Consider the following 57,671-nt stretch of genomic DNA (forward strand, 5'->3'; position numbering starts at 1 on the left):
GGTGGAAATTCCAGTCAATCCTGAAAAAATCGTGTCCGATTACTATCTTGGAGAATTTCTTGCAGTAGATGTAAAGCCGGTTATCGCGTCTCCTTACTCCTTATCCAATAAATTTCTGGAGGAATATATAGACGGGATCCAGGCAATGAACGTTACAAGCGCAGAAACCTCTCTGGAAATGATCGTGGCAGAACAGCCAGATCTGATCGTCACCATTACAGAGGCTGATTATGAGAAGTATTCTGCAATTGCACCTACTGTTTATATTGAAGATGGAAAGCGCTCTGACGAGGAGCTTTTCCTTTACATTGCAGATCTGGTGGGAAAAGAGGACGAAGCGCAGGCTTATGTAGATGATTTCAATACCCGCGTGATGGATGCAAAAGAAGAAATCCAGGGAATTGTAGGGGATCAGACTGTTTCCATCGTAGAGGTATGGCCGCAGCAGATCTATACAATGGGAAGTCATTTCGCAAGAGGCGGAAGCATTTTATATGATATGTGGGATTTAAAGGCACCGGAAAAAGTTCAGGAGGAAATGGTAGACGGGGATACCGCTTATGAAGTTGTTTCTCTGGAAGCACTTCCGGAATATACCGGCGACTTCATTTTGTACGGGGTTCTTGCGGATACAGACAGCTCTTTTGTGGAGGATTCCCAGCTGTGGAACAACCTGGATGCAGTGAAAAATGGAAAGGTTCTTTCCTATGAGCAGGTATCCTTTATGCACCGTGATCCTATCACACTGAATGCACAGCTTGACATTTTCCTTGATTTCTTCAGAGGCTTTGAGGACTAAAATGAACTCCCGAATTAGAAAAACCATATTTTTTATTGTTGGAATCGCAGCCCTTTTTGTGGCTGCGGTTTGTTCTGTAAGGTTTGGAAGTACAAATATATCCGGGGAAAAGATCCTGCAGGCGATTTTGCAGCCGGACTGGTCCGATTCTGCGCAGATTGCCATTCTTGAGCTTCGGATTCCAAGAACCATCGGCTGTATCATCGTAGGTGCCGCATTTGCCTGCGCCGGTGCGATCATGCAGGGAATCACCCGGAATCCTCTTGCCGATTCCGGGCTTCTTGGAATTAATGCAGGATCCTCTTTTGCCCTGGCGGTATGTCTTGCTTTTTTGCCGGGAATGAGCTTTTCCGGCATTGTAATGTGTTCTTTTCTGGGCGCTGGTGCTGCCCTGCTTCTTGTATATGGGCTGATGAGCCTTCGCCACAAAAAGCTGGATCCTGTCAGGCTGGTTCTTGCGGGAAGTGCGGTAAGCATTTTCCTCTCTTCCATCTGTCAGGCAATCTCCCTTTTTTATAATATTGGCTATGATCTTACCTTCTGGACAGCTGGCGGCGTTGCGGGAATCCGTATGAAACAGCTGACCTTTGCAGTTCCTGGAATTGCGGCAGGACTTCTTCTGGCGATGCTTCTTTCCAAAAGGATTTCCCTTTTAAGCCTTGGGGATGACGCGGCAAGAGGACTTGGAATCAAGGTGGAAAGGACAAAAACATTATGTTTGGTGGCAGTGCTTCTTCTTGCAGGAAGTGCGGTTGCACTTGCAGGACCCGTTTCCTTTGTGGGACTTCTGGTTCCCCATGTGGTCCGTTTTTTTGCAGGCTCTGACTACGGCACAGTGATACCTGGCTCTATGATTACAGGGGCTGTGTTTATGCTTCTTGCGGATATTATTTCCAGAGTGATCAATGCGCCTTCCGAAACGCCGGTGGGACTTGTTTTTGCAGTTGTGGGAGTCCCATTTTTCATTTGGACGGCAAGAAAGGGGGCGGATGAAAATGACTGATGCAAAGCAGAAAAAAAGAGTCTGTATGGTGTCCCTGATTCTTTTGGTTCTTCTTGCAGCGGGAATCCTTGCAGATATTTATGCAGGGTACAGCCGGCTTTCTCTCCAGGATTTTTGGGAAATTATCTTAGGCGGCGGAGATCCGGGACTTCGGTACACCCTGATTCAGCTTCGCCTTCCCAGGATTTTTACCAGTCTTTTGGTTGGCGTAGGACTTGGACTTGCCGGCGGAATCATACAGGGCGTGGCGAAAAATGATATGGCAGAGCCCGGAATTCTTGGAATCAATGCCGGAGCAGGACTTGCGCTGGCTGTGTTTATCGTATTTTTTGCAGGCAGCAGCCAGAATATGACACCTCTTCTGCCAGTGATCGCTTTTGCAGGGTCTGTGATCGTTGCAATCATAGATTATCGGTTGGCATTTACGGGAAATGGACTTTCCCCCAAAAGGCTTCTGCTGATTGGAATTGCGGTTTCCACTGCTGTTTCCAGTGTGACTACCATGCTGATGCTCCGCATGTCAGACAGTGAATATGCCTTTGTGCAGAACTGGCTCGCCGGAAGTATCTGGGGTGCATCCTGGTCAAATGTGCACATTTTATTTGTTTGCCTTCTGGTGCTGGGGCTACTAGCTTTTTACAAAAGCCGGACCTTGAATGTTCTGGTTCTTGGAAATCAGACCGCAACCGGTCTTGGGGTTGAAGTTTCGAAGCAGTCTGCCATTCTTCTTGGAATCGCCATTGGAATGTCCAGTCTTTGCTGCGCTGTAGGCGGCGGCTTAAGCTTTGTGGGGCTTGTGTGTCCTCATCTGGCAAGGCGTCTGACCGGTCCGAACTACAGATCCCTGATTGGGATTACAGCTTTACTGGGTGCGGTGCTTCTGGTGTTTTCCGATATTATTTCCAGAACCCTGCTGATTCCAAATGAGATTCCCATTGGAATTGTGGCTGCGGTAATCGGTGCGCCTTATTTTCTTTATTTACTGATCATGCAGGATTAAATCATAAATTTGGAGGAACAAAACGTAATGAAACCAGCTATTTACGGCAAGGATATTTCCGTTGCCTATCAGCAGAATCTGATTATCCCGTCTATGAGCGTCCAGATTCCAAAGGGAAAGATAACTTCTATTATCGGCCCCAACGGCTGTGGAAAATCTACTTTATTGAAGGCACTCTCCCGTATGATTCCTGTAAGATCCGGAGAGGTTTTCCTGGAGGGAAATTCCATTACCCAGATGCCTGCTGTGGAGGTTGCAAGGAGAATGGCAATTTTACCACAGAGTCCTCAGGCTCCCGGCGGACTTACGGTGCAGGAACTGGTCTCCTATGGAAGATATCCCCATCAGAAGGGGTTCGGGAAACTGAAAAAAGAGGACAAAGATGCCATACAGTGGGCTCTTGAGCTTACCAAAATGCAGGAACTAGCACATCGGCGGGTGGATGCGCTTTCCGGCGGTCAGCGCCAGAGGGCCTGGATCGCAATGGCATTGGCACAGGATACGCCGCTGATCCTTTTGGATGAGCCTACTACTTATCTGGATATGGCGCATCAGCTGGAAATCCTGGAGCTTCTGGAAATGCTGAACAAAACTCAGGAAAAAACCATTGCACTGGTAATTCATGACTTGAACCAGTCTGCCAGATTTTCTGACTGGATCATTGCCATGCGGGACGGGAAGGTACTCTATGAGGGTACGCCAGAGGAAATTATGACGCCGGAGGTTTTTCATAATGTATTTTCGCTGGATGCGTATATGGAAACCGATCCGTGGACACAGAAACCAATGTGTGTCACCTACCGGCTGGAAAAATAAAGAGGAAAGAGCAAATGTGCGTGACACAGATGCTCTTTCCTCTTTTATTACGGCTGTTGGCAGTTGACCTGTTTGTTTAGGAAAGCAGGTCTTTGTAGCGTTTGGCGTATAGGATAAATGACAGGGCCATGAAAAAGCTGCAGGCCAGGATCAAAGTGTTGGCGATGTTCATGGGCATGTCGGGGATGAAAAGAAGCAACAGCATGACCAGGTAAAAGAAGGCGGTACAGACCTTGCCGTACCACATGGCGCCTTTGTTTTCCTGGGTTTTCTTTAAGACCTTCACTCCTACGATTCCCATGAAGGCTTCTTTCACTGCGAAAAGAAGGAACAGCCATTTCAAAAGGGAATATTCTTTCATCAGGCATAAGATCAGAACACCTTGGGTGATCTTGTCTGCAATAGGATCCAGGATCTTGCCGAGCTCGCTGACCATGTTGAATTTCCGGGCAATCTTGCCATCCAGGAAATCGGTGAGTGCGGAAAGCAGGATGATGGCTGTGAGCAGATTGCTTCTGCCGGATGCCCCGGACTGATAAAATGCGGCTAAAAATACGAACGCCAGTACAATGCGGAATGTGCTTAACAGGTTGGGAATGGTAAAAATTTGTTTTTTGTCCAGTTTCATAACGTTTCTCCTCCTTGGTTGCTTCCCATTGTAAAGCATTTTGGAGGGAAAATCAATTTACAGATTTGGGATTGAGACAAATCTGTAAGGCAAAAGACAGGCGGGGCTATGCAGGCTTGGGGAAGGTGGAGGAGTTTATTTATTGGAATAGCTGCCTGGCGTTTTCCAGGTTTTCTTTGCCGTTTATTTTCAGGAGGACACTTGTAATAGATTGATTCATTCCGCTGGACTGGCACAGGGCTTGGGCGTGGGAAAAGGGAATGTAGATTTCGGTATCCTGGTTTTCCAGGACGGCGGCTGCATGGCAGGGAAGCCAGGTGGAAGCGGCAACACTGGAAGGATTGTTTCCAGAAGCATTAGCCATATTGGAGGTAGCACTGCCTGTCGCAGAAGAAACGGTGGTGTAGGAAGCCGTGGCGGTAAGGCTGTCAGATGCAATGCCGGTATCCAGGGAGTAGGTGATGGAGAGCTCCTCTCCCATTTGCAGATATTTTTGCTGCTGATTTTGGGAAATCTGGTGGCCATTGGAGTCTTTCATATTGGAGAGGGAATTTTTGCCAAGGAGCAAAAGGGGAACGGTTCCCAGGGAATCCTCATCTGGACTTTGAACAAAGGCACTTAGGTCAATTCCGTAGAAGGCGGTGGTTTCTGTGTAATCTTCTATTTTTAAGGTTACTGGAATTTCCACAACCGGGTAAACTGCCTGGATGCCTATTATCTTTGACGCGCTTTTCAGAAAGTCGTTATCGTAGGTGAGATCGCCAAGGGACACCAGTGCGGTATAGGTTCTTCTCTCCTCCTGCATGCCAAGGAAAAGCCGGATAAGCAGGAAAAAAATCAGGGTGCACAGGGCGGCGAGAAAACAGGTGAAGCTGTCGGCTTTTTTCTTTTTCATTGGGAGGCCGCCTTTCTGGCTTCTTCCAGGAGTACGTTTTTTCGGCGCAGGCTTACCAGGAGAAGCAAAATGATGCAGATCAGGAAAAGGGCGCCTACAGCAAGGATAGAATACCACCAGCTGTTGGTTTCGGTCTGGTCCTCTTCCACTTTCAGGGACTGGATCTGGGATTCTTTGAGTTCGGTCAGGAAGTCAGAGGCGGTCTCGTAGGAATTTCCAGAGGAATCCTCGTAGGTGAGGATGAAACGGCCGGAGATTTGGCCTGGGGATAAGGTGGCTGCGGTTTCATTCGTTTTTCCCTTTACATAGATTTTCATACTGCCCTCTGCTGCAGTGCCGGCTTCGATATTTCCGAGAAATACCGTTCCGCTGGGGCTTAGGCCCGTGGCTTCCAGGCGGACTTTGGCGTTGTAGAGCTTGTCTCTGCCAAGGTTCATGGCTTTTACCGGGACTTCGATGGTGTCCATGGTGTAGACGATGGAGGGAATGTCGGAAGCTTCCAGCTCGGCGCGAAGCTGTTGCGAAATATTGAAGGTGAGGGTTTCTGTGCCAGTAGCTGCGGTTGCCTTGGAGTCCTCATATTCCAGGGAAAAAGTGACGGTGACTTGTCCTGGAGCGGTATCTTCCGCTATGGTCATCAGCGACTTGAGGGTGATGGCTTCCCCGGGAGTTAGTCTTTGTACATAGAAAGAATTTTTGGCAAATTCGATTCCCTTTGTTTCTGTAGAAAGGGAAATCTTCAGGCCGAATACGTTCTGGCTGCGGCTTTTGTTGCGGAAGACCACAGACATTTCCTGGGTGGTTCCGGCTTTCAGGGACTGACCGGAAAGGTTGCTGTCTTCTAAGAGAAGCTGGGGCTTATGGAGAATGACTTCACCGGAGGATGAGCTGCCTGAACTGCCGCCCGTGTATCCTCCAGAGCCGCCGTCTGTATATCCGTCTCCTGATATGGTTCCGTTGTCTGCACCTGGATCTATTATGGCGGAGCCGTTTCCGTTTAAGTCATTTGAAGAATTTCCATTTTCGATGATGACATGGATGGTTTTATCCTTGGAAGAACTGCTGGTGTCATCGCCTGAGAAAAATCCGTCCAGGTCAGAGGATGAGTTATCGGAGTCCGGTGACTGGCTATCTGAACCAGAAGAACTATCGGAGCCAGGCTCCCGGTTATCTGTGGAGTTAAAGTTATGGTCGCTGAAATCATCGCCGCTGGAATTGTTGACGGAACTTTCATTGTCCAAAGAATTTTCCATTTCTTCCGAAAATGTACCGTTCTCATCGGGGACAGATGCTGCGGCGGGAACTGGCAGTAAAAAGATAACAAGGAAAAGATAAGCACCGCTCAAAAAACGCCTGTATGATTTTTTATGAATGCTATTATTTTTTGTGTAAATTTGTAATTGACAGTTCCTCATATCCAATTTGTCCTTTCCTTATAATTATTCGGAGATTACGCAAGCTTTTGGGGGAACAAAATTCACAGAAAAATCGAGAAATGCGATGCGTAATTATGCAAATCATAATTCCTGTGCGGTGCAAAGCGTATCATTGGGAAGGTACGAAGCTTACCGTTCTCTTAAAATTCCGCCGTCCATTTCGTAAACATGGTCGCACAGGATGCGGATATCTTCCTCATTGTGACTGGCCAGGAGGATGGTTTTTCCGGCGGCTTTCAGTTCCAGAAGCAGTTCCCGGATTTCTGCTACGCCGTGTTTGTCCAGCCCGTTGAAAGGCTCGTCCAGAATAAGAAAACGAGGATTTTCCATAATGGCCTGGGCAATTCCAAGGCGCTGGCGCATGCCAAGGGAGTATTTTCCCACAGTTTTTTTCATGTCCGGGTCAAGGCCTACCTTGCGAAGAATCAGGCGGATGTCAGCTTTGGTGATCTGCCCTCTCATATCCGCCAGAATTTCCAGATTTTTAGCGCCTGTATACTGGGTGAGAAAGCCGGGAGTTTCGATGATGACTCCGAGACTTTCCGGGAAATCCACATCCCTGCCGATCTGCTTTCCGAATACATGGATCGTTCCTGTAGAAGTGGGAAGGAAACCGCAGATGCATTTCATCAGCACTGTTTTGCCGGAGCCATTATTTCCCACAATACCGTAAACCTGTCCGCAGTTCAGGGTAAGATTGACCTCTTTTAGAACCAGATCCTCACCGAAGCATTTGGTTACCTGGCAGATCTGCACGCAGGCAGCTTCAGATTTCCTGGATTTTTCCATATAATACACCTCCCAAAATAGGAATCAGCACAAGAAGAAATAATAACAAAAATAACCACAACCCATCTTTCTCCGATCCCCAGTCTCCGGCTGCCTGGATCCATTCTACCGGGTAAAACCAGATCAGCTCCTTAAAGTAACGCTCATGGAGAATGATTCCAAAATAATAGGTGACAAAGGGAATTCCATATGCCATATAAGGGGAATTTCCAAGAACTGCGCAAATACCGCCGAAAGTACTGAGAATGCTTCCAGTAATTCCAACCCGAAGGGCCTTTTGAATCAGCTCAAGCAGCAGCTCTTTTGGGAAACTGCCTCTTTCTTCCATGGGATAAAATATAACAAAACTGACAAAAAGCATGGCAACCACTGCAAATATCCAGACCAGAAATCCGGACATCACAACGGAAAATACTTTTCCCTCCACATAACGTCTCCGGTCGGTTCTGGGCAGCACTGCCTTTAGAAAGCCGCTTTTGTATTCCTGCAAAAAGGAATCGCTCCATGGCAATACAGCCGCCACCGGAATGGCAAAGGACAGAACCTGGCTTTCCAGGGAACCGTTCAGAAGCCGGAGGAAGGTGCCGCATTCCAGAACTTTTTTCAGGTTAGGGTAAGATGCGCCTGCCGCAAGGGAAAGGCAGGCAATGAGCCACGCTGCCAGAAAGCTTTTTCCTGTGAGCATGCGTTTCATTTCATCTGTCATTATTGACCTCCCTTCTGCAACTCATGCCTTTTCTCCAAGAAATTCAAACTGGTATTTTCGCATTTTAAAAAGGGCAAGAAAAGCAAGAAGCACAAGAAAAAACAGGAAAAACAGGCAGGACTGCCAGATGGTGGGGAGCAGCGCGTCATAGCCAAAATTGTGTTTTCCGTACACCGCCTGGTTCAGCGGACTGATCCAACTGACCAGCACATTCATCTGGTACATTTCGTAGTCTTCCTTATGGAAAATCACTGCCAGCACCTTGGGATCCAGCAGAAATCCGTACACGCTGTAAAACAGCCCAAAGATCATGCCCTTTGTTTTTCCCTTATAAAGATTTCCCACAAGGATTACAAAGCTTAAGGTCAAAGAATAGCAAAAAAGCAAAAGGAAAACCTGCAGCATGCATCCATAGGGGGAAATGCTTTCCATAACTCTTACGGTGGATGGCACCTGCAGATTTTTGCCAAGGCTGGAATAGCCAAGCATGGCTGCCGTCTCGCTCCACAGATTGCCGGGATAACTGTTCTGCATGCACAGCACAGAAGTAAAAAGAAGCATAAGCACTGTGTACAAAATGGTCACCAGTGTGACGTAGACAAACTGCCCAAACAGCCATTTTTTCTTGGTGGTGCGAATCAGCTGGTATGGGGTGACGGGCGTCATTTTGGGCAGGTCTGAGAACAAAAGGAGCAAAAGCAGGGAGCTTAAAAGCACCGCAGTTCCATCTCCGAAGGTCCACAGGAACGGCTCAATGGCCTGCACCGGAGTGTCGTAGGTTTCCATGACGATCATGATCCTTCCGGTGAGCAGGAAGCTGAGCACAAATTCCAGGAGAAAAGTAAAAATCACCTTGGGATTTCGGAAAAAGCCGAAGAAATTGTAGCGGACAATTCCAAATACCTGTTTCATATCAGTAGCCCAGGCTGCGATCGATAATGCTTCCGTCTACGGCATTGATGGTAAGATAGCTCCAGGTGGGGTATTCAGTTGTGTCGGAATAGGATTCCCCGTCATACTCGGTTTCTGTTTTTCTGGTTCCGAAGAAATCCCAGACAGGAACCAGAAGCCCTGTGTGGGCATCCTTGGAAGGCTCATAAATTCTGGCATAGCCAAGGACGATCCGGTCGATGTCATAGACTCTGGAATTTTCGTATTCCATGTTGTCGGCGTTTGTGACCACCATCATTTTTTCGTAGGTTTTCATGATCTCACTGAAAGGAAGGAGGCTTAAATTCTCTGTTTTGGTTTCTCCGATGATGTAAGGATCACGGTAAGCCACCGATGCGATCCCATCTTTATCTACAAAAAACTCCAGACTTTCATAAGACCAGGTTTCCATGGTACTGTCCATGTCCTCCAGATTGCCGCCGGAATCCATTGTCTGGGTTATGGGAACTCCATTTATGACACGGTTGTAGTAAATATGATATCCTGTTCCAATGTTGCTTAAAGTGTTGTCATCTTCCAGATTAGTACACACAGCATAATCCCATCCAGTACATTGCAGATCGGTAATTCCCATTTTATCTACTTTTTCCTGTACCAGTTTTTTGGCATTCTCAAGTGAAAGGCCGATGGATTCCTCTGTGGGTTTCTGGAAACCGTTGCTGTCTGTATAATCAAACCAGCTTGTATCGGTTGGAAGTGCTTCGCCGCCTGCCTTCGCCGTTTTTTTGATCCTGACAGCAAGAGTATCCGAGCCGCTGGAATAAGTTTTATAGTAATATTTGGAACCGTCATTCATGACTGCTACGCCTGAAAAGGAATTCTCTTCCATAATCTGTCCATCAGAGGCCTGGGACGCGACGCCTGCCACCGGTCTTCCTTCCACCAAGGTTTCGGCTTCCGGGGCTGTTTCATATTCTGATTCCCAGTATTCAATATCCGCATAAATATCGTAGATATAATTTCCGTCATCATCTGTTCCCCAGTTATTGGGATCCAGATTTCCGTTTGCCACATCCTCCTTCAATCCATCCAAAATCTCTTTGATCTCGCTTTTGGTCTGGACGTAATAGCTGTCTGCAGTGTACAGGGTGGCATCGGAAAAGAAGGCGTCCGTGATGCGGTCCAGAAGATCCTGGGTAACCTCTGCCGGGGTTACGGAAATGGCGGATATTTTGTCCACATCCGGGATTTCCACAGTAGCGTCTGTGTTTACCACCAGCTTGGCGCTGTCGTCTGTGACCTGGCTTTTGTAGGTCTGCGGCGCATTGATCAGGTCGCGGATGGTGGTCTTGGCAGCGGAGGCGGCAGAACTGCTGTTATTGCTGTCATTGATGCTGTCATTTTCGGAGGCTGCGCTGTTTGAGTCTGCAGCTGCTTCGTCAGAAGCAGTGTTATTTTCTACCATGTCCACACTGTCATCTGCTTCTTTGTAGGCGTCCATGGCACTGCTCCCTTTTGGCTTTACAAGAGAAGATTCGGGGGTCTTGGCGCATCCGGTGAGCATTCCTACACAAAGGGTAAGGCCGATTATTTTTTCTATGTTTTTTCTCATATCTGGTAAGTTCTCCCTTCCTGTATGGCAACGCTGCATAGGGAAGCATTGCCATTTATCCGAGCGTGACTGAAAAATGTGAGGCGTTTGGAAAAATTTTGCAGAATGTAAGTTACAGGCTGCGGAAATTTTTTCCAAACATGCTTTAGGGGAATCGGCGGATGGCCGGGGACATTTTTCAGGTCACGTTCTGGTATAGATGATAGCGCCTGTTTAAGCATCGAATCTTCCGCAAGTTGTAACCGAGATGTAATTGGTGAGAATGATATCACCATAAAACAGAAACCTTCGTTCCCTCTCCTACCGTACTTTCAATTTTCATCTGATAGCCGTGCAGATCTGCGATTTTCTGGCAGAGGGAAAGACCAAGGCCTACGCTTCCATTTGCCCGGGAACGGGATTTATCTACCATGTAAAAGGCGTCGGTTACTTTGGATAAGTCCTCCGGGGGGATTCCTTTTCCGAAATCCTGTACAGTAAGTCGGTCATTTGTAGCGTGAAGCAGAATTCTGGAATTTTCTTCCGAAGCCTTGACTGCGTTGTCGATAAAGTTGGTGACGACACTGAGCATCAGGTCTTTGTCGAAGGTCTTTTTCAAATTCTCTGGATTGCAGGAAATTTCCAGATGGAGATTTTTTTCCTGAAGACGGTATAGAGTCAGTTTCCGGGCCTCATCCAGGAAATCCGCTACCGGAACCTCCTGAAGGGTAAGCTGGGATTCCCCGGTTTCATACAGTCCGGTCAGCTCCAGCATTTTTACGGAAAGCCTGGAAAGCCGGCGGCATTCGTTTCCAATATAGGTCAGTGCTCTCTCCTGCCGCTCCTTTGACAGGCGGACGGTGAGAAGGGTGTCTGCGTAGCCGATGATGGCGGTCATAGGAGTTTTCAGTTCGTGGGCCAGGCTGCCAAGAAGCTGCCTCTGGGCCTGGTTGACGGCGGAGAGGCTTTCAATCTGCTCTTTTATTTTGGCAGTCATCTGGTTAAAGCTTTTTCCCACCTGTGCCAGTTCGGTGTTTCCGTTCTGTGGAACCTGGATATCGTAGTTTCCGTCCGCAATGCAGAGGGCGGCTTCGTTCAGTTTGGTAAGAGGCGCCATGATCTTTTTCAGGCTGAAAAAAAGAAGGAAGCCTGTGAAAAGAAGAAGGCCAAGGGTCAGTGCGCCTGCCTGGAAAAACAGGATCTGGCTGCGTTTCAACACATCGGTGATGTCTTTGTAGGTGACGATCTGATAGTTCTCTTCCCCTGTGTATTCTGTGGAGGAATAGGAATACAAAAGAAGGGTTTTACCATCTGTTTTGCTGATGACAGGATCATAATCATAAAATGCGGAAAGGTTTTTCTGAGGAAGGGTTTCTGCTGTCAATTTCCTGATGGTTTCTGCCTCAAATTCATAGGAGGTTCCGTTGTAAAGTTCTTTTTCATTGCAGTATAAAGCGGCGGAATCGTGGAAAACGTGGCGAAAGGAGTAGACCAGTATTTTTTCCTGAAGGTCGGGATCTGAGGCATCTGACTGGCTGCCTGCGATCCTTAGCTGGTTTTCGAACTGGGAAATGCTGGTCTGAAATTTGTTCCACTCGTAGCTGTTGATGTCCTGCAGGCTTTGATCTTTCCAGCGGCAGGTGGTGTAGAAAAAAATGGCGGAGGATAAAATCAGGATCACACAGGTCACCTGGAGAAAGATTTTGGTAAACAGCTTCAAAGATCCACCTCCAGTCGGTAGCCGATGCGGGGGATGGTTTTGATCTTGTCCTGCCAGCCCAGCTTTTTGCGGATACGGCCTACGTGGGCATCTACGGTGCGTGTTTCTCCTTCAAATTCCACGCCCCAGAGGCCGGAAAGGAGCTGTTCTCTTGAAAGGGCTTTGTTAGGACTTTTCACGAACATCATCAGGCAGTTGTATTCCATGGGTTTCAGGTAAATTTCTTCGCCGTTTTTGGTGACGGTGTGGCTTACGGTGTCAATGATGACATCGTCAATCTGAAGCTGCTCCTGGGTGCTGCCGTGGCGCTCCAGTACTTTTTCCAGGCGCACCATGACTTCCAGCATTTCGAAGGGCTTTACAATGTAGTCTTCAGCTCCTTCTTTCAGGCCTTTTACTTTGCTTGACAGGTCGGCTTTGGCGGTGAGGAAAATGACGGGGATGCCGAAGCGCTTCAGCTCTGGCAAAAGGGCGTAGCCGTCTTTGCCTGGGAGCATAATGTCCACAAGGGCGCACTGGAAGTTATGATCCTGGCGGATGGTGTCGCTTGCCTCGTTTCCATCCAAGCAGCTCACCGTCTCATACCCTGTCACCTCCAGGTTCATGCACAGCAGGTCATTGATCGCGATTTCATCTTCTATTACAAGGATTCTGGCTTTCATTTTTCGTGGGTGTTCCTTTCTAAGTGTTGCATTTATGCAGAGGGATGGCTGTGGGCCATCTGGGTTTTATTATACATTGTTTTGAATGTGGAAATGTAACCGTATTGTAACGAAATGAATACAAAAATAAAGCAAAAATCCTGCAATGTCTATGTATAATACTGTGCCTGGGCCTGCCAGAGGGTGTGGTAGATGCCGGTTTGGTCGGTGAGGAGGGACTGGTGGGTGCCAGTCTGGACGATGGTGCCGTGGTGGAAAACGGCGATTTTGTCGCAGAATTTGCAGGAGGACAGGCGGTGGCTGATGTAGATGGCGGTGCGGTCACCGACAATTTCGGCAAATTTCTCGTAGATCTCGGCTTCCGCTACAGGATCCAGGGAAGCGGTTGGTTCGTCCAGAATGATAAAGGGAGCATTCTTATAGAGGGCTCTTGCGATAGCAATTTTCTGGGCTTCCCCGCCGGAAATGCTCACTCCGGATTCGGTGTACTCCTTGTATAAACAGGTAGAAAGGCCATGGGGCATTTTGGCAAGACGCTGCTTAAATCCGGCTTTTTCAAGGGCTTCTGTAACCAGTTCTCTGTCATAATTTGTTCTGGCTGCCACATTCTCTCCAAGAGGCAGGGAAAACAGTTTGAAATCCTGGAAAACCACGGAAAAGATCGTCATATATTCCCGGTAATTGTACTTTCGGATATCGATTCCATTGAGCAGAATTTCCCCCTCTGTAGGATCATACAGACGGCAAAGAAGCTTGATAAAGGTCGTTTTTCCGCTTCCATTCATACCTACCACAGCCAGCTTTTTGCCGATTTCAAACTTTATGTTCACATCCTTTAAGGCATATTCCTGGCTTCCCGGATACTGAAAAGACACATTGCGAAATTCCACCTCATATTTGCGGTCATTTCGCTTTTCAACCGTCAGACTGCCCTGATACATGTGATCCGGAATGTCCAGAAACTCAAATACCATATTCAAAAAAGCGGCATTGCTTCGCATATCCTCCATTGTCGTGATCAGGGTGGAAATCCCGCCGTAAACCCTGGTGATGGAAGCAACGTATCTGGTAACTGCACCCAGTCCAAAGGCTCCCGCCCACGCTTTTAGGCACACAAAAACATAGGCGATTCCGGTGAAAATCCCAGACACTGCCGAAGCCCCGGCAAGATAAAATCCCACAGGACCCTTCTGGTATCTGGCAAACACCCCTCTGGAACCAAAGGTACTTTCTTTGTTTAAATTATATTTTTCGCAGATTTTATCCTGTCTGTAAATGCGCATATCTGCCGCTTTTTTGGTGTCATATCCAAGATGTCCGTAATAGGAAAACATACGGTTTCCAAGGTTATGGATATCTGCCAGGCTGGTCAGATAGCGTCCAGCTTTTCCTGCAAGTACAGGCGAAATGCAGGTGACTGCCAGCATAATCAAAGCGATTAAAATCACAAATAACGGATTGTTTAAAATGGTATATTTCCCTGCACTTTCCGGTACCTGGCTTGTGAAAAGGGAAAGGGTCAGGGAGGCGCCGCCAAGGATCACTATCACCGTCTGGCACAGGGCTTCGCAGTCTTCCAGAGTGCGATAAAGGCCCCAGCCAGCGCTGTTGTGGTTCTGGCAGATGGCAGAATACAACTCCATATTTTTCGTTTCATTCAAATTTACATAGTCAGTTTCAAACAGCTTCTCGGACAAAATTTTCTTGATCTTCAGCCACATTCCAGCGCTTTGAACGTTCTTCCATTTTTCCAGAAGAGCCGTTACAAGGCTGCCTGCAGCTATCAAAAATAAGGTAAGAAGCACCAGAAAACGAATCCGTCCAGGGTTCTTTGCCCCTGCCAGTTCTTCAATAATAAGGGCGGAAAAATAGATGCCCACATACGGCGTCAGCGCTTTCCAGATAATCAGGGCAAAGCGGGAAAGAATCATCCGGGGATACCTTTTGTAAAAGAGCAGGTAGGCTCTTTGGTTGACTTTCAGCATTTCCAGCCAGGATAAACGTTGTTTATTCTGAGACATTTCTGCCCTCTCCTTTCCTGTAAACGAATTTAGTCTGCTCTCTATCTGTAAATTTACTCATATCAGTATGGTTCATTTCCGTCTTTTCCCTGTAATATTTGCTTTGAATCTCATACAGCTGGGCGTATTTTCCCCCAAGGTTAAGGAGCTCTTCGTGGGTTCCTTCCTCCAGGATTTTGCCGTCGCCAAGCATAAGGATTCGGTCGCAGAACCTTGTGGAAGCAAGACGGTGGGAAATAAAAATAGAGGATTTTCCCTGTGTCATTTCGTTGTATTTGCCGTAAATATCTGCTTCCGCAATGGGATCAAGTGCTGCGGTAGGTTCGTCTAAAATCACAAAGGGAGCATCCTTATATAGGGCACGGGCAAGCATAAGCCGCTGAGTTTCCCCGCCGGAAAAAAGCACTGCATCCTCATAAACCTCCCGGTTCAGACAGGTTTCATATTGTCTGGGAAGGGACTTGATTTTTGCGCGAAGTCCGGCTTTTTCCAGGCAATCTTCCACTCGTTTCTGGTCTATTTCATCCTCTGTCTGTGCGACATTTGCTGCCACAGTTGCTGCCAGCAGGGAAAATTCCTGAAATACTGCGGAAAAGAACGTGTAATAATCCGTACGATTATAGGTACGGATATCCGTTCCATTTAACAAAACATGGCCTGCCGTAGGATCATAAAAGCCGCAGATCAGCCGGATCAATGTGGTTTTTCCAGCTCCATTTAAGCCTACCATTGCTAGTTTTTCTCCTGGATGAAGGGTGAAATTGATGTCTTTTAAGGTGTCCTCTGAGGCATTTGGATAGCGGAAAAACACATGCTCAAGGCGGATTTCATAGCTCTTTTGAGTCTCCCATTTCAGGGGAATTCCATCCGTGAAGGAGAAAATTTCCGGGTAATCCAGGCATTCACGGATAGTGGAAATATCCAGGGACTGCTTATGCAAGGTGCGAAATCCATCCAGAATTCCAAGAACCCAGCTGGAAAATCCATCTACTGCGGTGAACAATAAAAGGAATGCCGGCACATCCATCTCCTGCTGAAATACCAGATAGATCAGGAATGCATAAGCGGTTCCATTTCGCAAAAAGGTGAGAATAACATCTGCAATCCGTGCCCAGAGGTATACCCCTTCCGCCTTCCTGTGGAAGGCAAGAAAAGCTTCCAGATTTTTCTCATACAGTTCCTCCAGCCAGGTGCAAAGCCCGAAGATCCGAATGTCCTTTGCAGCGCCGAAGTCCTTTGCCTGATTCAGAAGATACAGCATCCGTTTCGCATATTCTGCTTCCTCATCCAGGTGGGTATATCGATAGCTGTCCAGATGTCTGGAGAGAAAATAGCTGGTCCCGGAAGTGGCAAGAATCACCAGGATCAGGACTGGCTGAACCTGGGTCAGAAGGCTGCCGTAAAGAAAGAAACAGGTAAGATTGATCAGCAGTAAGGTAAGGGTTTCCCATATGGCTCCGGCTGCTTCCTGGTTACAGTTGGTGTATTCATTTGACTTTTCCAGCAGTTTTAAAAAGCGGTTGTCTTCCAGGTTTGGGTAGGCGGTGGTGGCTGCTTTACGGTTTAGAAGGTTGACGATTTCACAGCGGACACTGATGCGCCCGGGACTGGAATTTTGCCTGGCGTAGGTCAGCGCAGCGGATACGGCCATGCTGGCAATCGCAAAGCCTGCAATAGTAAAAAGCAGCCGGATGACAGGCACATGGTTTTCCACGGCGTCCAGGATCACGGGGGAAATGTACAGATCGATCAGGTTCTGCGCCACTGACAAAAGTGCAATCAGAAGGCAAAGTACAAGAACCATTTTTTCATCTGAATTCCAGGCCAGACGGATCATAAAGCCAATGTTTTGGAAGGTGTTATATTTAGGAGTGGAGTTGCTTTTTGTAAACATAAAGAGTACCTTTCTGGGTTTTTTCATTATTTTACCAGAAAAAATGTCCCCGGGTCAAACCGGGGACGAATTGTTAATCGGGGTGATGAATTGTAAAGTTACGTTTTACCTGCAGTATTTTAAGGAAAAATAAGGTGCCCTGCTTTTATACCTGCGGAATCAAAATCTCCGTAGTAAAAGCCCCATCCTCACTGTTGCGGTTGATATATCCGTCCAGACGTTTCACGATATCATCAATGCGGATCAGGCCAAGACCGTGCCCTTCCCCTTTGGTGCTTTTAAACAGATTTCCCTCCTTTTTCATTTTCTTTCCAGCGGTAAAATTGGTAAAGGAAATGTATAGCTGGGTGCCTTTCATGTCCATATAGATGCGAATGATCCGCTGCTCTTTGGGAAGCGCCAGGCTGGCCTCAATGGCATTGTCAAAAAGGTTTCCGATAATACAGCACAGATCGATCTCCGAAGATTTCAGCTTCACCGGAATATCGGCATCTGCAATCACCTGAATCTCCTTTGACCTTGCCAGGGAGATTTTTGAGTTTAAGATTGCATCTGCCATAGGATTTCCTGTTTTGACTACGGTATCCACAGTCGTCAGATCCTCATCCAGCAGATCCAGATAATGCCGGATGGCTTCCCAGTCTTCTGCCGCCGCATAGGCCTTCATGGTCTGGATGTGATTGCGGTAGTCGTGTCTCCAGCCCCGGATCTGGCGATACATATTGTCCACTTCCTGATAGTGTGTCTGGATCAGTTCCTGCTGATAAACGGCAAGCTTCTTATCCATTCTTTTCGAAAAAAATCCCATTGTGCATTCACTCCATATTTATAATGGCCCGGTTAAGCTTCTCATAGACACCTCTTGGAAGAGGAAGAACCGTTCCATCCTGCAGATAAATTTCTTTTCTGGTGACACGGCTGATCCGGGTAAGGTTGACAATCAGGGAACGTCCTGCCCGGAAAAAACGGGAATCCAGGTGTTTTTCCAGTTCCCCAAGAGTCATTTTCAGGGTAAAATCACTGATTTCATGCAGGGTTACATAGTTTCTGTAAACTTCTGCATACCGCAGCTGATTAAGTGGAAACCGCACCATTTCCCCGCCGCTTGTGAGAGTCAGAACTTTCTCATTTGCGGAAAGCTTACGGGCTGCACGGTCCAGAACTGTGAAAAGCTTCTCTTCCTTCAGAGGTTTCAATAGATAATGAAGTGCCTCCACCTCATATCCTTCTGCAATATAATCTGAATATCCGGTGACAAACACAATCTGGATGGTATGGTTGTCCTGACGCAGCTTTTTCGCCATGGAAATGCCGTCCATGTCTCCCATTTCAATATCCAGAAGAAGGATGTCATATTCTTTATTCTCAGCGTAATGAAAAAGAAAATTCTCCGCAGAAGTAAATTCGCGAACACGCACCGCCGCTTCCTTTGCACTGCCCCACTTTTTCACAAGGGAGGAAAGGAAGGCGCGGTCTGCCGCTTCATCATCACAAATTGCAATTCGATAAATGGTGTCCATTTTTTGCCCCCAAATCATGGTAACGATTTAGCAAGGGAATATTTCCCGTAACTGGGAAAGTGCCAAATAGTTACAAAGTATGATAAATGAGTATATAGGATATGGGCAGGAATTACAAGGCAAAATCACTGTCAGCAGTAAAGTCCGCAGCAACAATTTAGACGGCTCCATCTTCGAAATTCCAGAATTTATTTTCATATTGACATTTCGAAAAACCGGTGCTCTCTATTTTGATGAGCGGTGCTACTTATCTCATTGCCCTTGGCGTAAAGATCAGTATGGCCATGGTAATGATGCTGCTGATTGGACTCCTTTTTCTGGTGCTGGGAAATTATTTTCTATTCTTATCTGATCTACAAAAAGAAAAACTGACAGCCGGGGGAAAATCCCTGACTGTCAGTTACTCAGAACAAAAGGGGCGGTTTTTACCGCTCTTTTTGCATTTCAAGCATATATTTCTCGATGGTTTGCATATGCTCAGACATACAGTGCTCCGCTTCCTTGGCGTCACCGTTTATAATGGCGTGCACCAGTCTTCTGTGCTGATCATCCACATCTTTGACAGACTGGTTTTTCAGCATGATGTAATCTCTTGTTCCGAAAATGCTGGATTCGATCAGCTGATCAGCGGCGGAAAGAACACTGTAAAGCATAGGATTGTCTGCAATTTTGGCAATTTTGTGATGAAGCTCCTTGTCGAGATCCCCTCTGGTTTTCTCATCCTCTGAACCGTCCAGCCTTGTGAGGATTATCAGCAGCTCTGCTGCGTCAAGGGGCGTACATTTCTTCGCTGCAAGAACCGCGCATTCCCGCTCCAGTGCGGCGCGAAGCTGCTGGTTCTGAATGGGATAGCTGTTGTTTAACTGGAAAAGGATGGACAGCGGGCCGATGAGCCAGTTGTCAAGATCTGAAGTAATGTAATTGCCGCCACCAGGAACAGATTCCACAATTCCAAGAAGCTCCAGCGCACGGAGCACTTCCCGGACTGCCGAGCGGGATACGCCCATGGCTTCTGCCATAACCCGCTCCGCGGGAAGTGCCGCTCCGGCTTTCAGGGTTCCCTTCTGGATGTTCTCGATGATCTGTTTTAGAATCCCGTTAAATGTTCTTTCTTCACCAATTTCTCTGAACATAATTTTCTCCTTTGTGTTAGAGCATATATCAAAAATCGTTCCCGCAATCTGCACGCTCTGCTTTGCGGTATCTTTTGTCCGAAGTCAGCTCCGTTTACATAGAAATCCAGCCGAATGCATTTGCCACGGAACTGAGCAGAATGATCACAGTAAAAATCGGGCAGAGATACCGGATCATAAAACGAAAGACTTTTTTCCTTTTAAAAGATCCTCCGTCTGCTTCCACTTCCTCTTCAATTTTGCCAACACCGATGACTCTGGAAATCAGAATGCAGGTTGCAAATGCAGCGATAGGCATCATGACCGAATTTGTGAGGAAATCAAAGAAATCCAGGAACTGCATGCCAATGATCTTCACAAATGCCAGCGGTCCGTATCCCAGGGAAGAAAGGCTTCCAAGAATAACCATGATGATGCCTACGATTACCGTTGCACCTTTTCTCGGCCATCTCAGCTCGTCCTGGAAAGTGGATACGGCACTTTCTGTAAGGGCAATGGAGCTTGTCAGAGCTGCCATCAGTACCAGCAGGAAAAAAATGATTCCAATTGGCGTTCCAAATCCCATGTTGGCAAAAACCTTGGGGATGGTAATGAACATCAGCGCCGGACCAGCCTGCAGGGTATCCGGATCTCCACCGGAAAATGCAAAGACTGCCGGAATGATCATCAGGCCTGCCATAATGGCAATGGCGGTGTCAAAAATCTCCACATTTGTGGTGGAGCCTTCGATGGACACGTCTCGTTTCATATAAGAACCGAAGGTGACCAGGATTCCCATTGCAATGGACAAAGAATAAAACATCTGTCCCATGGCTGCGACCACGGTCATCCAGGAAAAGTTAGCCGGGTTGGGAACCAGAAAATATTTCACGCCAGCCAAGGCACCAGGTCTTGTAACCGAGTAGATGGCGATCAGCACGGACAAAAATACCAGGATCGGCATCATGAATTTGGACACACGTTCTACTCCGTTTCGGACACCTGCGAAAATAATTGCCAGTGTCAAAAGGGCAAATACAAGAAAGCAGATCTCTGTGGAGGTTCCGTCTGAGATAAAGGCGGAGAAATATCCGTCTTCTGCCAGCTTCTGGCTGTTGCCTTTTACATATTCAATGAGATACTTGATAACCCATCCGCCGATTACCGAGTAATACGGTACGATCAGGATGGGGATAACGGCGTTGATCCATCCGCCGAAGGACAGCCATTTGGATTTGCCGAATTTGCCAAAAGCGCCTACTGGGCTTTTGCGGGTCATGCGTCCAAGGGCTGTTTCCGCAATGATCATGGAGTAGCCGAAGGTGAGTGCCAGAATGATGTAGATCAGTAAAAAAATGCCGCCGCCGTATTTGGCTGCCAGGTAGGGGAATCTCCAGATATTTCCCAGTCCTACCGAGGCTCCGGCAGCAGAAAGTACAAAGCCCAGTTTCCCGGAGAATGTACTTCTCTCGTGGTGATGGTGTTTTTCCATAAAATTTTCCTTTCCGCGTCTGTTTGTTTGAATAATACTGCTATAGATGATACCACGATTTTTCAGGAAAGGCAAATGATATATAGAAAGAATGGGGCAACTTATTGCTTTTTTGAGCTTAGGCTCTTATAATAAAATTATCAATTACCATCTTATACTATGGAGGGCGCGGATTATGAATGAAGAACTTTTTAACGAAGCAACCAAGTCAAACGTATTGACAAAGAAACTGATCGACCAGCTTCTGGAGAGCATGACCTACAGCAGCATTTCCTTTATCAACTGGACCATTGAAACCCTGTCCCTGATCAAGGCAAGGCTGCAGAGAGGCGATAGGATCACAGATGAAGTAAGCGGAGAAGTCTATACTCTGCACTCTTTCCAGGAATTTGTAGAGAAGCATTTTTCTTCCTACATTGCCAGCCAGGTATTTAAGGAGACCTCCCAGCCGGAGAAAATTTATTTTTCCTTGAAGCCCTGCGAGGGGGGTTACAGCCTGGTAGCCGCAGATTCTGACAGTAACAAGACTTATGCATGGATTTCCAGTCTCAGCAAACGCTTCTCTCTGGTGGAGATGATCGCTACGGGAATTGTGTATGTGAAGGATACCCGCACAGATACCTACCAGCCGTTTATTTCCAGCAATGGGAAGTACTGCCGCTATGATAAGGGGAAGGGAATTCTTGTAGAGATTTGATTTTGAATTACATAAAAGAAACAACAAGGCAGCCAGTGTATGTGATTCTGGCTGCCTTGTTGTTTATCCAAATTTATTCAAATAGATTGTCCCGTGTTATATTTTTTGCCCAGGTGCCCTTGAGGTAATGATGGAAAACCCAGGGCCATTTCACAAACTCGTCGGTGCACAAAAGGAAATATACCCACAGCACCGGAAGCTTCAGCACAAACGCGGCGAAAAATCCAAGAGGCACCGCGTACACCCACATATCTATCGTGTCACAGATCAGGCCGAACTTGGTATCCCCTCCTGCCCGGAACACACCTGCAATCAGTGCAGTATTGACCGCGGATCCCATAATGTAGTAAGTGTTGATAAGAAGCATGTATTTCAGGTAATGCATGGCTGTCTCATTCAGGGAGGCGAACTTCAGCACAAAAGGCGTGACGGCAAGAACGATCAGTCCACCGATAGCACCTGTGATCACAGTCAGGCGAAGCATTCTGGAAGCGTACCGTTTGGATTTTTCCAGGTCGCCCTGTCCCATGATCTGACCAAGCAAAATGGTTCCTGCGCTTGCGATGGCAAAGCAGAATACGGAGCCGATGTTTCGCACTACCGTTACCAGGGAATTGGCGGCTACTGCGTCTGTGCCAAGATGCCCTAAAATTACGGAGTACATGGAAAATGCCACGCTCCAGGACAGGTCATTTCCAAGTGCAGGAAGTGACAGTCGGATAAAATCGTTCAGCAGTACCTTGCTTCTGAGGAACATGTAAGCGAGATTCAGTTTCACATCCTTACTCAGAAAGGAAACGATCATACAGGCAATCAGCTGGATCAGTCTGGAAAGTGCGGTCGCAATGGCAACTCCGGTGGCACCGAGCTTCGGTGCGCCAAAAAGACCGAAGATAAATGTGGCATTGAGCAAAATATTCAGGATAAATGCCAGCATATTTAGTACCATGCTGACGGTAACGCGGCCGATGCTTCGAAGAACCGCCAGGTAAATTTCCGAAATTCCCCAGCAGATGTATGTGATTCCCATGATCCGCAGATAGGATGAGCCGATGGCAATCAGTTCCCTGTCAGATGTAAAAAGGGTCATCATCCGTTGGGGCATAGTAAAGGCCACCAATGCCACCAGAATGGATATTGCCACGGAAAAACGAAGGGCAATTCCTTCGACTGCATGGATGGCCTGGAAGTTCTTTTTGCCGGAATACTGGGAACACAAAAGGGACGCTCCTGTTCCCAGTCCGTAATAAACCATAAACAAAATATTGGAATAATTGGCGGCCAGAGATACTGCCGAGATAGCAGACTGACCTACGTAATTCAGCATGATCACGTCAGCTGAATTTACTGCCGCGCTGAGCAGATTCTGGATAATGATCGGAATTGCCAGCCGGAAAATCTGCGGGTAAAAGTTGTCTTTCCCCGTTGAAACCGTACTTTTCATAGTTCCCCCTTCAAGTCATTATAAATTTGTGTCATATCATTATAATGCTTCAGAGAGAAAAATACCACCCTTATTATGACTGATAATTACACTATTCTGATTTCTGGCATTTAAATACTTCGGAACCCTTTTCCGATAATTTCACTGCTGTTTACAATGGTGATAAAAGCATGGGGATCCAGATGGCGCAGGTAAATACGAAGACGGTTGGTCTCACTTCTGGTGAGAACGGTCATCAGCACCTTCTGCTCCGTTTTTGTGTAAATGCCGAAAGCCTTCTGCTCAGTAGCAGAACGGTGAAGATCATTGATAATGAAAGCCTCTACTTCGTCCGGATACTTACAGATTACGGTACAGACCTTTCGAAGGTTCAGGCTCTCAATGGCGCTGTCTACTACGGTGCATTTCAGGATCATGCCCAGGATACAGTAAAGTCCGGTCTGTGCGCCGTAAAGATAGGCTGCCACAAGCACGATTCCAAGGTCACTGACCAAAAGGGCGCGTCCGATCTCAAGGCTTGTGTATTTGTGCAGGATCATAGCCACAATATCGGTACCGCCTGTAGAGGCACCTACATTAAATACCATAGCAGCACCAACTGCGGGGAGAATAACGGCAAAGCACAGCTCCAAAAATACATCATGAGTCAGTGGTGCCTGTAATGGGTAAATAAATTCACAGGCACTGACAAAAAAGGACAAGGCAAAGGAGGAATAAATGGTCCAGCCCATGGAATGGATTCCCAGGAAGAAAAATCCCAGCACAACCAGCACTGCATTGACGATCCACATGAATACACCGACATTCCATTGTGGAAAAAGGGTGGACAGTATGATGGACAGACCGGAGGTTCCCCCAAATGCGAAATGGTTGGGTGTTTTAAAAATGGAAATTCCTACTGCCGTGAAAATCAGTCCCAGATTGAGGATCAGGAAAAAAATCAGGTTGTCTTTTGTAAATATTTTCTTTTTCATAAGTTTTACTCTCCTTCTTTGGATATCTTAAGTATAACGTAAAACGCAGTCTCTGTAAAGAAACTGCGCTCAAAGAATTGCGAATAATAATATGTTTAAAAGAAAATTATCTGGAAAATAATGGTATTTTATGAAATTATCTTTTGGGATAAATTCCCACAAAGGAAATTAAAGGCGCAACACGATAATCAGAAAATACAATTTTAAGCTTCCTGGTGAAAGCTTCGGAAAGCTTCACGATTTTCTGATATCCTATAACGGTTCCTTCATAAACCAGAACCCACTTCTCTTCTTTTTGTGCGTAGACACAAAAGGCTTCCACTCTCTGGCTGTGCTGGATTGCCTCTTTTATTACCAGATAGCCCAGTGCCTTTTGGGTATGCAGATTGAAAATAAGTTCCGCTGGGAAAGCTCCGGTTTTGGCATCTGTCTCTGGCTGGTACCAGGTGGTTCTGGTGTCTGTGAGAACATTCTGAACCGGATGAGCGGCATCTTCGGAGGACGCAGTTATCTCTGCAAATTCTGCAAGATTGCCGGAAAATGCACTTCTCTTCCACTGTCCCAATTCTGCCAGCCTGGCAACATCATTTGGATGGAGCAGCCCGTTTGGCATAGGCGGAACATTAAGAAGAAAGGTAGCGTTTCCACCTACAGATCCGCAGTAAATAGAAATCAGCTCTTCAAGGCTTTTTACCTGATTATCTTCTTTTGTGTGATAAAACCAGCCCGGTCTTATGGAGGTATTGACCTCAGCAGGATACCAGATCAGGTCCTTTTCTCCCTGAAGAGCGGCTCTGCTTCCAAGATCCTCCATGTCACTTGTAATTTTTCGCTGACGGAATTCCTCATCATCTGCCTGCTGGCTTTTTTCCTGTATGCTCTCTGCCAGTGCAGTACGGGCAGGAACTACACTCCACTCGGATTTACGCACATCTCCGGCTTCATTGCCGCACCAGCGGATATCCGGGCCGCATACACAGATGCAGGCGTCTGGCTGATATTTGCGCACGCAGGCATAATAGCGTTCCCAGTCATAGACCTGTTTTTTGCCATTTGGTCCCTCGCCGCAGGCACCATCCAGCCAGACACTGAATATTTCTCCGTATCCGGTGAGCAGCTCGGTAAGCTGAGCCAGATAGTAATCATCATATTCCTTTCCCGTTCCATAGCAGGGCTGGTTCCGGTCCCAGGGGGAAAGATAGATTCCGAATTTCATGCCGTGACGGCGGCAGGCATCCGAAACCTCTTTGACTACATCACCGGTTCCCTTTTTCCATGGGCTTGAGGCAACGCTGTGACTGGTGTATCTGGTGGGCCAAAGGCAGAAGCCGTCGTGGTGCTTGCAGGTGAGGATCACGCCCTTCATGCCTGCGCTTTTGGCTGCAGATACCCACTGGTCGGCATCCAGCTTGGCAGGGTTAAAAAGCTTGGGATCTTCGGTTCCGTCGCCCCATTCTCTGTCTGTATATGTATTCATTCCGAAATGAAAAAATGCATAGAATTCCGTTTCCTGATAGGCAAGCTGCCTGTCACTTGGAACAATTCGAATTAATTCCTGATCTGTTGGCATATATAAACTCCTCTCTAACCCTTTAAGCCGCCTGCGCCGATTCCCTGCAGCAGATATCTTTGTCCAATAAGATAAATAATAATCGTCGGAATCATGACGATCACAAGTCCTGCAAACAATGCACCCCAGTCTGTAGCGTACTTTTGCACCTCAAACAGGTTTGCCATACCAATTGGAAGTGTTTTTTTTGCATCCTCTGTGAGAAGTACAAGAGCCAGCGGATATTCATTCCAAAAGCCCATGGCACTTAACATGGTAATGGTAGCGATTCCAGGCTTGGCAAGAGGAACCATTACCTTAAGCAGAAGCTGAAGGTTGGTAGCGCCGTCAATTCTGGCAGATTCCTCATAGTCCCTTGGCACAGCGGACATAAAGCCCTGGAGAGTAAAAATACAAAACGGAAACTGCATGACTGCATAAACAAGGCACAGTACCGGAAGATTGTTCAATCCGTTTATTGCCTGTAATTCCAGAAACAGAGGAATCATAATATAGGTTGCCTGCAGGAAAATGCATGCCATATAAATGGTTGAGATCAGCTTGCTCCCTACAAAACGGTATCTTGCCAGCGCATAAGAAATAGGAATAACAAATAAAAGCAAAAGCACGGTTGAAAGTACCGTTACCAGTACGGAATTTCCAAAATAGGCTGCAATGTTTGCTTTTCCCCAGGCTGCAATAAAGTTGTCAAAATTCAGTGCTGCAGGCAGCGCATAAGGATCCGTCAGATACTCTGTATTGGTTTTAAATGCAGACATCAGGTTCCAGAAAAGCGGATAAAGAAAAATAATCGTGAACAGAATCATCAGGATTCTGACACACCATGTTCTTACAGTTTTCATCAGTTCCCTCCTATTCTTTTTCAGACGACAGCTTTCGTGAGATTATTGCAATGATAATTGCAAGTACAAGGGTAAACATGGCAATAGCCATAGCATATCCGAAGTTGGCGTTTCGCATGCCCTGGGTATACATATACTGAAGAAGGACACTGGACGCCCCGTTTGGTCCGCCGCCTGTCATAACATTTGACAGGGTGAAGCTTAGGTTTATGGTTCCGGAAAGAGATAAAATATAGGTGGTTCCAATGGATTTTCGAAGAAGCGGAATGGTGATCTTAAAAAATTTCTGTGTTCCGGTAGCACCATCAATAGAAGCTGCCTCGTACACCTCCTGGGAAATTCCATCAATAGAAGCCACATGCATTACCATATAATATCCGATCGCCTGCCATACCAGAGCAGCACCGATACACCACAGAGCAGTTTTTCCCTCTCCAAGCCAGGCATGCTTCCAGGTGGAAAGATGAAACATATCCAGAAGATGGTTCAGAATTCCTCTTGTAGGATTAAACACAAAGGACCACACAATACCTACAACTGTCATGGATATAATACTTGGGAAAAAGAAAACAGTACGGTAAAAGGATTTTTCCTGAAGCTCGCCCTGGGTGAGAATAAAGGCAAAGATCAGACTAAGGAAAATAGTCACAGCCGGGATCACCAGCATCAGCTTAAAGGTGTTAAGCAGAGCCCGGATAAAATCTTTGTCCTGAAACATGTAAATATAGTTATCTAAAAATACGAATTTGCTGTTAAAGCCAACGCTGAGTGCAGTAGAGCTGGTAAAGGAAAGGTAAACTGCATTCACCATGGGAACGATCATAAAGATGATCGTAAGGATTAAAGCCGGAAGTGTACATAAGGCTATGAATAATTTCGGTTTTTTTACCACGCTAGGTCACCTCGTTTTTATATTAAAGTTATGGAAATATCCGTTTTGGGTGAAGAAAGGCTGCTGCATACATGTGCAGCAGCCTTTCTATGGAAAACAATATTCCTCCTGTTATTTTGCAGCTTCTTGGTCAGCGCGAATCTGCGCAAAAGCATCTTCTACATTCTGAGCCCACTCTTCTACTGTCATTTCATCATTCATAACAGAAGTGATCGGGTTGAAGATTTCATCCTTAGGATTCACCTTACAGTCAGCCGGAACTGCGGAGAAGCTCATAATCAAGGAGGATGCCTTTGCTTCTTCATAGATTCCGTACATGTTGTAGATTGCTGCAGACAGCTTGTCCTTTGCTACCTCGCGGGCACTCTTGGTTGCGTAAAGTGCACCGGAAGCCTCTGCAAATGCAGATACAGATTCATCGCTGTACAGGAAACGGAGGAATTCCTTTGCAAGCTCTGGATTCTTTGCAGCTGCCGGAATGGAGAACTGCTCGCAGCTGTCGAATATGTAATGCACATCGTCTGCGTTCTCAGTCGGAATCGGAGCCATTGCAAACTCAAAGCCCTCTTCTCTTGGAGCATCCTGCATCTCATTTTCCATCCAGGTTCCATTCGTGATAAATGCTGCTTTTCCAAGCATCATTTCTGTCTGGGATTCCGTATGGTTCATGCCCACAGTACCCTCTAACAAATAGCCTTTTTCTGCGATCTCTTTGATATGGGTAAGGGCCTTTAACACACCTTCGTTATTGAAAGAGCCTTCCTCATAATTGGCAATCCTGGTAAGGGCTTCCTCGCCGCACTCATTTGCGATTGCCGGCCAGAGCATTTCTTCCATGTATCCTGGATAAATTCCCTGATAGGTAAAAAGCGCACGTCCGTCAATATCCTTCAAGGTATCGCCAAGTGTGAAAAACTCATCCCATGTTTTGGGAACTTCCAGATTATTTTCCTCGAAGAAGGTCTTATTGTAGATCAGACCCTGCGGGCCGCTGCTAAATGGTGCAAGATAGATTTCGTCATCTCCGTAAGGCGCACATTTGGTGCTGGAAAGGATACCATCTGTAATATCATCCCGAAGAGTTCCGGTTCCTGCATAGTTTTCTCCGTCAAATACATCGTCCAGATTGAGAAGCGCATGCTCCTTGATCAGGGAAAGGATAACGCCATCCTCGGCTCCATCATTGAGGCAGATAAAATCCGGTGCGTTTCCGGCTACGATCTGTGGACGGATGATATCACCGATAGTCGGGCTGATGGTCATGTTTACCTTCACGCCCTCATGGCTTGCTTCAAAAAGCTCTACCATCTGGTTCCAGTAAGCATCTCCGTATCCGCCCTGGAAAATGGCAATGTTCAGTTCCTGCTCTTCTGCTTCCGCAAATGCTGTGAGCGGGGAAAGTACAGTAGCTGCGCTCATGGCAAGGATCATAGCGGATGCTGCAAATCTTTTTTTCATAGGGTGTTTCCTCCTTCTGGTTGGCTGTTTTATTATGTTTGCCTGATGATGCTATTATATTTGAAAAATCATTTATAGTAAATCGACAAAATAACTCTTGCTATGGAACATTTTCTTGTAAAATATATCTGATATGGATTTTCTTGCGGCATATATGTATTATTTTTTTGTCTTTTGCTTTTACATAGATTATTCTGTTTTTTTCCTGTATAATGAATGAAAATAATAATATTTTGACAGATATCCGTCAGAGGACAAAAGCAATGGGAGGATCCGCCATGGGAAAAAAACATCATTTTCAGGGATTTCGTAAATTCAGTATCAAAACAAGACTTGTAATTGCCCTTCTGATGATTTCTATTATTCCATTAGCGGGGATCAGCGGCTATTCTTTTCATATATTTTCCGTGGCACTTCAGGAGAAGCTTTCTGCGTCCATTTCCCAGACCCTGTCCATGATCAATCTGAACATGGTAAGCGAGATTGAAAAATACCAGTATCTGTGCGGCTCTATCTGCATCAGCGAGGAGATTAAGGAAGGCCTTCTGAAAAAAGACATGACGGACATGGAGAAGAATCAGGCGATCAATGAGATCCAGAGCATGATCCGCAATAAGATCATCTATCCCGCCCAGGCGAAAAACATTACCGTCTATGATACAGAGGGAAATATTTTTTATGATCTGGGGTATGACGGGTTCTATCAGAAGGATGTGGACCGGATCCTTTCCCGGCTTGAGGAGCAGGATCAGGATGTGTGGGCTTACGTACACACTTACCGGGACCGGGATATTCTGGTTCTTGGAAGAAGGATTTATGAGCAGTATTCCAAAAGCCGGGTAATCGGATATACCCTGATTTCCATTGAGGAGAAAATTTTTTCCAAGACGGTACTGGAGCCTGTAGGGCTGTCGGATTCTTCCAATATTATGTATATGAATATGGATGGAACCGTGCTTTCTTCCTGGAACCGAAGTATATCTCTGGGGAAGAAAATTGATAAAGAGCTTATGAAAAGAATCGGGGAAATGCTTCCAAAGAAAACAGATTCCTTCAGTATCCAGGAGGATGGGGAGGAACAGCTGGTAACTTACATTTATAACAAAAACCTGAATCAGCTATTTGTATATACCATGCCCTACCACTATATTAATTCAGAGGTTTATGCCATGCTAAAGCAGATTCTTGCGGTGGTGATGCTTCTGGTTTTGCTGTGCATCGGGATCGTAGCCATGGTATATCAGGGAATTATGTCTCCCATTAAAAGAATGCTGGAATTCTGTAAAGCACTTTCCCATGGGGACTTATCTGTGCGTATTCAGGACAATCATAAAGACGAGCTTTCCAGACTTTCCGGAAGTATGGATCATATGGCAGACACCATTGAACATCTGATGGCTCAGCAGAAGGCTCAGGAAGAGAGAAAAAGGGAACTGGAGCTGCAGATGCTTCAGTATCAGCTGAATCCTCATTTTCTTTTTAACACTCTGAACAGCCTTCGGTTTGTGGCTGCTATGCATAAGGATCTGATCGTAAGCGATGGAATTCAGGCACTAAGCAGTCTTTTACAGAATACCCTTACCAATAAGAACGAATATATTACCATTCGGGAAGAACTGGAAAATCTGGAAAACTATTTTTCCATTCTCAGAATCCGCTACGCTGGCAGCTTTGAGTATTCCTTCCATGTGGAGGAGGATGAACTGCTCTCCTGCCTGGTTCCCAAGCTGATTTTGCAGCCACTGGCAGAAAATTCGGTGATGCATGGCTCTTCAGATGACGGTACCGTAATGGAAATCCAGATTACCTGCTGGCGAGAAGAAGATCATGTGGTTATAGAGCTGTCCGATGACGGTAAAGGCTTTAAGGTGACGGACGACGCCCTGGCACCTCGCCCGGAGCGAAAAAAAATTGGCGTTGCCAATGTAAATGATCGGATCCAGCTGAATTTCGGACGGGAATACGGGCTGAAAATTGACAGTCAGCCAGGAGAAGGAACCAGGTGTACGCTTACTCTGCCGGAGCTCTATGCGGATTCACTTTCATAAAATACACAATTGGTCGGAAAGGATAATACATGTACAGTATACTGATTATTGATGATGAGCCCATTGTAAAGATTGCCCTTCGCTCCATCCTGCCCTGGGAGGAGCATGGCTTTTCTATTTGCGGAACGGCATCAAATGGGCTTGAGGCACTGCCTCTGATTGGCCAGCATCATCCGGATGTGATCATCACAGATCTGAAAATGCCCGGGATGGATGGGCTGGAGCTGATCCGTATCTTAAAGGAACAAGGATATCCCGGTGAAATTCTGGTGCTTAGCAATTACGAGGATTTTGATTCTGTGAGAAGTGCCCTGCTGCTTGGTGCTGCAGATTATCTGCTGAAAATTAAGATCCAGCCGGATACCCTTCTTGCCTGTTTAAATAAAACGGTAGAAAAATTAAAGGACAGAGTGCCCAGTCATTGGGAAACTGAAAAAAAGGATCCAAAAGAGAATATGCAAGCGCTGCTGCTGGAATTTTTCAGGAAGGATGCAAAGCTTTCAGATTTTATTGCTGAGCACGACAAAACCAGACTTGCGTTTATGGAAGCTTCCTGTGCCATCTGCTATGTAACCTTTGAGAAGTTTTTATCTAACGAAGCGTTTTCCATATCCGGAAATCTTCTGCGGGATATGATCCTGGATGCGGTCCAGGGAGTGCTGCAGCCCTATATTCTGGTACTGAATGATTATAGCGCATTGGTTGTTTTTTCCCAGGCAGAGCTGTCTGGCAGTGAAATTAAGGTGGAGCAGCTGGTGAAAAAACTGTACAATCGTTTTACCATGTACCAGTCCTTTGCACCGGATATGCCCTATCAGGAAATGATGAAAAATTATGAGGAAGCACGGAGTGTATTCCGGGAATTTTCCTCCAGTGAGGGACATTATAAAGCAGATGTGGCTAAGACCCTGGAATATATGGAGGAAAATTATATGTACAGGCTTACCCTGGCTTCTATTTCCGCAAATGTGAATTTAAGCTCCAGTTATCTGTGCAGGATTTTTAAATCAGAGGTTGGAACAAGCATTACCAACTATCTGAATAATCTGCGGGTGCGCAAGGCTGCAACCTTGATCAAAGAGAATACCCTGTCCATGAAAGAGATTTCTTCCATGGTAGGAATTGATGATCAGCTTTATTTCAGCAGGCTGTTTAAGAAATACATGGGGATTTCCCCATCAGAATATGGAAAGAAGTATCATCAGTAGGCGGATCATAATACCAATAAACAATAAGGAAAGGACTACATATATGGAATTATATTTTAAAAATTCGGCAAAATGCTGGCTGGAAGGATTTCCTCTGGGAAATGGACGAATAGGAGCAGTTATTCACGGAACCCCGGATCATGAAGTACTGCAGTTAAACGAAGATACCTTATGGTCAGGCTCTCCTTACAGCGGACAGACCGGGCTTTCCCCTGAAGTGGTGAAGCAGGCCGGGGAGCTTGCAAAAGCCGGGAAATATGAAGAAGCAAAAATGGTCATAGAAAAGAAGCTGGAAGAAGCTGAGGATGTACAGGTTTATCTGCCCTTTGGAGATCTGCATCTGGATTTTGTGGAGGATAATTATGGTGCTGATGAAGATACATTTGCAGGTGCTTCACCAGATTCTGATACATCTGTGACAGATTATGAAAGGTGTTTGGATTTAGACCGGGCTGTGGCCTTTGAGCACTATGTGAGAAATGAAGCTAAGGTTACACGTACCGGCTTTATCAGCGCACCGGCTCAGGGACTTGTGTATCAGATCAAAAGCACCAAGCCATTCTCCATTTTTATTCACTGTGACGGAGCCTTTATCCGTGAGAAGGATTATAAGGAAAATCATTTCACGCTTACCGGAATCTGTCCGGGAAGAAGCGGACTGAAGGTTATTAAGGAAAATAAACCGGAAGAGTTCCTTTTCCCCGAAGAACCAGAGCTTCAGGGCGTACACTTTATAGGAGAAGGGTGTGTAACTGCAGAAGGTGGAAAGGCAGTCGGGTCTGCGGATGGAATTCTTTTGGAGCATGTGACAGGGGTGGAAATCCGTATGGCAATCCGTACCAGCTTCCGGGGATTTGACAAAGCATATACCAGCCAGTATTCCGATACAGAAATTCGTCATATGCTGGCTGATGATTTAGAGAAACTTTCAAAACCTTTTGAAGAGCTGCTGGATGAGCATGTGAAAGAATATAAATCTTTTTATGGAAGAACTTCATTAAGACTGTGGGATGATGTCCAGAAGCTTTCGAATGGAAATTCCCGGTATGATCTGCGGGAGCGTCTTGCCGCATTTCATGAGGGTGCATCTGACCCGGAGCTTTATGCAATCTTGTTTGCTTTCGGAAAATATCTGCTCATCTCCTCTTCCAGGCCGGGAACCCAGGCTGCCAATTTGCAGGGAATCTGGAGCAAGGATATAATTCCCCCATGGTTCGGAGATTTCACCGTAAATATCAATACAGAAATGAATTACTGGATGACAGGTCCCCTGAATCTTGCTCAAATGCAGGAGCCGCTGGTAAATCTTTGCAAAGCACTGGTAAAAAACGGACAAAAAACTGCCAGAGAACTATTTAACTGTGAGGGAACCGCCTGCTTCCACAACACGGATATCTGGGGTAAAACCTCTCCAGCAACAGGAAAGGCGGTATGGTCGTTCTGGCCATTTGGAGAGGCATGGCTCTGCAGAAACCTGTTTGACCAGTATTTGTTTACGGAAGATAAAGAGTATTTGAAGGAAATTATGCCTATACTGGAGGAAAATGTGCGATTTTGTCTGGCTCAGCTTCAGGAAACAGATCAGGGACTTGCTATCTGCCCCGCTACTTCACCGGAAAATCTGTTTTATGAGGATTGTTCCGTGGCCAAATACAGTGAAAATACCCTTGCCATTGCAAGAAATCTGTTTCGGGATTATGTGAAGGGCTGTGAAGTGCTTGGTCTGCAGAGCCAGATTTTGTATGATGTACTGGAAGCCTTGGAGCGCATGGTACCTACTGCGGTGGGAAGCAAGGGGCAGATTCTGGAGTGGAACCAAGAATTTCCGGAGCAGGATGTGCATCACCGCCATGTTTCCCATCTTTATGAGCTTCATCCTGGCTGCGGCATTACTTTGCAGACACCGGAATTGTATAAAGCAGTGAAAAAAAGTCTTGAGCTTCGGGGGGACGAGGGAACCGGATGGAGTCTGGCTTGGAAGCTTCTGATGTGGGCGCGTATGGAGGATGGCGCTCATGTAGAGAAAATTATGAGAAACCTGTTTTACGTGGTAGATCCAACGGAAGAAATGGGAATTCGAAGAGGCGGCATCTATCCCAATCTGTTTTGTGCTCATCCGCCATTCCAGATTGACGGAAACTTAGGCTACAGTGCTGCTGTCGCCGAAATCCTGGTTCAAAGCCAGGGCGAAGAGCTTGTCCTTCTCCCTGCGCTCCCACCCTCCTGGAGAAACGGGGAAGCTACCGGGTTCATTGCCCGTGGGAATATCCGCGTGGATCTTAAATGGGAGGGAAAGAATGTCACCTATACCTTAACTCCTGCTCATGATACCACTTTGCGCCTCCGTGTCGGAAAAGGGGGTGTGAGGCGGTATTCACTTCGTGGAGGTGTGGCGTACGAAGGAAATGGGGTGCTGAGCTGAGACGGAATTTAGGTAATCAAGGCGGACGCGTTCCCCCAGGTGTGCCGGGGCAGCCAATGACGAATTTCGGGATTTGGCTCCGTCGCCTATTGACAGGTGAGGAAGCAAACTCGCCCTATGGGGCTCAGACAGTGCATCCTCACCTGTCGCTTACTCGCCAAATTCCCGAAATTCGCCAACCGGCTGTCCCGGCACACCTGGGGGAACGCTGGCTATTGAAATCTATTCCTGCAATCTGCATACCCGAACATTGCGACGTACAGCCGTGAATATACATTGTTAAATCGTGTTCGAGTAACGCCACTACTTAACTAAGTAGATGCTTGGAAACAACAGAACTTCAGATAGCGTGCATCGGCTGGAATTCCCCCTAATGCCAGTGAAGAAGTATCGTTTTAGCACATTCGCCTTACCAGTAACCAGTGAGTTCACAAGGTATATTCGTGAGCAGGTCATTTCAGGAGCGCTCTTAACGGAGACGAGATCCACTGTCTACGAAGACTTAACATCGAAGGCTCTCCTGAGATGTTTAGTCGCAGTTGGCAGTTAGCTCGTCGGAGTGTTGCGACGACCTGCGATGAATATACCTTGCGAACTCACGTCCTGGTAACGAAACGATTGCTTCACTAAATCCCGCTTCAGCCATTAACCATCTTTCCGCTCTTTTCTGCCGCCTCAATCAACTGTCCCAGCCGCATATTACAGCTGCCCACAGGCACATCCGTGCAAATAATTCTCTCGCACTGCTCCATCGCATGGAGAGCTTTTTGAAAGGTCTCTTCGGAGATATCCATAAAAGGCTTTTCTGTTATTACATCTGCCGCCAGAAGTCGTGCCAGACGGTAGTCTACATCATTGGTATAAACAATTCCTGCAATAAACGGCGTATGCTCCTTCTGCAGCTGCCGGAATACAGGAATACCGGTTCCGTTTCCGCAGATCACAAATGTTTTCGCCTCTCCCTCCGGCTTTGGAAGTTCAATACTTCCAAACAGAGGATCAAAAAAGCCATTGTTAATGTCATACAAATCCCGGATCATATTTTCCTCAAAAATATCCTCCGGCCTTCCGAAATGGGAAATGGTATCTCCTTTTACGCAAATAATCTTATCCGCAATCTTCTGTGCCAGATCGATTTCATGAAGAGACATGATCACTGTAATATGCTTCATTTTTGCCATATCCCGGAGAATGGAAAGCAGATCCAGCTTATGCTTGATATCAAGGAAGGAGGTTGGCTCATCCAGGATAATAATATCCGGCTCCTGGCAGATGGCACGAGCAAGCAGAACACGCTGCCGCTGTCCGTCACTGATATTGTTAAAATCACGGCTTCCAAGCTCCTGGGCATGTACTGCACGCATGGCCTCTTCTACTTTTTCCTCATCCTCTCTTGTAAGAAGACCAAGCCGTCCTGTATAAGGATAGCGTCCTGTTGCCACAATATCATGGCAGGTCATCAGCTCCGGCTTCATACGCTCTGTGAGAACCACCGCCATACGGGTGGAAAGATCCCTAAAAGAAAAGGAGGTGAGATTCTGGTCGTCAAAGTAAACCTTTCCGCCAATAATCTGCAGCTGACGGGTGATACTTTTCAAAATTGTAGATTTACCGGAGCCATTTGGTCCGATCAAAGTCACAATTTCTCCTTTTTTGATGCCAATACAGATATCGTGGATCAGTGCTTTTTTGTTGTATCCTACGGACAGATGGTCCATTTTAAAATAGTAATTTTCCATCTTTAGTTTCCTCTCTTTTTACGCAGCATCATAAAAATAACTACCGGTGCACCAAATATGGAGGTGACAGTACTGATATTCAGCTCTAGCGGTGCAAATGCCATTCTGGCGATCAGGTCACACATCATACAGAAAACAGCTCCTCCAAGAAAGGTTCCCGGGATAATAATAAGTGGTCTTGATGTGTTAAAGCTTCTTTTCATCAGGAAGGGAACTGCGATTCCAACAAAGGAAATCGGTCCGGCAAAAGCAGTTACGGTTGCAGACAAAATGCTGGAAAGCAGGATCAGGGCAACACGGAAGAAGCGGATATTTACTCCCATGCTTTGGGCGTATGCCTCTCCAAGCTGATAAGCACCTATGGGCTTTGACAGAAGGAAGGTCAGAATCAAGGTAATTCCGATTACCACAAAGGAAATATATACGTTGCTCCAGCTCATACCGGAAAAGCTTCCCTGAGACCAGCCGTGGAGATTAACAATATCGGAATCATCTGCAAAGGTAACTACAAAGTCTGTCACTGCAGAGCAAATATAGCCGATCATAATTCCGGCAACCAGAAGGGTAGCCATATGCTTGATCCTTTTTGAAATCAAAAGGATAAATCCAATTGAAATTAAAGAACCGATAAAGGCTGCAATGATCAGGGTATAAGAAGTAACATTTGCTGCTCTTCCAAGATAATAAATCATGGTAAGAGCTACTACCATTTTTGCACCGGAGGAAATGCCAAGTACAAATGGTCCGGCAATTGGGTTTTCGAAAAAGGTCTGCAGCAAAAAACCGGATAAGGATAAAGCGCCGCCCAAAATAGCTGCCATCAGGATTCTGGGCAGACGGATTTTCCAGATAATGCTGTACTCTTTTGTATCTGTCACTTTTTTTAAAAGAATGTCTGCGATTTCTGACAGGGAAATATGGACATTACCGGTATTGATATTCAGCACGGTGATCACGCAAAATGCCAGGATCAAAAGAATAAACACCAGGGCGTAGCGGGATCTTCTTTTGAAATTTTCCATGTGGAAGCTGGTTCCACCAGGTTGTTTACTCATTCTAGGTTTACTCCATTTGTGTTTTATTATGGGAAAGCGGACCACTTTACAGAAGTCCGCTTAAAAATCAGTTCAATTTGTGCAGGAAGGTCATATCCTCCTCGCTGCCGCCTGTGAGCATCAGGTTAAAATCATTGATCAGCTCGCCGATGGTATCCGTATGCTGATACATGGAATTATCGGTGATCCATACATTTCCATCCTTTACTGCCTTGAAATCAGCCAGAAGACTGTCCTTAGCCAGAAGGTCGTCAAGGCTCTTTACAGAGGCATCAATGCTGGTATTGTAGATCAGATAATCTGCATCCACAGCAGTGTTGTAAAACTCTTCCATTGTGATGGAAACAGAGGTTTTGCCGCTGTCATCCTGAAGGTCTGCAAATGCATTTCGCCCGCCTGCAATGTCGATCATGCTGGAAATGTAATCTTTGGGATTTCGGACAACCGGGGAACCGCTGGTGTTGATATAGAAAAATGCCACGGTTTTCTCTGTGTTGGTGAAATCCTTTAATTTCTCAATGATCTGCGCCTGACTGTCAAAGAAAGCGGCTGCTTCCTCTTCCTTGTTCATCATAGCTCCGTAAAGCTTGATCCACTCCGTACGGCCAAGGGGCTGGCTTTCATAGCTGGAACGGTCGATAAATACCGGAATTCCAAGGGTTTCGATCATTTCCTGCACCTTTGGTGCATGGAGGATCATGGTAGATTCAATTGCAAGATCACAGTCCTCTCCTACCAGAAGCTCATAATCCGGTTCATCATATTTGCCTGCGAAGGTCATGTCACCGGAATTAATGGCATCTGCAGCTGACTGGATATACCAGCCGGAAGCATCCAGTCCGGATAATTTGATGGAACCTACCGCGCCGATGGCATCAAACAATGCCATTGGGGAAGTAGCTGCCATGTAGATCGTATCCAGTGGCTGATAAAGTACCTGAATACTGTCATCTAGACCATCCGGTGCATCCATTCCTTCCGGTACTACAAGGTACTGTGCATCATCATGGACATCCAGAAGCTTATAGCCATCATTATAGTAATACACATCAAAGCATTCTGCAAAGGACAGCTCCATGGTGGACTGGTAAGTAAGTCCCGGAAGGTCTGGTGCTGTATGGTCAGAGGAAGTGTCCACGGAAGCATCTGTTTCAGATACTTCCGTATTTTCTTCTGCCCATACAGGAGTTACTGCTGTAAAAGTCATCACAGCTGCTGCAAAAATGCCAAGAATCCGGTATTTCAGCTTTTTATCGTACATAGTTTTCTCCTGTGGCTTATGCCTCTTCATCTGTTTCAGTGAAAATTGCCTGGAATGCTTTTGTCCATTCTGCTTTTGCATCCTCATCCTCTTCGTCTGCAGAACGGTCAATAATAAACGGAATCTTCAGGGTTGCATACTTCGCTGCCATATCCTTCAGTGCTTCCAGCTTTTCTTCTGTTTCTGTTTCCTCTGCCGGAAGAATATCGGATGGAAGGATGGCAAGATTGCACTGGCTCTTAACAAGCTCTTTATAGTCGGTGTCATCGTATTTGCCTGCGAAGGATACAGAGCCATCCTCTAATGCTGCAGTGAGGCTGTCAGAGGTTACCTCGTCTTTTTCCAGGCCAAGGCTGGTGATCTTGTCAGTAAGACCAAGCTCATCCAGGAGGTTAAGGGCACCCTCAGATGCAACGTAAACGCTTTCAACCGGTTTTTGGATCAGGATTACGTCTTTATCAAGACCTGCAGGGATCACTGCACCTTCCGGCACGATCAGGTATTTGATAACATTGCCTGTGTAAAGCTTCTCAGAAGCGGATGCATCTTTATCTTCTGCCGCTGTGGATTCCTTAGAATCTGCAGTTTCCGGTTTTCTTGCAGTGTCTGCGGTCATGTCAACCTCAAACAGGGTGATGCCTTTTGCATAGTTATACAGTTTAAAGTATTTTGCATGCTCAAGCTTGGTTTCATCCTTGTACTCAAGACCTGTGATCTCCGGTGCACTTTCATCCAGCTTCTTGTTTCCTGTGGAAAGCATGCTGTTCTCATCTGCCGGATTTTCCTTGTCTGTTTTTTTCGGATCGCTTGCACCCTTTAATGCAGCATAAATGGTGTAAGTAATCTCATGAGCCTGAGACATTCTGGTGGTCATACCGATGATGGTATTGTTCTGGTTTAATGCAATCGGGATGGTGAAGGTGGAGGTACCGCCTCCGCAGGATCCGTAATAGGTGTTGCCGTTTGCCTTTACATATCCGTAATATTCACTGCTGAATACAATTGTTGCATAGGCTTTTCCGCCGGTTACAGTAATCTTATTACAGGAAATACTTACCTTACCGGTACCGCCGGACCAGGAGAAGCTGTCTGGTGTGTAGGTTCCGTCTGCCAGTGTGGTGGAGCTGTTTACAGAGGAAGTTCCGCCGCTAAGGTCAGAGTCGTACTTGGACTCCTTGTCAGGATTTGCATCCGGTGTAGGAGTTGGAGTCGGTGTTTCGGTTGGGGTTGGAGTGCCTGTTGGAGCAACACTTGGTGTTGGTGTGGCATCCGGTTTCTGGGTGTCGTCTTTGATCTCACCAATCTTATTTAAGGTAGCAGACTCAAAGGTCAGGGTTCTGTCATACCAGCTCTGGGTTCTGTGGGAAAATGCAGCAACTGCAAGTCCTTTGTCCAGGGATGTTACCGGAATCTCATAGGTATATTTGCCGTTTGCATTTACGGTATATGGAACCCATTTGGAGGAATCTGCTTTTGCAGCCTGCTCGCTGGTTCCCACATAGAGATAATCGTATCCGGTACCGCTTAAGGTAAGGACTGCGGTCATTTTTCCGTTTTTGGAAGTGAGGGTGCAGTCTACTACGCGGAACATGGTGGAACTGGAAGTTACATTTACATTGTAGATTCCGTTGTCACATGTGCCGGATGGAATCTTGGTTGGCTCTGGTGTGGAAGTTGGCTCTGGAGTCGCGGTCGGAGCCGGAGTCTCACTTGGAGCCGGGGTAGCGGTTGGTTCCGGTGTTACCTCTGGCTCTTCGCCATATCCTGGAACTGCCGGAACACTGATGGTAAGAATGCCTTTTTCATACCAGTGCTGGCTCTTTTTGGAGTGCGGAACGACTGCAAGAGTGGTCACATCCTTGCTTGCCGGGATTTCGAAAGTGTATGTATAACCTCCTGCAGCATTTTCTTCGCCGCGAACGGCTTTGGTCTCTTTATCTGCATCGCTGGAACTTCCGAAGTAGATCATGTCATAATTCTGCTTCTCTGTGGAAAGAGTTACGATATATTTGTCACCCTCTAATTTTACAGTGGAACCAGTGATCACGAACATGGCAAATTCGTTGCCGTCTTCTTTTACCAGCTTAATACCTGCGTCCTTAATCTCGTTGTCTGGGGAATCCGGTGTAGCGGTTGGCTCCGGGGTCTCGCCTGGAGTAGGAGTTACGGTTGGTTCTGGTGTTACCTCTGGCTCCTGGCCGTATCCTGGAACTGCCGGAACACTGATGGTAAGAATGCCTTTTTCATACCAGTGCTGGCTCTTCTTGGAATGAGGTACTACAGAAACAGTCTGTGTCTCCTTGCTTGCAGGAACTTCGAAAGTGTATGTATAGCCGCCTGCTGCATTCTCTACGCCGTGGACAGCTTTTGTCTCTTTATCTGCATCGCTGGAACTTCCGAAGTAAATCATGTCATAGTTCTGCTTCTCTGTGGAAAGGGTTACGATGTATTTGTCGCCCTCTAATTTTACAGTAGAACCAGTGATCACGAACATGGCAAATTCGTTGCCGTCTTCTTTTACCAGCTTGATGCCAGCGTCCTTGATCTCGTTGTCAGAGGCTGCCGGAGTCTCGGTTGGAATTGGTGTGGCGGTAGGCTCTGGAGTTGCGGTTGGCTCCGGAGTTGCGGTTGGTTCTGGTGTGGCAGTTGGTTCCGGGGCTTTCATTCCTGGAACGTTCAGCTTCAGATCCTGGGTCGTATACCATGCATTATTTTTTACAGAATGGGGAACCAGATAAATGGTCTGAGCTTCTGCCTTTGCATCAATTTCGAAAACGAAGGTATATCCGGTTTCTGTCTCTGTTCCTGCGATTGCATTGGCATCCATCACAGATGCAGCATCTTCTTTATGTCCAAGGTAAATCTTATTGTAGTTCTTTCCGTTAGAAGTCAGGGTTATTTTAATTTTATCACCCTTTAATTCTGCAGAGGAGCTTGCAATTTTGAACATTTTGTAAGCAGTATCATCTGCTTTATCAATGGTCATGTTTGAGCCGTCTTCTTTTAAATCCTCTGGCATGGTATAAGTGGCAATCCCATTGCCGGAAGCTTCTTCTGCAGCCGGAGCTTCTGTTACAGCTGCGTCTTCTGCTGGCTGAGCAGCAGTCTCTTCTTTGGCATCCTCTGTCTGTGCTGGCGCTTCTGTAACAGAAACCTCAGCAGTTTCTGTCTGCTCCGGAGTCTCTGTAGGTGCCGTGGTCTCTTCCGGAGCAGTTGTTTCTGCCTTCTCTTCCTGTGCAGGAGCAGTCTCCTCTTTCGGAGCTTCTGTCACAACAGCTTCTTCCGCCGGAGTTACCGTAACCTGTACGCCTGTACTCTCACTTTCTGCCTGTGTAAGGGCAGCCGGAGTGACGGTCATTGCCACAGAAAGAAACAGTGCCAGAAAGCGTTTTGAATTTCTTTTCATTTTTCTCCCTCGATTCTTTTATGGTTATCTTCTGGTATTGTTGCCTGAATAAATCAAAGACTGCCTCAGAGTATTCGGAAAATTCCAGAAAACTCTTCTAATGCAAAAAAATGCCCGCTCCCATAAGGGAACAGGCACCAGAAATCAATATATCCCATAGTCGAAATATATGCTACATGAGAATGAAGTGCTTTCCTCGGAAGCTTTCATTAACGAATTCAGCAGGTTTCCTGACTTACAGATCAATACGAAATCCAGCCTTCTCAGCAACGCATTGCCAATGGCATCTTCGGATTTCATTCCCTGTTTACAGTGACCGGATCGCTCAGGATTTGCACCTGATTCCCTCTTAACCAGCAGCTTTTTTTTCTGCAAAGGCACTGAAAACGGATTTATTCAATTCATTTCATTATAGCAGACTATTATACTGAAATCAATAGGCTGCCAAGGCACTTTCTACCTGACAGCCTACAATTTGTTACTGTTCACTCCGTGCCCAGTAACTACAATTTAACATATATTTTAAATTATTGTGCGGGAAATACGCAACATCGCTTTACTGTTTATACTGACTATACCCAACCTCTTCTGTGCGGAGCAGGTTTCCCGCCTCATCATACACGCTGCGGTAGGTTTTGCAGGTGTTGGGATCGGAGTGTTCGGTGGTGATCTCTACAGTATTGTTGTTCTCCTTTGTACCGTAAATGGATACGGTCACAGACTCTTCTGCTTCGTCATAGACTGCGAAAATCTTAATGGGATAAGAGGTATTGTTCTGGAAGCGGAAATCCTGGCTTCCGTAAACAACTGCTGCATCCAGTCCGTCATCCACATAGTCAATACGCGCTGCATGGTTATGGCGTTCTACGATGGAAAGATCCGCCTGCAGGCACGCCATAAACAGGGTGGTGGACACCTGGCAGATTCCGCCGCCGATATCCTGGGCGTGCTCGCCGCCTACGATTACCGTCGCTTCCTTATAGCCCCGCTCTTCTGTTCTGGGACCTAAGGTATCATTGTAGGAAAAAGTCTGTCCCGGCTGCAGTTCCACCCCATCGCATGCTTCTACTGCAAGCTTCAGATTGGTGATCCGGTTCTTGGTACCGCCGCCGTAAGTGGTATAGGTTCCAAGGAGGTTCAGATAAGGCAGAGCCTCAATTTCCTCCGTGGAAACCTCCGGCAAAGTAATCTCAAGAGGAATGGTGATCACAAGCCCCTCTCTTGCCCGGTCAAGCCGGTTCTGCGCAGCTTCCACATCAAAGGAAATGCCCGTCACAGCAGGAATGATCTCATTATTCTCTCCCAGGGAAGCATCGGTTGCTTCTGTATGTACCTGCTCATAATAAGCTTCCATGTCAAATTCTTCCGGCGCAGTCTCCACGGTAGGGCATTCAATCACCGCTTCGTAATCTTCCCGGGAAATGGCACTTAAGATTTCTTTTTTCAGAGCATTCAGATCCGGCCCCATTCCGGTGATTCCTTTGGTGATCACAAGACTGGTATCTGTGAGCTCACAGGAGGTCTGGATGGTAGTAGAACCATTCTGGATCCCGGCTGCATCCAGCACCGCATCTAAATCATCCTGGTTGCGCACAGTAGGCAGAAGGGTCAGTTCTTCCTTCGTCTTGCTGTTCATAAGCTGGATGCGGTCTGTCCCGTGAGTGATCCAGGAGCCATGTCCAAGAGAATAAGCACTTGCCACAACTGCTTTCACATCCAGGCTCAGCGCCGGATAAATGGACACCTTAAACTCCTGTCCGTTCAGGGTGACAGTCATCTGTTTGTCCTGATAATTCTTCTGGAAATCCTCTGTAATGGCGTCGATGGCTTCCTCTTCGGTCATTCCCTGGATGGCAATGCCGTTTACTTTCAGCTTTGTCCAGATCACATTGTCCGTAAGGAAATGACACCACAGACAATAAGCGCCCACAAGAAGCACAAAAAAGATCAAAACCTTGATCAGGGTGTTTTTCATTTGTTTGTTCATACGATAGTTTTACCTTTGGCTTACTTTTTTAGAGCAGCGGGGTAAAAAAACATGTCCTGTTTCCAGTATGACACGCAGCACCTACCTGCTCCACTTTTGCCAAGATTGTATCATTATCACAGTCAATAGTCAATGATTTCACGTACTGAACATGGCCGGAGGTAAGTCCTTTGGTCCACAGCTCGTTCCGGCTGCGGCTCCAGTAGGTCATTTTTCCAAGCTTTAAAGTGGTCTCATAGGCTTCTTCATTCATATAGGCAAGCATCAGAACCTGGTCTGTCTTGTAATCCTGGACAATGACCGGAACCATGCCGTCACTGTTCAGCTTGAAATCAGACCAGGACAGTTTGCTTTTTAAATTTTCCATGTAAAAAATACTCCTTTTACAAGCTTCCCTTTGTGGAAAGCACGTCTGTAATGCGGGGGTCAAACGCTACCGCCATGTCCAGGGCTTTGGCGAAGCTTTTGAACATAGCTTCTGCCATATGGTGGTTATTTCCCGGGGTAAGAACCTTAATGTGAAGATTCATGGACGCAGTGTAGGAAACCGCATAAAAAAATTCCTTTACCATTTCTGTGGACATATCGCCAATCTTTTCGCTTGTGAACTCTCCGTCAAAGGAAAGATAGGGACGTCCTCCAAGATCCACTGCGCAGAGCACCAGGCACTCATCCATAGGAAGAATGCAGCTTCCGTAGCGGCGGATTCCCTTCTTGTCTCCCACTGCTTCTTTAATGGCAGTGCCAAGGACGATTCCCGTGTCCTCGATGGTGTGGTGATCGTCCACCTGAAGATCCCCTTTCACCTTCACATCCAGGTCAAACAGTCCGTGGCGGGCAAAGCCGTCCAGCATGTGGTCAAAAAATCCCACGCCAGTGTCCAGGCTGCTTTTGCCGCTTCCGTCCAAACCTAGCTTCAGGGAAATCTGGGTTTCTTTTGTGTTTCGTGTTACCTGGGCCTCTCTTGTCATGGCTCCTCCTTTTTGTCCTCATCCTCAAAACGGACTGCAATGGAATTTGCATGTGCGGTCAGCTGCTCGGAGGTGGCAAACTGGATGATATCCTTGTGGATTTCTTTCAGTGCAGATCTGGAATAATATACAATGCTGGATTTCTTAATAAAATCATCCACAGAAAGTGCGGAGAAGAATTTGGCAGTTCCGTTGGTTGGAAGTACGTGGTTCGGCCCTGCAAAATAATCGCCCAGGGGCTCGGAGCTGTACTCACCGATAAAGATAGCGCCTGCGTTTCGCACCTTCATCATCACCTCGAAGGCATTCTTGGTCACGATCTCCATATGCTCGGATGCGATCTCATTAGCCGCATCAATGGCTTCATCCATATCCTCTGCAATGAGAATGTATCCGAAATTCTCCAGGGATTTTTCAATGATCTCTCTTCTGGAGAGAACCTTCAGATAGCCATCAATCTCTTTCTCCACATTCTGCGCCAGCTCAGTGCTGGTGGTAATGAGGATTGCAGAAGCCATCTCGTCGTGCTCTGCCTGGGAAAGAAGGTCAGCTGCAACATAGTGTGGGTTGGCAGTCTCATCTGCAAGAACCAGGATCTCACTTGGTCCTGCGATAGAATCAATGCTGACATGTCCGTAAACGGCTTTCTTTGCCAGTGCTACGAAAATATTTCCAGGTCCCACGATCTTGTCTACTTTCGGGATGCTGGCAGTACCGTAGGCAAGTGCGCCGATAGCCTGTGCGCCGCCTACCTTGTAGATCTCGTCAGCGCCGGCTTCCTTGGCTGCAACTAATGTAGAAGGATTCACCTTTCCGTCTTTTCCCGGAGGGGTGGTCATTACAATGTGGGGCACTCCTGCAACTTTGGCAGGCACAATGTTCATAAGAACGGAAGAAGGATAAACTGCCTTTCCTCCTGGAACGTAAACGCCTACACGGTTCAGAGGAGTTACCTTCTGGCCCAGCATGGTGCCGTTCTCTGTGCTTGTAAACCAGCTGTTCTGGCGCTGTTTCTCGTGGTAGCTGCGGATGTTTACAAGAGCCTTGCGGATGACTTCCAGTAAGGAAGCGTCCACTGCCTCATAGGCCTCCTGGATTTCCGCTTCGGTTACACGGATGGTGTCTGCGGTAACCTCTACCTTATCAAATTCCTTTGTATAGGAGAACAGGGCTTCGTCTCCTTTTTCCTTCACATTGGCAAGAATGTCTGCAACAGCTGCTTCAAATTTGCCATAATTGTTTGGGCTTCTTTTTAACAGATTTTCCAGAATATCTTTTGTAGATTCCTTTGTTAATCTTACTGTACGCATTTTACTTCGTCTCTCTTTCTGTCTGTAACTGACTTTCCAATATGATCATATCGCTGGCCTGCGACTTTTTTCTTTAAATCACTTCTCTCAGCTCTTCGATCAGCTTGCTGATCCGCTCATTTTCCATTTTCATGCTTACCTGGTTCACTACCATTCTGGCAGAAAGAGGGCAAACCTCCTCCAGAACCTTCAGGCCGTTCTCACGAAGGGTGCTTCCGGTCTCCACAATGTCCACGATCACCTCGGAAAGCCCTACAATAGGAGCAAGCTCAATGGAACCGTTCAGTTTAATGATCTCAACCGTCTGGTGCTTTTTGTTATAGAAATAATCCTTGGCAATATTTGGATACTTGGTTGCCACGCGGATGAGCTGGTTGGATGCAAGAAGGGGCTTTGCGCTCTCCGGTCCGCACACGCACATGCGGCAGGCACCAAAGCCAAGGTCCATCACCTCATAAAGCTTCCGTCCCTCTTCTAATATGGTATCCTTGCCTACGATTCCAATATCCGCTGCGCCGTATTCCACATAGGTGGGCACATCCGGTCCCTTTGCAAGGAAAAAACGCATTTTCAGTTCTTCGTTTACAAAGATCAGTTTACGGGAGTCTTTGTCTTTCATCTCCTCACAGGTGATTCCTGTTTTTTCCAGCAGAGCAAGGGTCTTGTCTGCAAGTCTTCCCTTGGTAAGGGCAAAAGTCAGATATCTCATAATTCCACCTCACATACCTTCGTTACTTTCTCCGGGCGAAGGGCTACGTTCTTGCCCTGGGCGCGAAGTTCTTTGGCTTCCTTGATTGCCTGGATCCGGTTCTCCTTGCGGTAAGTGATCATGGTCACGTCATCCGGGTCTTCCATTTCCAGCTTCTGTCTGGAAAGTGCCATAAGAAGGTTGTCTACCACAATGGCAAATCCAATGGAAGCTGCCGGCTTACCGAAATGCTTCATCAGCTGGTTGTAGCGGCCTCCCTTGATCAGAGGCTCTCCTGTGCCGTAGGTGTAAGCCTGGAAAATAATTCCGGTATAATAATGATATTTGCTGAGCATGGCAAAATCAAAGGTAATATACTTCTCATAACCATAAACCTTAAGAAGCTCATAAATTTCTTCTAAGCGTGCCACTGCCTTTAAAGCCTGCGGGTTATCGGTCAGGGCTTTGGCCTTCTCAAGAACCTCTGCGGAACCGAACATCTGAGGAAGCTGGGAAAGAACCTTCGCAAGAGATTTGTCCATCTTCTTGCTCTTAACAAGCTCTTCCACGCCGAAATAATTCTTCTGGGAAATCAGTTCCCGAAGCTCTTCTTCCTCTTCCTGGCTCATTCCGGTCTGGGCAAAAATGGCCTTATAGTAATCTACTTGGCCTACGCTTACCTGGAATTCTGTCAGACCAGCAGTCAGAAGGCACTCTACAGTCATGGCGAGAATCTCTGCATCTGCCTCCGGGGAATCATCTCCCATGCGCTCCACGCCCATCTGTGTGGTCTCTTTGAGTCTGCCGCGGAAGCTGGAATTGTTGATGAAGGTGTTGCCTGTGTAGCAAAGGCTTACCACTTCCTTCTCCGGGTTAAAATAGGTGGCACAGGCTCTGGATACGGACGGGGTGAAGTCCGGGCGAAGCACCAGGGTATTGCCCTCTCTGTCAAAAAATTTATAAAGATCCCTGGAGGGAATGGTTCCCACTTCCTTGCTGAATACTTCGAAATATTCAAAGGTGGGAGTCTCTATATCTTCAAATCCATACTGATGGAATACGTGGTGAAGCTTCTCCTGAAGCCTGCGCTTTCGGCTGCATTCCTGACTGTAAATGTCCCGTACTCCTTCCGGCGTATGAAAAATCCTCTGCATATCATATTCCTCCATGTTGTTTCTTAGTTGTAACTGCGATAATGCCACAGTTCTTCTTTGTTTTCTTTTGTGGTGGATAACAGGGAAAATCGATTGTCAGTTCCCGATGTTTTCGTAGTTTGTTAATCTATAAACACTTTACTACGCTACCACGATAATACAAAATCAATGTTGATTATAGTAGAATCAAGTGAGAATGTCAAGATATTGTTTCGTCCCGTTACCGGCAGGTCGTGCCGATGTTACCTATGAACAGTAACGCCGATGTTACTGTTCACGATCTGCCCGGTAACTTTATTGGCATTATCGTCTCTCCAGATCCAGCTTAATCCCCTCCAGATAAGGCACCAGCACCCCGCCCTTTTTCGGCAGATAAAATTCTTCGGTCAGTTCTTCCTTCCGGAAACTCTTTCGCCCGCCCTCTTCCATCCTTTTCCAGAAGCCCATCAGCTCCCGGAAGGTCAGATAGTAGAATTCATTTAAATAGCTGAAAAATATAAGAAAAAATGCCACGCCGTTCTGTTTTTCAAAGTCCTCCATAAATTTCACCTGATGGGGGTGGATATTTGCCAGAGGAAACGTCTGGGCGCTGCATTCTTTTGCGTCAAAGCAGACAGGGATTCCCTGTACTGCACCTATGTAGTCAACGGTACTTCGCTGGTCAAAATACGCCAGGGTGATATGGCGGCTGTCCTTGTCCATGCGTACCGGAGTAATCGGGGTAGGAATCTTCTGCACAAGGGCAAGTCCCTTTTCCCGGTATTGTTCGTTGGTTCTGTTTACCAGGTCCTCCAGGGTAGAACCCCGGAGGCCTCGGCTGTTCCATGTGGACATGGTTACGGCTCCTCGTAGCCAAGAAGCTTGATGGACGGATAATATCTTACAATTGCTTTTCCCACAATCTGGTCAAACCGCACGAAGGTGTTGGTCCAGAAACGGGAATCCTTGGAATTGTTCCGGTTGTCTCCCAGCATAAAATAGCAGTTGTCGGGAACAGTATAGGGCCCGTAGCTGCCTCGCATTTTCTCCGGGATAAAGGAGTCATCAAGAGGCGTCTCAGATCCGTCGATGTACACCTTTCCGTCCTTGATCTCAACGGTTTCTCCCGGAAGACCGATCACACGCTTAATGAAAAGCTGGCTCTCGTCATCCGGATACTTGAAGATTACAATGTCAAAACGTTCCGGATCTTTGGTCTTCTTGGAAATCTCATGTCCGAACAGATCCAGGTTGATTCCGTAAGCAAGACGGAAGCCGAAAATACGGTCTCCGGTCATAATTGTTTTCTCCATGGACTCAGAAGGAATTTTCGCGTTGATCAGTACCACATTGTTGACCACCAGGACCACTGCCACTACAATGATGATCATTTTTACATAGTCCCATACTTCATGCCAGATTTTCATATGATTTATTCTCCTCTACGTGTTCCTCTTTCAGGATATTTTGAAACTGCCGGGGCAAAGGTGCTGTAAATTCTCTGCCGGACAGATAGGAAAGCCGCCCGGGAATTTCCGGGATCTCCAGTCTGTATGCGTGGAGCAGCTGGGATTTCAGGCCATATTTCTTACGGTACTCCTCGTTAAAGGCGCGGGAGCCGTACTTGTAATCTCCCACAAGAGGGTGGCCGGTTCCAGAAAGGTGGGCCCTGATCTGATGGGTCCGTCCTGTGATCAGCTCCACCTCAAGAAGGGTGACGCTTCCGTTATCCCCAAGGGGACGGTATCTGGTCTCAATGGGAAGTGCTCCAGGGGTTTCTTTTTCCTGTACTGTTACTTTATTACATTTTTCGTCTTTATGCAAATAACCTTTGATATATTTTTCGTTTTTTATGACGCCCTTTACCAGACAGCGGTAAAACTTGTGAAGGCTTCTGTCGTGGAAAAGGCCAGAGAGCTCCTGCAGCCCGGCAAGGGTTTTGCCCGCTGCCACAATTCCGCTGGTATTTCGGTCCAGGCGGTTGCACACGGACGGGCGGAAGGTGTGAAGGGAAGCTTCTGTCACAGCTCCCTCCTCTAAGAGATATCCGGTGAGGTATTCCACCATGGACGGCTCCTTATCATCCGCAGGCTGGGAAAGCATGCCTGCAGGCTTGTTGATGAGAAGCACATTTTCGTCCTCGTATACAATCTCAAGCTTCTGGTGCGCCCTTGCCACCTTTTCCTCACTGCCGGAAAATTTTTCAAAGGTTTCATCGGAAAGGAACAGCTTCACATGGTCGCCGGAAGAAAGCTTCTCATTGCCTGTGGCTTTCCCTCCGTTTAAGGTGATGTTCTTCTTGCGGAGCATTTTGTAAAAAAAGCTTTTGGGCGCTTCCCGAAGAAGCTTCCCAAGATACTTGTCAAAACGCTGTCCCGCTTCGTTTTCGTTAATGATAAATTCTTTCATGGGAGTCCCCTTTAAATGCAAAGATTCAGGATCACATGTTTTACCATATCATCTCTTGTAAAGTCCGGATATCTGGGATCCGGGGTGAATTTAAGCCCTTCTTCTAAGGAATCCTTGTGGGCGTTCATGGAATCCAGGCGCTCCAGAAACGGCCGGAGCTCGCTAAGGATCTTCACATCTACCTTGTAGCCGTTCTTGCGCACAAGCTTCTGGGCCTCTTCTGCCATAAAACCTGTGTCAGCCTTGGGATCGCTGGTGTAGCCCACCACTGTATTGCCGCACACGGCGATGGCGTCGATGGCACATTTCTTCTCGTAGAAAGTCATGTACATCTCATATGCCATCACAAGGTCTCCCTGATGGGCATGGATCTTCTTGTATACAGCAGGGTTCACAGGCTTGGCAAGCATGACCATGATCACGTCTACCACAGCCTTGCAGCCGGGAAGGGAGCCCACCAGGGCAATGATGGTCCAGATGGTGTTCCTTGTGCCAAGGTAGATCCACATGCTGATAAAAATAAATAAGGGTACGCCAAGCAAAATGGCAGCAATGATGATCCTGCGCTTCCGCTCACGCTTCAGATACCCGAATTCTCCTTTGTTTGTCTGCATTAATTTCATGAAAACACTCCTATTTCTGCTTTTTTCTTGTGTGGTTATTACGGATGGTTTTCTTTCTGCCGGAAGAGACATGTCCCTGCTGGTGCCCGAAACGGGATTTCTCACCGGATGCTTTCTCATGTCCCTCTCTGATTGGACGGATCAGGCACTTCTCTCCATAGCCTACCAGGTCCATGCGCCCTGCAATCTTCAATCCCTCCAGAACCAGCTCCCGGTTGGCAGGATTCTTATACTGCATAAGGGCACGCTGAATGGATTTCTCATGGGCGTTCTTAGGCACGTAAACCTTCTCCCCGGTAAGGGGATGGATTCCGGTGTAATACATGCAAGTGGACAAGGTGGACGGGGTGGGATAAAAATCCTGTACCTGTTCCGGGGTAAATCCAAGATCCCGCACATATTCTGCCAGCTTTACCGCCTCCTTCATGGTACAGCCAGGATGAGAGGACATAAAATAGGGAACTGCAAACTGCTGCAGCCCGGCGCTTTTGGTAGCCTTGTCAAATTCCTTCAGGAACTTCTGGTAAACCTCATGGGAAGGCTTGCCCATGTATTTCAGAACCTGGTCAGAAACATGCTCCGGTGCCACGCGAAGCTGTCCGCTTACGTGATACCGTGCAAGCTCATTGAGAAAGGTCTTGTCCGGATCTGCAAGAACGTAGTCAAAACGCACGCCGGAACGGACGAATACTTTCTTTACTTTAGGAACAGCACGGAGCTTCCGAAGCAGGGAAACGTAATCCTTATGGTCTGCGGTCAGATTCTTGCAGGGCGTTGGGAAAAGACAGTGCCGGTTCTTGCACACGCCCTTGGTCAGCTGTTTCTGACAGGATGGCTGGCGGAAATCTGCGGTAGGTCCGCCTACATCATGAATATAACCCTTGAAATCCTTATCCTGGGTCATATGAAACGCTTCTTTGAGAATGGATTCATGGCTTCTGGTCTGCAGGATCCTTCCCTGATGGAAGGTGAGGGCGCAGAAGCTGCAGCTTCCAAAACAGCCCCGGTTGCTGGTGAGGCTGAATTTGATCTCCTCCAATGCAGGAATGCCGCCGTCCTTCTCGTACATGGGGTGATACTGCCCGGTATAGGGAAGGTCGTACACATCGTCCATCTCATCCTGGGTAAGGGGAAGAGCTGGAGGATTCTGGATCACATAGCCTTTGTTTCCGTAGGACTCTGCCATGGTGGCTGCTGTGAATGGGTCTGTGTTCTGATACTGGATGGCAAAGCTTCTGGCATAGGCCATTTTGTCCTCTTTCACTTCCTCGAAGGAAGGAAGAACAACAGGCTGGTAGGTGCGGGAAAGGTCTTTACACTTGTACACCGTTCCTGCCACATAAGTGATCTCCTCCACAGGAATGCCGCTGTCCAGGGCTTCTGCAATCTCGATAATGGAGTGCTCGCCCATTCCGTAGGAAATCAGATCTGCGCCAGAATCCATAAGAATGCTGTGCTTCACTTTATTTTCCCAGTAGTCGTAGTGGGCCATTCGCCTTAAGCTGGCTTCAATCCCGCCGAGAATAATGGGTGTCTTCTTATAGGTCTGGCGGATCAGGTTGCTGTATACGATCACGGCGCGGTCCGGGCGAAGTCCCATCTTCCCGCCGGGGGAATAGGAATCCTTCTGGCGATGCTTGCGGGCAACGGTGTAGTGGTTCACCATGGAATCCATGTTGCCTGCGCTGACCAGAAAGCCAAGACGGGGCTCCCCAAGCACGGTGACGCTTTCTTTTTTGCGCCAGTCCGGCTGAGGAATGATGCCCACCTTGTACCCCCGGCTCTCCAGAAGACGGCTGATAATGGCGCTTCCAAAGGAAGAATGGTCCACATATGCATCTCCTGTCACGTAGACAAAATCAAGCTGGTCCCAGCCGCGCTCTTCCATATCTTTTTTGTTAACGGGTAAAAATTGTGACATTGATTCTTTTCTCCTATGTATGGTCAAAATCCGGCAGGGCGTCAGGAAATGCATCCTTTCCCAGGCTGGTGACCGCCGATGTCATGGTAGACAGCCTGGGCCCGGTAGCCCTCTGCGATAATGTCAAGCTGTCTGTGGAAGCGCTCCAGCTGCTTCAGATCCTTGGTATGGAAAACCCGAAGGAATTCGGTCTGGATCTTGATCACTTCTCTCTCGCTGGATACGCGGTAAAGATTCTCTATATTATTGAGAATATCCTTCACAAGGTTGGACTGCATCTGGGAAGAATTCTGTGCATCCATGATCTCATTACGCACAGAGGACATCTCCTGGTCCAGAAGGATAATGGCGTCTGCCGCATTGGTCAGGCGCTCTGCAACATGGGGAGGCATGTCCCCTTTGTACTTGTACTGAAGGGAATGCTCGATGGTGGCCCAGAAGTCCATTGCCATGGTGCGGATCTGAATCTCCGCCTGAAGCTTCCTGGGGCCGTTTAAGGTTTCCACTGTATAATAAATGATCAGGTGAAGGCTTCTGTAGCCGCTCTGCTTCACATGCTTCAGATAGTTCTTCTCACTTTTGATGGTAATGTCAGAACGGTTCTGGATCAGGGAGGCGACTGTCTCAATATCTTCCTCAAACTGGCAGATAATGCGGATTCCGGCAATGTCTTCCACTTCCTCTTCCATGCGCTCCATGGGAATATGCTTGCGCTGCATTTTCTCCAGGATGCTGGCCACGCTTTTCACGCGGCCGCTTACCTGCTCGATGGGGGAATACAGATCATTTTCTCTGTGTTCGCTGATAATGTGTTCAAATTTGACGATCAGTTCCTTGACCGCCAGTTCGTAGGGGCATAAAATGCTTCTCCATAACTGTATTTCCATATAAATCGCTCCTTACAAAACGAATGCCCCCGAATTGCAGGAGCTGCTTTACAGCGAAGCAATTCGCGGATATCAGGGCGCGGGAAAATATCTTCCCCGGCACTATTGAGTTATTATAACATATATTTCGAAAAATTTGTTATCAATACGTGTATTTTTTCGCTTTTTTCTCCATAGCCTGTAAAACATAGTAGGGATTTACGCCAAGCTCCTCTCCCGCCTGGGTATCTATATAGATTCCAAGATGAAGATGCACCGGGAATTTCCCGGCGGTTCCTTCCTCTCCGTATCCGGTATCGCCCATATATCCCAGGATCTGGCCCGCTTTTACCGGTTCCCCGATCTGAAAATTTTTCTCATAGGAAGCAAGGTGAGCGTAATAAAAATAGCCGCCGTGGGAAGCACGTATGCCGATCCGATACCCGCCAAGAGGAAGCCATCCGATTTTTGCCACAGTTCCAGAAGTCATGGAGATCACTGGATAAAATCCGGATTCTGAAATCCTGCCAAAAAGATCACAGCCCTCGTGGGTGCGGCTGCCGCCATAATCCCGCCTGGCGCCAAAGGTGTTTTCATAGGAAATCTCTTCCTGAATGTCCGTCCCGGTCCGGGCGGGAATGGGGAAGGTTTCCAGGTCGTTCCAGATGGCGCTGTAGCAGTCTTTCAAAAAAAGATACTCGTCCTGTTTAAAGCGAAGATAGGGGCAGTTGTCGCCGGAAATCTTTTTGGGGTAAAACCTTTGGTTCAGCATAGTGGCAGTAAAAAGATCGGCAAATTCTCCATCCGTGTAATTTCCTGCTTCCAATTGCTGGTAAAGCAAGGGCGAAAGTGCCTGTTCACGGAAGCTTTCTGTAAAACAGGTGTCCGTGTGCAGCAGGGATGCCCTGCTCCTTTGCTGAATAAAATTCTGAAGCGCAGTTACCGCAAACAAAAGAAACAGAAGAAGGATCAGCTGTTTTCCGGTCTTTCTTTTCATGGCATTTCCTCTCTTAGATATGGGAAAATGTGGGGCGATTTTTTTACCCTCAGATAATATATGTGGAAAAGGAAAAAGTAGAACAAAAAAACAGCTGCGGCGGAAAAATTTTTCCTGTGCAGCTGTTTTGAAATTGTCAGAATAATGATTCAATTGGAACTTTTTCGATGAGAATCAGTTGCAGGAAAGCGAATCTTTAAGGCTGATTCAATCTTTCAAATTTTTCAAAACTTCTATTAAATATTCCCACACCCGTTTCACAGAACCCATGTCCAGACGCTCCTCAGAGGTGTGGATATCCAGAATATCCGGGCCAAGGGAGGTGCAGTCAAGCCCTTCCATTCTCTCATAGAAAAGTCCGCATTCCAGTCCAGCGTGGATGGCAACTACTTTCAGTTCTTTGCCGTACAGGTCACGGTACACTTCTACCATCTTATCCCGAAGAGGGGAATCCTTGCGGTACTCCCAGGCCGGATAATCGCCCTCTGTGTCGTACTCTCCGCCCAGGAACTCTGTGAGATACTGGATCTTGTGGGAAAGGGCTTCCTTGGCTGTGCCTACAGCGCTTCGGATGCTGGTCTGTACAAACAGCTCATCTCCGTACAGTTTCAGGATTCCAGGGTTGCAGGAGGTCTCTACCAGCCCTTCAATGGTGCCGCTCATTTTTTTCACGCCAAAGGGCAGGTTCATCAGGTAGAAAATTACTTTCTCCTGGCTGGTTGGGTGAAGGACGGATGCGTCTGCTTCCCCTTCTTTTGTTACCTGGATGGTAATGTTTTCATCGGAGCCTGTGTATTCCTCCCGGAAATCCTTCTGCATTTTTTCTGCAAGAGAGGTAACTGCAGATACTTCCTCCGGCAGCACAAGAATGGAAGCCTGGCACTCTCTTGGAATGGCGTTGTCCTTCTGGCCGCCTTCTAACTCTGCAAGGGCATAGCCGCAGACCGCACCCAGCTCATAGAGGAACTGGCCCATGAGAATATTGGCGCTGGCACGGTTCTTGTCGATCTCCGCACCGGAATGGCCGCCTGTAAGGCCGCAGATCTTCACAGAAAGCTTTTCCCCGGATGCGTCCACACGCTGTACCGGAAGGTAAGAATTTCCGGAAACGCCGCCTGCACAGCTTACCCACAGACTGCCTTCGTTCTCAGAATCCAGGTTGATCATCCGTCTGCCCTTTAACACGCTGCAGTCGAAGCCGTCTGCGCCGAGAAGTCCGATTTCTTCATCTACTGTGAAAAGGACTTCCAGTGCAGGATGGGGAAGATCTGTGCTGTCAAGAATTGCCAGCCCGTAAGCCACTGCAATTCCGTCGTCACCGCCAAGTGTGGTTCCCTCTGCCGAGAGAAAATCACCGTCTGCACGAAGCTTTAAGCCGTCTTTGGTAAAATCATGTTCTACCTCCGGGCGCTTTTCGCAGACCATGTCCATATGTCCCTGAAGGATCAGCACAGGGGCTTTTTCATAGCCTGGGGTGGCTGGTTTATAGATTACCACATTGTTCATGTCATCCTGCACGTAGTCAAAGTCGTGGTCTTTGGCGAATTTTACCAGATAATCACTGATCTGCTTGGTATTTCCGGAGCCGTGGGGAATGGCGCAGATTTCTTCAAAATAGTGGAATACCTTTTTCGGTTCATAGTTTTCTAATACTGGCATGTAAAATTACCTCCGTTTTCGTTTTTTAATGGAAAGTTTCGTTCTTTTTAGAATAAGATGTTAGTACGAAAGAACTGTCTGATTGCTGTTCACTGGCAGCGTTCCGCAAGGTGCTTTACTATGAAAGCCCCCAGACGGCAGCCAGGAACGAACCATGCCCCGCACGAGCGAATTCTTGGACATCGGGATGGTCGGCAGTTGTGGAAGCGCCCATAGGCGCAGTACAGCTGATTCAAGTGAACAACAACGTCAACATTTATGAGGTCAATATGAAAAAAAGAATCACAATTCTCACCATATGCCTGCTTCTGGCATTTCTTCTTGCATTTCCAAAGGAAGCGCTGGCGGCTGCGCGGGAGGGACTGGGGCTTTGGCTGGACACCCTGCTTCCCACTCTTCTGCCCTTTTTGATCCTGACCGGGATCCTGCTTCGCACAGATGGAATTACAAGAATTGTACAACCAATCGCACCATTTTTCAAGGTGCTTACCGGACTTTCCGGAGAAGGAGCCTACGCCTTTGTTCTTGGCCTGCTCTGCGGCTATCCCATGGGTGCAAAGCTCACCGCCGATCTGTATCACGCCGGGAAAATCAACCGCCAGGAATCGGAATACCTGCTGACCTGCTGCAACAATCCAAGTCCTGCCTTTCTTGTTACATATGTGGGCCAGATCTGTCTGGAGGGAAAAGTTCCGGTGGGATTTCTGGTGGGAATTCTGTTTCTTTCAGATATGACCTGCATGTGCTTTTTCCGCTTCTTCGTCTTTCGAAAAAAAAGCACGCCTGTTTTTGCAGACCTGGAATCTACAGAAAACAGGGCAGCCGCACAGGGAGGCATCCTCGATTCCGTGATCATGAACAGTTTTGAAACCATGGCAAAGCTGGGCGGCTACATCCTGATGTTTTCCATTATCTCCGCCTGCGTCAGCCATTTCTGGTTTCTGCCGCCTGGGGGCAAATATATTTTTTGGGGAATGATCGAGGTAACCACAGGCGTCCACGGGCTTTTGTTTTCTGGCTTTCCTTTCCGGCTGCGGGTTCTTCTTGCCCTTTGCATGAGTGCATTCGGCGGGCTTTGCATTGTGGCGCAGACAAAAAGCGTACTTGGAAAGGATC

General features: G+C 47.1%; 49 protein-coding genes, 1 pseudogene and 1 riboswitch (1 of these 51 cut by a window edge). Of the genes and pseudogenes, 11 read left to right on the forward strand and 39 right to left on the reverse strand.

Annotation, left to right across the window (positions count from 1 at the left end; genetic code table 11):
* The 4 genes from OCV70_RS06630 to OCV70_RS06645 form a co-directional block, all read left to right on the forward strand.
* The coding region (locus OCV70_RS06630; RefSeq protein ID WP_262579467.1) for an ABC transporter substrate-binding protein at positions 1 to 799 on the forward strand (799 nt) is incomplete at its 5' end.
* A gap of 1 nt (position 800) precedes the next feature.
* Positions 801 to 1,802 (forward strand): FecCD family ABC transporter permease, encoded by a 1,002-nt coding sequence (locus OCV70_RS06635; RefSeq protein WP_021926226.1) that lies wholly within the window; start codon positions 801 to 803, stop codon positions 1,800 to 1,802.
* Positions 1,795 to 2,802 carry a FecCD family ABC transporter permease gene (locus tag OCV70_RS06640; RefSeq protein WP_021926227.1) on the forward strand — a complete coding sequence of 336 codons (1,008 nt, stop codon included), beginning with the start codon at positions 1,795 to 1,797 and terminating at the stop codon, positions 2,800 to 2,802. Before OCV70_RS06635 ends, OCV70_RS06640 begins: the two co-directional genes overlap by 8 nt.
* Positions 2,803 to 2,829: 27 nt before the next feature.
* On the forward strand, positions 2,830 to 3,618 hold the full coding sequence (locus OCV70_RS06645; RefSeq protein ID WP_173767746.1) for an ABC transporter ATP-binding protein: 789 nt from the start codon (positions 2,830 to 2,832) through the stop codon (positions 3,616 to 3,618).
* 76 nt (positions 3,619 to 3,694) lie between these two features.
* On the opposite strand, the gene OCV70_RS06650 is transcribed toward OCV70_RS06645, so the two are convergent.
* The 13 genes from OCV70_RS06650 to OCV70_RS06710 form a co-directional block, all read right to left on the reverse strand.
* Positions 3,695 to 4,246: a CDP-alcohol phosphatidyltransferase family protein gene (locus OCV70_RS06650; protein ID WP_021926229.1), complete on the reverse strand. Its 552-nt coding sequence runs from the start codon at positions 4,244 to 4,246 to the stop codon at positions 3,695 to 3,697.
* A 139-nt stretch (positions 4,247 to 4,385) separates the two neighbouring features.
* Complete coding sequence (locus OCV70_RS06655; RefSeq protein WP_021926230.1) at positions 4,386 to 5,141, reverse strand: hypothetical protein; 756 nt, start codon at positions 5,139 to 5,141, stop codon at positions 4,386 to 4,388.
* A complete protein-coding gene (locus OCV70_RS06660) occupies positions 5,138 to 6,382 on the reverse strand; it encodes a COG1361 family protein (protein ID WP_186901279.1) in 1,245 nt (414 codons plus the stop codon). The genes OCV70_RS06655 and OCV70_RS06660 overlap by 4 nt, the downstream gene beginning before the upstream one ends.
* 324 nt (positions 6,383 to 6,706) lie before the next feature.
* On the reverse strand, positions 6,707 to 7,366 hold the full coding sequence (locus OCV70_RS06665; RefSeq protein ID WP_021926232.1) for an ATP-binding cassette domain-containing protein: 660 nt from the start codon (positions 7,364 to 7,366) through the stop codon (positions 6,707 to 6,709).
* On the reverse strand, positions 7,344 to 8,072 hold the full coding sequence (locus OCV70_RS06670) for an ABC transporter permease (RefSeq protein ID WP_244096262.1): 729 nt from the start codon (positions 8,070 to 8,072) through the stop codon (positions 7,344 to 7,346). The genes OCV70_RS06665 and OCV70_RS06670 overlap by 23 nt, the downstream gene beginning before the upstream one ends.
* Before the next feature lie 21 nt (positions 8,073 to 8,093).
* The gene (locus OCV70_RS06675) at positions 8,094 to 8,984 is read right to left on the reverse strand and encodes a hypothetical protein (protein ID WP_117850296.1); all 891 of its coding nucleotides are present in this window, start codon (positions 8,982 to 8,984) and stop codon (positions 8,094 to 8,096) included.
* Position 8,985: 1 nt separating this feature from the next.
* The gene (locus OCV70_RS06680; protein ID WP_262579469.1) at positions 8,986 to 10,575 is read right to left on the reverse strand and encodes a DUF6034 family protein; all 1,590 of its coding nucleotides are present in this window, start codon (positions 10,573 to 10,575) and stop codon (positions 8,986 to 8,988) included.
* Between the two features lie 268 nt (positions 10,576 to 10,843).
* Positions 10,844 to 12,274, reverse strand: a complete 1,431-nt coding sequence (locus OCV70_RS06685; protein WP_173767753.1) for a HAMP domain-containing sensor histidine kinase — start codon at positions 12,272 to 12,274, stop codon at positions 10,844 to 10,846.
* Positions 12,271 to 12,936 carry a response regulator transcription factor gene (locus tag OCV70_RS06690; protein ID WP_021926237.1) on the reverse strand — a complete coding sequence of 222 codons (666 nt, stop codon included), beginning with the start codon at positions 12,934 to 12,936 and terminating at the stop codon, positions 12,271 to 12,273. Before OCV70_RS06690 ends, OCV70_RS06685 begins: the two co-directional genes overlap by 4 nt.
* A gap of 149 nt (positions 12,937 to 13,085) precedes the next feature.
* The gene (locus OCV70_RS06695; protein WP_173767754.1) at positions 13,086 to 14,957 is read right to left on the reverse strand and encodes an ABC transporter ATP-binding protein; all 1,872 of its coding nucleotides are present in this window, start codon (positions 14,955 to 14,957) and stop codon (positions 13,086 to 13,088) included.
* Positions 14,944 to 16,851 (reverse strand): ABC transporter ATP-binding protein, encoded by a 1,908-nt coding sequence (locus tag OCV70_RS06700; RefSeq protein WP_117850286.1) that lies wholly within the window; start codon positions 16,849 to 16,851, stop codon positions 14,944 to 14,946. The genes OCV70_RS06695 and OCV70_RS06700 overlap by 14 nt, the downstream gene beginning before the upstream one ends.
* Positions 16,852 to 16,996: 145 nt before the next feature.
* On the reverse strand, positions 16,997 to 17,659 hold the full coding sequence (locus tag OCV70_RS06705) for a sensor histidine kinase (protein ID WP_021926240.1): 663 nt from the start codon (positions 17,657 to 17,659) through the stop codon (positions 16,997 to 16,999).
* A 7-nt stretch (positions 17,660 to 17,666) separates the two neighbouring features.
* The gene (locus tag OCV70_RS06710) at positions 17,667 to 18,371 is read right to left on the reverse strand and encodes a LytR/AlgR family response regulator transcription factor (protein ID WP_021926241.1); all 705 of its coding nucleotides are present in this window, start codon (positions 18,369 to 18,371) and stop codon (positions 17,667 to 17,669) included.
* A 79-nt stretch (positions 18,372 to 18,450) separates the two neighbouring features.
* Between OCV70_RS06710 and OCV70_RS06715 the strand changes: the two genes are divergently transcribed.
* On the forward strand, positions 18,451 to 18,723 hold the full coding sequence (locus OCV70_RS06715; RefSeq protein WP_117850284.1) for a hypothetical protein: 273 nt from the start codon (positions 18,451 to 18,453) through the stop codon (positions 18,721 to 18,723).
* 73 nt (positions 18,724 to 18,796) lie between these two features.
* Here OCV70_RS06715 and OCV70_RS06720 read toward each other — a convergent pair whose 3' ends face one another.
* Positions 18,797 to 19,504 carry a FadR/GntR family transcriptional regulator gene (locus OCV70_RS06720; protein WP_117850282.1) on the reverse strand — a complete coding sequence of 236 codons (708 nt, stop codon included), beginning with the start codon at positions 19,502 to 19,504 and terminating at the stop codon, positions 18,797 to 18,799.
* Positions 19,505 to 19,552: 48 nt separating this feature from the next.
* On the opposite strand from OCV70_RS06720, the gene OCV70_RS20305 reads away from it, so the two are divergent.
* Entirely contained in the window at positions 19,553 to 19,606 is a 54-nt protein-coding gene (locus OCV70_RS20305) for a hypothetical protein (RefSeq protein ID WP_470255819.1), read from the forward strand.
* Here OCV70_RS20305 and OCV70_RS06725 read toward each other — a convergent pair.
* Complete coding sequence (locus tag OCV70_RS06725) at positions 19,599 to 20,975, reverse strand: sodium-dependent transporter (protein WP_117850279.1); 1,377 nt, start codon at positions 20,973 to 20,975, stop codon at positions 19,599 to 19,601. The two genes, OCV70_RS20305 and OCV70_RS06725, sit on opposite strands and share 8 nt — an antisense overlap.
* A 175-nt stretch (positions 20,976 to 21,150) precedes the next feature.
* On the opposite strand from OCV70_RS06725, the gene OCV70_RS06730 reads away from it, so the two are divergent.
* Positions 21,151 to 21,672 (forward strand): hypothetical protein, encoded by a 522-nt coding sequence (locus tag OCV70_RS06730; RefSeq protein ID WP_173767756.1) that lies wholly within the window; start codon positions 21,151 to 21,153, stop codon positions 21,670 to 21,672.
* A gap of 73 nt (positions 21,673 to 21,745) precedes the next feature.
* On the opposite strand, the gene OCV70_RS06735 is transcribed toward OCV70_RS06730, so the two are convergent.
* The 6 genes from OCV70_RS06735 to OCV70_RS06760 all read right to left on the reverse strand — a co-directional run bounded on the left by OCV70_RS06735 (position 21,746) and on the right by OCV70_RS06760 (position 28,852).
* Positions 21,746 to 23,116 (reverse strand): MATE family efflux transporter, encoded by a 1,371-nt coding sequence (locus tag OCV70_RS06735; RefSeq protein WP_173767758.1) that lies wholly within the window; start codon positions 23,114 to 23,116, stop codon positions 21,746 to 21,748.
* A gap of 110 nt (positions 23,117 to 23,226) precedes the next feature.
* The gene (locus tag OCV70_RS06740; protein ID WP_117850271.1) at positions 23,227 to 24,090 is read right to left on the reverse strand and encodes a YitT family protein; all 864 of its coding nucleotides are present in this window, start codon (positions 24,088 to 24,090) and stop codon (positions 23,227 to 23,229) included.
* A 136-nt stretch (positions 24,091 to 24,226) separates the two neighbouring features.
* On the reverse strand, positions 24,227 to 25,660 hold the full coding sequence (locus OCV70_RS06745) for an alpha-L-fucosidase (protein ID WP_117850269.1): 1,434 nt from the start codon (positions 25,658 to 25,660) through the stop codon (positions 24,227 to 24,229).
* A gap of 14 nt (positions 25,661 to 25,674) precedes the next feature.
* Complete coding sequence (locus tag OCV70_RS06750) at positions 25,675 to 26,502, reverse strand: carbohydrate ABC transporter permease (RefSeq protein ID WP_117850267.1); 828 nt, start codon at positions 26,500 to 26,502, stop codon at positions 25,675 to 25,677.
* Between the two features lie 10 nt (positions 26,503 to 26,512).
* Complete coding sequence (locus tag OCV70_RS06755) at positions 26,513 to 27,394, reverse strand: carbohydrate ABC transporter permease (RefSeq protein ID WP_117850265.1); 882 nt, start codon at positions 27,392 to 27,394, stop codon at positions 26,513 to 26,515.
* Positions 27,395 to 27,505: 111 nt separating this feature from the next.
* Entirely contained in the window at positions 27,506 to 28,852 is a 1,347-nt protein-coding gene (locus OCV70_RS06760; protein ID WP_117850262.1) for a carbohydrate ABC transporter substrate-binding protein, read from the reverse strand.
* 278 nt (positions 28,853 to 29,130) lie between these two features.
* On the opposite strand from OCV70_RS06760, the gene OCV70_RS06765 reads away from it, so the two are divergent.
* From OCV70_RS06765 to OCV70_RS06775, 3 genes are read left to right on the forward strand one after another with little or no spacing between them, the layout of a single operon-like run.
* Positions 29,131 to 30,900, forward strand: coding sequence for a sensor histidine kinase (locus OCV70_RS06765; protein WP_173767760.1), 1,770 nt, complete (start codon positions 29,131 to 29,133; stop codon positions 30,898 to 30,900).
* A 29-nt stretch (positions 30,901 to 30,929) separates the two neighbouring features.
* The gene (locus tag OCV70_RS06770) at positions 30,930 to 32,108 is read left to right on the forward strand and encodes a response regulator transcription factor (RefSeq protein WP_173767762.1); all 1,179 of its coding nucleotides are present in this window, start codon (positions 30,930 to 30,932) and stop codon (positions 32,106 to 32,108) included.
* A gap of 43 nt (positions 32,109 to 32,151) precedes the next feature.
* Positions 32,152 to 34,530 (forward strand): glycoside hydrolase family 95 protein, encoded by a 2,379-nt coding sequence (locus tag OCV70_RS06775; protein ID WP_173767764.1) that lies wholly within the window; start codon positions 32,152 to 32,154, stop codon positions 34,528 to 34,530.
* A gap of 638 nt (positions 34,531 to 35,168) precedes the next feature.
* On the opposite strand, the gene OCV70_RS06780 is transcribed toward OCV70_RS06775, so the two are convergent.
* The 18 genes and pseudogenes from OCV70_RS06780 to OCV70_RS06865 form a co-directional block, all read right to left on the reverse strand.
* The gene (locus tag OCV70_RS06780; protein WP_173767766.1) at positions 35,169 to 36,269 is read right to left on the reverse strand and encodes an ABC transporter ATP-binding protein; all 1,101 of its coding nucleotides are present in this window, start codon (positions 36,267 to 36,269) and stop codon (positions 35,169 to 35,171) included.
* Positions 36,270 to 36,271: 2 nt separating this feature from the next.
* Positions 36,272 to 37,324, reverse strand: coding sequence for a FecCD family ABC transporter permease (locus OCV70_RS06785; protein WP_117850245.1), 1,053 nt, complete (start codon positions 37,322 to 37,324; stop codon positions 36,272 to 36,274).
* A 67-nt stretch (positions 37,325 to 37,391) separates the two neighbouring features.
* Entirely contained in the window at positions 37,392 to 38,585 is a 1,194-nt protein-coding gene (locus OCV70_RS06790; protein ID WP_173767768.1) for an ABC transporter substrate-binding protein, read from the reverse strand.
* Positions 38,586 to 38,601: 16 nt separating this feature from the next.
* Positions 38,602 to 41,991, reverse strand: a complete 3,390-nt coding sequence (locus OCV70_RS06795; RefSeq protein ID WP_262579473.1) for an MSCRAMM family adhesin — start codon at positions 41,989 to 41,991, stop codon at positions 38,602 to 38,604.
* A gap of 203 nt (positions 41,992 to 42,194) precedes the next feature.
* Positions 42,195 to 42,391: riboswitch (cobalamin riboswitch) on the reverse strand.
* 156 nt (positions 42,392 to 42,547) lie between these two features.
* On the reverse strand, positions 42,548 to 43,978 hold the full coding sequence (locus OCV70_RS06800; protein ID WP_173767464.1) for a VanW family protein: 1,431 nt from the start codon (positions 43,976 to 43,978) through the stop codon (positions 42,548 to 42,550).
* A gap of 31 nt (positions 43,979 to 44,009) precedes the next feature.
* A pseudogene (gene hisI / locus OCV70_RS06805) lies at positions 44,010 to 44,324 on the reverse strand (phosphoribosyl-AMP cyclohydrolase); the annotation flags it as partial.
* A 37-nt stretch (positions 44,325 to 44,361) separates the two neighbouring features.
* The gene (gene hisB, locus OCV70_RS06810; RefSeq protein ID WP_021926940.1) at positions 44,362 to 44,949 is read right to left on the reverse strand and encodes an imidazoleglycerol-phosphate dehydratase HisB; all 588 of its coding nucleotides are present in this window, start codon (positions 44,947 to 44,949) and stop codon (positions 44,362 to 44,364) included.
* Entirely contained in the window at positions 44,946 to 46,259 is a 1,314-nt protein-coding gene (hisD, locus tag OCV70_RS06815) for a histidinol dehydrogenase (protein WP_021926941.1), read from the reverse strand. The genes hisB and hisD overlap by 4 nt, the downstream gene beginning before the upstream one ends.
* 73 nt (positions 46,260 to 46,332) lie before the next feature.
* On the reverse strand, positions 46,333 to 46,968 hold the full coding sequence (gene hisG / locus OCV70_RS06820; protein WP_021926942.1) for an ATP phosphoribosyltransferase: 636 nt from the start codon (positions 46,966 to 46,968) through the stop codon (positions 46,333 to 46,335).
* On the reverse strand, positions 46,965 to 48,101 hold the full coding sequence (gene hisZ / locus OCV70_RS06825) for an ATP phosphoribosyltransferase regulatory subunit (protein ID WP_262579474.1): 1,137 nt from the start codon (positions 48,099 to 48,101) through the stop codon (positions 46,965 to 46,967). The genes hisG and hisZ overlap by 4 nt, the downstream gene beginning before the upstream one ends.
* A 303-nt stretch (positions 48,102 to 48,404) precedes the next feature.
* Positions 48,405 to 48,935 carry a Holliday junction resolvase RecU gene (locus OCV70_RS06830; RefSeq protein ID WP_262579475.1) on the reverse strand — a complete coding sequence of 177 codons (531 nt, stop codon included), beginning with the start codon at positions 48,933 to 48,935 and terminating at the stop codon, positions 48,405 to 48,407.
* 2 nt (positions 48,936 to 48,937) lie between these two features.
* Positions 48,938 to 49,507, reverse strand: coding sequence for a signal peptidase I (gene lepB / locus OCV70_RS06835; RefSeq protein WP_021926945.1), 570 nt, complete (start codon positions 49,505 to 49,507; stop codon positions 48,938 to 48,940).
* Positions 49,491 to 50,489: an RluA family pseudouridine synthase gene (locus OCV70_RS06840; RefSeq protein ID WP_021926946.1), complete on the reverse strand. Its 999-nt coding sequence runs from the start codon at positions 50,487 to 50,489 to the stop codon at positions 49,491 to 49,493. Before OCV70_RS06840 ends, lepB begins: the two co-directional genes overlap by 17 nt.
* Positions 50,490 to 50,500: 11 nt before the next feature.
* The gene (locus OCV70_RS06845; protein ID WP_021926947.1) at positions 50,501 to 51,112 is read right to left on the reverse strand and encodes a hypothetical protein; all 612 of its coding nucleotides are present in this window, start codon (positions 51,110 to 51,112) and stop codon (positions 50,501 to 50,503) included.
* Positions 51,113 to 51,122: 10 nt separating this feature from the next.
* Positions 51,123 to 53,033, reverse strand: coding sequence for a YgiQ family radical SAM protein (locus OCV70_RS06850; protein ID WP_173767471.1), 1,911 nt, complete (start codon positions 53,031 to 53,033; stop codon positions 51,123 to 51,125).
* Positions 53,034 to 53,074: 41 nt separating this feature from the next.
* Positions 53,075 to 53,920 carry a GTP pyrophosphokinase gene (locus OCV70_RS06855; RefSeq protein WP_021926950.1) on the reverse strand — a complete coding sequence of 282 codons (846 nt, stop codon included), beginning with the start codon at positions 53,918 to 53,920 and terminating at the stop codon, positions 53,075 to 53,077.
* Positions 53,921 to 54,062: 142 nt separating this feature from the next.
* Positions 54,063 to 54,896, reverse strand: coding sequence for a M23 family metallopeptidase (locus tag OCV70_RS06860; RefSeq protein WP_021926951.1), 834 nt, complete (start codon positions 54,894 to 54,896; stop codon positions 54,063 to 54,065).
* A 207-nt stretch (positions 54,897 to 55,103) separates the two neighbouring features.
* The gene (locus OCV70_RS06865) at positions 55,104 to 56,555 is read right to left on the reverse strand and encodes an aminoacyl-histidine dipeptidase (protein ID WP_021926952.1); all 1,452 of its coding nucleotides are present in this window, start codon (positions 56,553 to 56,555) and stop codon (positions 55,104 to 55,106) included.
* A gap of 269 nt (positions 56,556 to 56,824) precedes the next feature.
* Between OCV70_RS06865 and OCV70_RS06870 the strand changes: the two genes are divergently transcribed.
* Positions 56,825 to 57,671 carry the 5' portion of a nucleoside recognition domain-containing protein gene (locus OCV70_RS06870; protein ID WP_021926953.1) on the forward strand. It continues 77 nt past the right edge of the window, so 847 of the gene's 924 nt are visible here — the first part of the coding sequence; the start codon lies at positions 56,825 to 56,827; its stop codon lies beyond the right edge, outside the window.

This window comes from Blautia acetigignens, assembly GCF_025566865.1.
Taxonomy (GTDB): Bacteria; Bacillota; Clostridia; order Lachnospirales; family Lachnospiraceae; genus Blautia_A; species Blautia_A acetigignens.

What these genes read in the sequence shown, in the direction of transcription:
- OCV70_RS06745 (WP_117850269.1), bottom strand. Translation starts at nt 25,660, where the DNA reads ATGCCAACAGATCAGGAATTAATTCGAATTGTTCCAAGTGACAGGCAG.
- OCV70_RS06865 (WP_021926952.1), bottom strand. Translation starts at nt 56,555, where the DNA reads ATGCCAGTATTAGAAAACTATGAACCGAAAAAGGTATTCCACTATTTT.
- hisD (WP_021926941.1), bottom strand. Translation starts at nt 46,259, where the DNA reads ATGCGTACAGTAAGATTAACAAAGGAATCTACAAAAGATATTCTGGAA.
- OCV70_RS06765 (WP_173767760.1), top strand. Translation starts at nt 29,131, where the DNA reads ATGGGAAAAAAACATCATTTTCAGGGATTTCGTAAATTCAGTATCAAA.
- OCV70_RS06770 (WP_173767762.1), top strand. Translation starts at nt 30,930, where the DNA reads ATGTACAGTATACTGATTATTGATGATGAGCCCATTGTAAAGATTGCC.
- hisG (WP_021926942.1), bottom strand. Translation starts at nt 46,968, where the DNA reads ATGAGATATCTGACTTTTGCCCTTACCAAGGGAAGACTTGCAGACAAG.
- OCV70_RS06845 (WP_021926947.1), bottom strand. Translation starts at nt 51,112, where the DNA reads ATGAAATTAATGCAGACAAACAAAGGAGAATTCGGGTATCTGAAGCGT.
- hisZ (WP_262579474.1), bottom strand. Translation starts at nt 48,101, where the DNA reads ATGCAGAGGATTTTTCATACGCCGGAAGGAGTACGGGACATTTACAGT.
- OCV70_RS06795 (WP_262579473.1), bottom strand. Translation starts at nt 41,991, where the DNA reads ATGAAAAGAAATTCAAAACGCTTTCTGGCACTGTTTCTTTCTGTGGCA.
- OCV70_RS06760 (WP_117850262.1), bottom strand. Translation starts at nt 28,852, where the DNA reads ATGAAAAAAAGATTTGCAGCATCCGCTATGATCCTTGCCATGAGCGCA.
- OCV70_RS06655 (WP_021926230.1), bottom strand. Translation starts at nt 5,141, where the DNA reads ATGAAAAAGAAAAAAGCCGACAGCTTCACCTGTTTTCTCGCCGCCCTG.
- OCV70_RS06675 (WP_117850296.1), bottom strand. Translation starts at nt 8,984, where the DNA reads ATGAAACAGGTATTTGGAATTGTCCGCTACAATTTCTTCGGCTTTTTC.
- OCV70_RS06750 (WP_117850267.1), bottom strand. Translation starts at nt 26,502, where the DNA reads ATGAAAACTGTAAGAACATGGTGTGTCAGAATCCTGATGATTCTGTTC.
- lepB (WP_021926945.1), bottom strand. Translation starts at nt 49,507, where the DNA reads ATGAAAATCTGGCATGAAGTATGGGACTATGTAAAAATGATCATCATT.
- OCV70_RS06640 (WP_021926227.1), top strand. Translation starts at nt 1,795, where the DNA reads ATGACTGATGCAAAGCAGAAAAAAAGAGTCTGTATGGTGTCCCTGATT.
- OCV70_RS06780 (WP_173767766.1), bottom strand. Translation starts at nt 36,269, where the DNA reads ATGGAAAATTACTATTTTAAAATGGACCATCTGTCCGTAGGATACAAC.
- OCV70_RS06775 (WP_173767764.1), top strand. Translation starts at nt 32,152, where the DNA reads ATGGAATTATATTTTAAAAATTCGGCAAAATGCTGGCTGGAAGGATTT.
- OCV70_RS06785 (WP_117850245.1), bottom strand. Translation starts at nt 37,324, where the DNA reads ATGAGTAAACAACCTGGTGGAACCAGCTTCCACATGGAAAATTTCAAA.
- OCV70_RS06730 (WP_173767756.1), top strand. Translation starts at nt 21,151, where the DNA reads ATGAATGAAGAACTTTTTAACGAAGCAACCAAGTCAAACGTATTGACA.
- OCV70_RS06735 (WP_173767758.1), bottom strand. Translation starts at nt 23,116, where the DNA reads ATGAAAAGTACGGTTTCAACGGGGAAAGACAACTTTTACCCGCAGATT.
- OCV70_RS06635 (WP_021926226.1), top strand. Translation starts at nt 801, where the DNA reads ATGAACTCCCGAATTAGAAAAACCATATTTTTTATTGTTGGAATCGCA.
- hisB (WP_021926940.1), bottom strand. Translation starts at nt 44,949, where the DNA reads ATGACAAGAGAGGCCCAGGTAACACGAAACACAAAAGAAACCCAGATT.
- OCV70_RS06855 (WP_021926950.1), bottom strand. Translation starts at nt 53,920, where the DNA reads ATGGAAATACAGTTATGGAGAAGCATTTTATGCCCCTACGAACTGGCG.
- OCV70_RS06800 (WP_173767464.1), bottom strand. Translation starts at nt 43,978, where the DNA reads ATGAACAAACAAATGAAAAACACCCTGATCAAGGTTTTGATCTTTTTT.
- OCV70_RS06670 (WP_244096262.1), bottom strand. Translation starts at nt 8,072, where the DNA reads ATGACAGATGAAATGAAACGCATGCTCACAGGAAAAAGCTTTCTGGCA.
- OCV70_RS06790 (WP_173767768.1), bottom strand. Translation starts at nt 38,585, where the DNA reads ATGTACGATAAAAAGCTGAAATACCGGATTCTTGGCATTTTTGCAGCA.
- OCV70_RS06850 (WP_173767471.1), bottom strand. Translation starts at nt 53,033, where the DNA reads ATGTCACAATTTTTACCCGTTAACAAAAAAGATATGGAAGAGCGCGGC.
- OCV70_RS06705 (WP_021926240.1), bottom strand. Translation starts at nt 17,659, where the DNA reads ATGGGATTTTTTTCGAAAAGAATGGATAAGAAGCTTGCCGTTTATCAG.
- OCV70_RS06830 (WP_262579475.1), bottom strand. Translation starts at nt 48,935, where the DNA reads ATGTCCACATGGAACAGCCGAGGCCTCCGGGGTTCTACCCTGGAGGAC.
- OCV70_RS06740 (WP_117850271.1), bottom strand. Translation starts at nt 24,090, where the DNA reads ATGAAAAAGAAAATATTTACAAAAGACAACCTGATTTTTTTCCTGATC.
- OCV70_RS06650 (WP_021926229.1), bottom strand. Translation starts at nt 4,246, where the DNA reads ATGAAACTGGACAAAAAACAAATTTTTACCATTCCCAACCTGTTAAGC.
- OCV70_RS06700 (WP_117850286.1), bottom strand. Translation starts at nt 16,851, where the DNA reads ATGTTTACAAAAAGCAACTCCACTCCTAAATATAACACCTTCCAAAAC.
- OCV70_RS06720 (WP_117850282.1), bottom strand. Translation starts at nt 19,504, where the DNA reads ATGTTCAGAGAAATTGGTGAAGAAAGAACATTTAACGGGATTCTAAAA.
- OCV70_RS06710 (WP_021926241.1), bottom strand. Translation starts at nt 18,371, where the DNA reads ATGGACACCATTTATCGAATTGCAATTTGTGATGATGAAGCGGCAGAC.
- OCV70_RS06665 (WP_021926232.1), bottom strand. Translation starts at nt 7,366, where the DNA reads ATGGAAAAATCCAGGAAATCTGAAGCTGCCTGCGTGCAGATCTGCCAG.
- OCV70_RS06715 (WP_117850284.1), top strand. Translation starts at nt 18,451, where the DNA reads ATGATAAATGAGTATATAGGATATGGGCAGGAATTACAAGGCAAAATC.
- OCV70_RS06645 (WP_173767746.1), top strand. Translation starts at nt 2,830, where the DNA reads ATGAAACCAGCTATTTACGGCAAGGATATTTCCGTTGCCTATCAGCAG.
- OCV70_RS06680 (WP_262579469.1), bottom strand. Translation starts at nt 10,575, where the DNA reads ATGAGAAAAAACATAGAAAAAATAATCGGCCTTACCCTTTGTGTAGGA.
- OCV70_RS06725 (WP_117850279.1), bottom strand. Translation starts at nt 20,975, where the DNA reads ATGGAAAAACACCATCACCACGAGAGAAGTACATTCTCCGGGAAACTG.
- OCV70_RS06860 (WP_021926951.1), bottom strand. Translation starts at nt 54,896, where the DNA reads ATGAAAAGAAAGACCGGAAAACAGCTGATCCTTCTTCTGTTTCTTTTG.
- OCV70_RS06695 (WP_173767754.1), bottom strand. Translation starts at nt 14,957, where the DNA reads ATGTCTCAGAATAAACAACGTTTATCCTGGCTGGAAATGCTGAAAGTC.
- OCV70_RS06690 (WP_021926237.1), bottom strand. Translation starts at nt 12,936, where the DNA reads ATGAAAGCCAGAATCCTTGTAATAGAAGATGAAATCGCGATCAATGAC.
- OCV70_RS06840 (WP_021926946.1), bottom strand. Translation starts at nt 50,489, where the DNA reads ATGAAAGAATTTATCATTAACGAAAACGAAGCGGGACAGCGTTTTGAC.